The sequence below is a fragment of the Psychromonas aquimarina ATCC BAA-1526 genome (assembly GCF_000428725.1).
Lineage (GTDB): Bacteria > Pseudomonadota > Gammaproteobacteria > Enterobacterales > Psychromonadaceae > Psychromonas > Psychromonas aquimarina.
Genome location: NZ_AUAM01000009.1, coordinates 115343 through 173013 on the forward strand (window position 1 = coordinate 115343; position 57671 = coordinate 173013).

The following is a 57671-nucleotide window of genomic DNA, read 5'->3' on the forward strand; positions in this document are numbered from 1 at the left end:
GCTAGCGTTTATGACAGCGCTGAGCTTTTTGCCGGCGATGCTGATTTTAATGACATCCTTTACCCGTATCGTGGTGGTGATGTCTATTTTACGACAGGCTACGGGTCTGCAGCAGACTCCGTCGAATCAGGTGATTAACGGTATCGCGCTGTTTCTAACTTTTTTTATTATGGCACCGGTATTTGAGCGGGTGAATGAAACTGCTCTGCAGCCCTATTTGAACGAAGAGATGACCATCACCCAGGCGCTGGAAAAAGGCAAGAAGCCGATGATGGAGTTTATGCTCGCTCAGACCAGGTTAAAAGATTTAGAAACCTTTCTGGAAATCGCCAATATACAGGTCGACACTCCGGCAGAAGTGCCGATTACCGTGCTGATTCCGGCTTTTGTAACCAGCGAGCTTAAAACCGCTTTTCAGATCGGCTTTATGATCTTTATTCCGTTTTTGATTATTGATTTAGTGGTGGCGAGTATATTAATGGCAATGGGTATGATGATGTTATCCCCCATGATTGTATCTTTGCCCTTTAAGTTAATGTTATTTGTGCTGGTTGACGGCTGGAACCTAATTATGGGCAGTTTAGCTAACAGCTTTGGTTTGTAGGGAGGAGTTATGGAACCGGAAGTTTTTGTAAACATTTTCCGTCAAGCCCTGTGGACTGTACTGATGCTGGTGTCGGCTGCCATAGTGCCGAGCCTGTTAATCGGTTTAGTGGTTGCTATTTTCCAGGCCGCTACATCAATTAATGAACAAACCCTAAGTTTTTTACCGCGTTTAATGATGACCTTAACTGCATTAGCATTTGGTGCGCACTGGGGCTTTAATAAGCTGATGGAGTTCTTTTTTTCCATGATTGAACAGATACCGCAAGTAGTAGGCTGATGCACTTTTCTGCGGAGTTTCTACTCGACTGGCTGGCGGCTTATTTCTGGGCTTTCTGCCGTATTGCCGGCATGCTGATGGTGATGGTTGCAGTGGGCTCCCGTACGACACCTGCGCGGATCCGCCTGTTTTATTCTTTTGCTGTTACTGTCGCAGTGGTGCCGATTCTTCCTCCGATTACCTTGGATATTGAGTTGTTTTCTCTGGGCAGTGCATTTGTGATCCTGCAGCAGGTGCTGATTGGTATTGCTATTGGTACTGTCTCGGTTTTTGTTGTGCAGACCTTTGTTGTTGCCGGACAGGTGATTGCAATGCAGACAAGTTTAGGTTTTGCTTCCATGGCAGATCCGATGAACGGCCAGTCTTCACCCGTTGTTGGTCAGTTTTATGTACTGCTGGTGACGCTGCTGTTTTTAGGCGCAGACGGTCATCTGTTAATGATTGAGATGATGGTTAGAAGCTTCGACACACTGCCGGTTTCAATGGATGGTTTATTAGCCGTCGATTATAAAAAGCTGGCTGCCTGGTTTTCTTTGATGTTTCGAGCTGCTCTGGCTTTTTCGATCGCTTCTATGGTGGCAATGCTGCTGGTTAATTTATCTTTTGGTATTATGACCAAAGCCGCGCCGCAGCTAAATATTTTCAGTTTAGGTTTTTCCATCAGCATGGTATTTGGTTTATTTGTTTTATGGATAACCCTGGTAAATGTGCCGGTTCATTTTAACAATCAATGGCTGCGCGGCATCAGTTTAATATGCGAGTTATTAAATGATGTCTGCGGAGTACCTTAAATATTTATTTTTTCTGCTCAATAACGGCATAATTATTGATTATTTTTTCTATAATCAGCTTATCCATAATTTGTATATCTGCGCTTAATATCAGCAAACGGAGTCTAGTTCATGGCTGAAAATGAAAACGGAACAGAGCGTTCCGAAGAAGCCACCCCCGAACGGCTTCGAAAGTCCAAGGAAAAGGGCCAGGTTGCCCGCTCTAAGGAGTTAGCGACGGCTTCAGTTTTGATTTCGGCTGCACTTTCCTTTCTGGTTTTCGGCGACAGATTAGCATACGAGCTGTCTGTGATGATGAAACGGGCATTTACTTTTGAGCGTGCCGCTCTATTTAATCCTGAGTATATGTGGCTGCATTTAACCGGCAGCTTTACCGGCCTGGCACTGCCGATGTTCACTATACTGCTTATGCTTTTTGTTATCTCCATTTTAGGCAGTTCGTTATTAGGCGGCATGTTATTTAGTACCGAAGCCATGATGCCCAAGTGGAATCGTTTAAGTCCTGCCGCCGGCTTAAAGCGTATGTTAGGCCTGCAGGCCTGGGTTGAATTATTAAAGTCTATCTTAAAGGTGCTGGTGGTAATCGGTATGGTATGGTGGATTTTGGGGGTGACTTTTGAACGGATCCTGCATCTGTCGGTTACTCCTTTACCGGGCAGTGTTTTTGAAGCGTTAGATATGATCTCCTGGATGTTCATTCTTCTGTGCTGCTCTATGCTGTTAATTGTTGCTGTTGATGTGCCCTATCAGATCTATAAGCATACTCAGGAAATGAAAATGACCAAGCAGGAGGTCAAAGATGAGTTTCGAAATTCCGAAGGTAAACCGGAAGTCAAACAGCGTATCAGGCAGCTGCAGTATGAAGCGTCACAGCGTAAGATGATGGGAGATGTGCCCGATGCGGATGTTATTGTGACCAATCCGACTCACTATTCCGTGGCATTAAAATATGAGCAGGATGGCGAACGGGCACCTTATGTTGTTGCGAAAGGCGTTGATTTTATGGCACTTAAAATACGGGAGGTGGCACGTGAATATGAAGTGCCGGTGATGCAGACGCCGCCTTTATGCCGTGCGATTTATCATACCACTGAGATTAATGAAGAGGTTCCAGAAGAGCTGTTTGTAGCGATAGCACAGGTGCTGGCATATATTTATCAGCTGGATCAGTTCCGTAAAGGGCGTTCCGGTCGTCCGAAAAAATTACCTGATGATCTGCAGATTCCAGAAGCTTTTCAATATAACGATTAATTTATAGACGTTCGCTGTTTTTGGGACTTATTTATTTAGAAGCTGTTCAAGTTATTGTCATTAAATGCGTACACCTCCGGTACGGCTGTTGCATAATATAACTTCCAATATGGCTGCTGCGTAAAATAGGTACTATGCATTTTTTGTGGCATTATCTGCTGTCATGGGGAACATTTGAAAATTATAGGGAATTAACATTAAAACGGTACTCACTTCAATATGGGCAAATAAAGCTAAAATAGCAGGCGGGCTTGGTACGCCTATTCTGGTTTTAGCTGCTTTGGGTATGGTTATTTTACCCATGCCGACTCTGCTTCTGGATATGTTATTCACATTCAATATTGCCCTGGCTCTGATTGTTCTGCTTGTCTCTATCTATACCAAAAAGCCGCTGGATTTTGCCGCCTTTCCAACCGTATTATTAATCGCAACCCTGCTGCGTTTAGCGCTTAATGTTGCCTCTACCCGTATTGTTTTGTTAGAAGGGCATCAGGGCGGGGCTGCTGCCGGGCATGTAATTGAAGCATTCGGCTCGGTGGTTATCGGCGGTAACCTGGCCGTTGGTTTAATTGTATTTCTTATTTTAATGATTATTAACTTTGTGGTTGTCACTAAAGGTGCCGGGCGAATATCCGAAGTTAGTGCCCGCTTTACTCTAGATGCAATGCCGGGCAAGCAGATGGCGATTGATGCCGATCTGAATGCTGGTTTAATCGATCAGGATCAGGCCCGTAAACGCCGTGAAGAAGTGACCATGGAGGCCGATTTTTACGGTTCCATGGACGGTGCCAGTAAATTTGTAAAAGGTGATGCTATTGCGGGCATTATGATCCTGTTTATTAATATTATCGGCGGTTTTATTATCGGCATGGCGCAGTTTGATCTGCCCTTTGCACGGGCTGCTGAAATTTACACTATTTTAACCATTGGTGACGGTTTAGTTGCGCAGATACCCTCGCTGCTACTGTCGATTGCAGCCGCTATTACCGTGACCCGGGAAAATACAGAAGCCGATATGGGCGGACGTATGATAGGTCAAATGTTTGACGATCCTAAGGCTTTAATGATCACTGCAGGAATTTTACTGGTGATGGGAATCGTTCCCGGCATGCCCCACCTGGCCTTTTTAACTCTAGGCGGGATAGCTGCCGGCGGTGCATACTGGCAGCTTAATCGAGTCAAAAAACAGGCATCTTCCGATGAGCTGGCGCAGGAAACTGCTGTTGCAGCTGCGGGTGAGCAGGCTGAGGTTAAAGAACTCGGCTGGGATGATGTGCGCAGTGTTGATACAATCGGATTAGAAGTGGGTTATCGTTTAATCCCTCTGGTTGATAAAAGTCAGGGCGGAGAACTATTAGCCCGTATTAAAGGGGTGCGCAAAAAACTCTCTCAGGAGATGGGCTTTTTGATCCCGCCTGTGCATATTCGCGATAACCTGGATTTAGCACCCAATAATTATAATATTTCCCTGATGGGCGTGAGCTGCGGATTTGCTGATATTTATCATGATAAAGAGATGGCCATTAATCCCGGGCAGGTTTTCGGTCCTATTGACGGCGTTGCTGGAATAGATCCGGCTTTTGGTCTTGAAGCTGTGTGGATAGAAGAAGTACAGCGTGAGCAGGCCCAGGCATTAGGTTATACTGTTGTGGATACTGCAACGGTTGTGGCAACACATCTGAGTCAGATTTTAAGTAACCATGCAGCGCAGTTATTAGGGCATGAAGAGGCGCAGAATTTACTGGATTTATTAGCTAAGAAGCACCCTAAACTCGTTGAAGGTTTAGTACCGGAGATTCTTTCGCTGAGTACTGTTGTAAAAGTACTGCAGAGTTTATTAAATGAAAATGTAGCCGTAAGGGATATTCGCTCGATTGTGCAGACCTTAGTTGATTACGGGCCGCGCAGCCAGGATGCCGAGGTATTAACTGCAGCCTGTCGTATTTCATTAAAACGTATGATAGTTCAGGAAATTATAGGTAATGAGCCGGAACTGCCGGTTATCACTCTTTCCAATGAACTGGAACAAATATTGCATCAGTCGATGCAGGCAGGTGGAAGTGATGGTGCGGGCATTGAACCCGGGCTTGCTGAAAGAATTCAAAACTCACTGGTTGAAGCGTCGCAGCAGCAGGAATTATTGGGACAGGCCGCTGTATTATTAACCTCTGGCGTATTGCGCGGTACGTTAGCTAAATTTGTTAAACATACAATTCCGAGTCTGCATGTACTTTCTTATCAGGAAATTCCTGATGATAAACAGATAAAAATAATTAGCTCTATTGGGCAGTAACTGGTTGTAACAAATGAAAATTAAACGTTTTTTTGCAAAAGATATGCGTACAGCAATGACCGAAGTGAAAGAGGTGTTAGGACCTGACGCGGTTATAATGTCGAATAAAAAAGTGGTCGGCGGTATCGAAATTGTAGCTGCTGTTGACTACCAGGCGGAGCAGGCATCAGCAGAAAAAAATCAAGCAAAAGACGAGCTGTTCGGCGCTTTGCAGGATGATAATGTGCAGTTATCTTCGCAGGGAAATCAAAAACCTAAAACACCTCTTAAACTGCAGAAAAGTACGCGTAATGGTGCTAAGGACAGCGGTGAAGATTTTGCTAAATCACTGAATTCATTTTTTGGTAAAGTAAATGCGCAGCAGGCTAAAAATAAAGTGCAGAAAAAAGCAGGTAGATCCGATCTGCCTGCATTTTCAGTCCCCGAGACGAAAGGTGCTTCGGGACTAAATCAACCAAAAACGCTTGCTGAGCAGCAGAACTGGGCTGCCCGGAACGAGGTAAAACAAAATAATGCTCCTTCACGGCGCAGTGCTCCCGTCGGCCGCAGCAATGATAATAAAGAAATCGCTAAAATCGGTGCCGAGGTGGCTTCTTTACGTAAGCTTTTAGAACACCAGGTGTCGGGACTGATGTGGCAGGAGATGGAGCGTAAAGAGCCGATTCGAGCCATGGTCATTAAGTGGCTGAGTAAAGCTGGATTTTCAGATGATGTCGCGGATCAGCTTGCAAGTTATATTCCGGAAGATGCTTCTGCCACTGAAGTTCAGCAGTATATACAGGCCTTATTACAAGATAAAATTTATATCGGCAGCAATGAAATTTTAGCTAAAGGCGGGGCTATCGCACTGCTGGGGCCTACAGGGGTTGGGAAAACCACTACAATTGCTAAACTTGCAGCACAGTTCGGGATGAAATACGGTGCTGATCAGGTCGCATTAATTACAACAGATACTTACCGGATAGGCGCGCATGAACAGCTGGCCACCTATGGTAAAATTATGGGCTGTTCAGTGCGTGTTGCAAAAGATGCGGATGAGCTTTCAGAAATTCTTTACCAGTTTAGAGAAAAGCGTCTAGTGCTGATTGATACTGCCGGTATGGGACAGCGGGATGTCAGGCTGTCAGAGCAGTTAGAGACGTTAATGCGTAACAGCCGTGTTAATATTCAAAGTTATTTAGTGATTTCGTCAACATCGCAGCGCAGAGTTGTTGAAGAGGCGATTGCTCACTTTAAACGTATTGCACTGTCCGGCTGCATCTTAACTAAAGTTGATGAAAGTATCGGCTTAGGTGAAGTGCTGAGCGTCACTATGCAGCATGCGCTGCCGATTTGTTATGTAACAACCGGGCAGCGGGTGCCTGAAGATATTGAAATTGCCAAAACTGAAAATTTAATCGGCGGCACATTAGATATGATGAATAATATTTTTGAACAAGAACAGCACCAGTGGCATAGCGGCTTTGACGGCGAATAAGCTTTTTCTCACGGTGAATTAACAATTTTATATAATGAGTAATATAATGATTTCAGATCAAGCAAGCGGCTTAAGAAGAATGAAAAATAATCAAGTGAAAGTAATTGCCGTTACCGGCGGTAAAGGCGGTGTGGGAAAAACAAATGTGACTTTGAATATGGCCGTTTCACTCGCGCAGAGAGGTAAACGGGTGTTAGTGCTTGATGCCGATTTAGGTCTGGCTAATGTGGATGTTTTATTAGGCATTCGTGTCACTAAAAATCTTTCTCATGTTTTGTCTGGTGAATGTACCCTGGACGAGGTAATTGTTACCGGTCCTGACGGCGTGATGATCATCCCTGCGACATCGGGGACTCAGTCTATGGTTGAGTTGAGCGATATTGAACACGCCGGCCTGATCCAGGCTTTCAGTTCACTGCAGACGCCGATTGATATGCTTCTGATAGATACAGCTGCCGGTATTTCAAATATGGTGGTCAGCTTTGCTCAGGCAGCTCAGGATGTATTAATGGTAGTATGCGATGAACCGACCTCTATTACCGATGCTTACGCGCTGATCAAAATATTAAGCAAGCAGAACGGTGTCTACCGCTTTAAAATTGTTGCCAATATGGTGCGTAGTTTACGTGAAGGACAAGATTTATTTACTAAACTTACCCGTGTGACAGATCGTTTTTTAGACGCTTCTTTAGAGCTGGTTGCCTGCATTCCCTTTGACGGTAATGTTCGTCAGTCTGTACGAAAGCAGAAAGTTGTTGTACAGGCCTTTCCAAAAACACCGGCATCTCTGGCATTTAAAGCGCTGGCGAATCGTGCCTGTGACTGGCCGATACCGCATCAGCCGGGCGGGCATCTTGAATTTTTCATTGAGAAGCTGCTTCTTAATGATATTGATGCAATGAGTGAGTTTTCATAAGTGATAAAAGCGCAGGGCTATTACAATAATACTTCTGATCTAATTGAGAAACACTCTGAATTAGTTCAAAAAATAGCCTATCATTTAATGGCTAGGTTACCGGCGAGCGTGCTGATTGATGACTTGGTGCAGTCCGGTATGATAGGGCTGTTGGAGGCTGCGCGAAACTTTGACAGCACTAAAGGTGCAAGTTTTGAAACCTTTGCCGGCATTCGTATTCGCGGTGCGATGTTAGATGAAATGCGCAGAGGTGACTGGGTGCCTCGTTCAGTGCATAAAAACAGCCGCAATATTGCCGGTGCAATCGCAGAGGTTGAAAAGCGCAGCGGTTGTGATGCTAAAGAAGTTGAGATTGCCAGGCAGCTTGATGTCACGTTACCTGAATACCAGCAGATGCTGCGTGATGTGAACTGTGCAAAGCTTGTCGCATATGAGGATCTTACCGGTGCTGAAGACGGCTTATCAGGTGAGCCGGTCAGTCATGATGCCGTTTTTCATGAAGTAAGTGAAAATGAATTTTCAAACAAGCTTGTGTCTATGATAAAACTGCTGCCTGAGCGGGAAGCCTTAGTGCTGTCATTATATTACGATGAAGAATTGAATTTAAAAGAGATTGGTTTAATACTTGATGTAAGCGAATCGAGAGTAAGTCAAATTCACAGTCAGGCACTGCATCGCTTGAAAGCTAAAGCACATGCTGCCTAGAATATAAACAATATTGATAATTTGACAAGATATGAGTCACAGTTGAGCTAAGAAGGCGGCAAATCGTGGTTTATTATTGTATATTTTTTAAATATTTACTTATGATTTGTTTTAAGTAAGTAAATTAAAGAGATAAATTTTTACTTAGGGGAATGTTTTGGACAGAAATATGAAGGTACTAATTGTTGATGATTTTTCAACAATGAGAAGAATAATCAAGAATTTATTACGAGATCTTGGTTTTACAAACACTTTTGAAGCTGATGACGGCAACACCGCTTTGCCGATGCTGAAAGAAGGGGATTTTGAATTCGTTGTAACAGATTGGAATATGCCGATTATGCAGGGAATTGATCTTCTCAAGGAGATCCGCAAAGACCCTAAATTAAAGCATTTACCTGTTTTAATGGTAACAGCTGAAGCAAAAAGAGAGCAGATTATTGAAGCTGCTCAGGCCGGCGTAAACGGTTATATTGTTAAACCTTTTACCGCCGGTACGTTAAAAGAAAAACTGGATAAGGTTTTTGAACGATTAGGTTAAAAGGGGATGGGTATGGCACATGAATTAACGCCGTTACTGTCACTCTCTCAAGCAAAAGCACTAGTCGCTCATTTAGAAGCTGATGAGATAAACGCCGCAAATGAAATTGTTGAGAGTGTAAGTAAACCAGCATCAGAAGAAGATAGCGTTGTTTTTTACAAGGTTGGTGAATTAACTCGAGAACTGCATGACGCATTAGTGAGCTTTCAAAACGATACTCGCTTAGTGGATATGGCTGGCCAGGATATTCCTGATGCTAGAGAGCGTTTAAATTATGTTATCGAGATGACTGATAATGCGGCCAATAAAACCATGGATGCAGTTGACACCTGCCTGCCTATTGCCGATAAACTTATTGAAGATCTTGAGGCTGTAACCCCAAGCTGGCAGGGACTTATGAGCCGAGATTTAGCATTAGGCGAGTTTAAGATCCTGTGTCATCAGATTGATGCGATGATTAAAGAGTCAACAGCCAGTGCATTAAATTTAAGAACTTCTCTTACTGATATTCTAATGGCACAGGATTTTCAGGATTTAACCGGGCAGATGATTCGACGGGTAATCGAATTGGTGCAGGAAATTGAATCAAAATTAGTCGTGATCTTGACTGTATGTCACCCCGGAGATAAGTATTCCGGCGATGAAACAGCTGCAGATAGTACGAATAAAGATATTAAAGCTGAAGGGCCCATCATAAACGCAGAAGAGCGGGATGATGTTGTAAATGGACAAGATGATGTTGATGATTTGCTCTCTAGTTTAGGATTTTAAGGAAACGGAAAATGACATTCGAAGTAGATGAAGAGATCCTCCAGGACTTTCTGATAGAAGCTGGAGAAATTTTAGAATTACTATCAGAGCAGCTGGTCGAATTGGAAAATAATCCAAACGATACTGAATTACTCAATGCCATTTTCCGTGGATTTCATACAGTAAAGGGCGGGGCCGGTTTTTTATCTTTGACCGAGCTGGTTGAAACCTGCCATGGTGCCGAGAATGTCTTCGACGGCCTACGCCAGAATCACCGCAGTGTTGATGCCGCACTGATGGATACTATTTTAGGTGCATTAGACGTTATCAATGAACAGTTTGAAGCTGTGCAGGCCGGAGAGAGCGTAACGGCTGCTCCCCCTGATATTTTAGAACAGCTGCACCGCTTGAGTAAGCCTGCATCGGAAGATGAAGTACCGCAGGCCGCTGCTGAACCCGTTCCTGAACCTGTACCCGAAACGCCGGCTCCTGAAGCCGTGATTTCTGAGCCAGTCTCCCCTGCTGGAAATTCTATTGATGAGATTGACGAAGCTGAATTTGATGCGTTATTAGATGAACTGCACCAGCAGTCAGGCTCTACGGTAACGGCACCGGCAGCCACTCCTGAAAGTGCTGATATTTCTGAAGACGAGTTTGAGTCGCTGCTTGATGAGCTGCACGGTGTCGGAAAACATGGTTTAGCGCCGCCCGCTTCGTCTGACGAAGTTGAGAAAAGTGTAGAGAAAACAGCCGCTGCAGACAGCGCTGCTTCAAGTACTGATATTAATGATGATGAGTTTGAGTCTTTACTTGATGAACTGCACGGTAAAGGTGCTCACGGCGGAGTTCCCGTACAAAGCAGTGAACCGGTAAAAGCAGCCGCAGCTAGTGATGAAATAACTGATGATGAATTTGAATCATTACTTGATGAATTACACGGCGCAGGAAACAGCGCGCAGACAAGTACTGAAAAGTCGCCGGTATCTGTGCAGGCCGCACCAGCCGAACCGCAGGCTCCTGTAAAACCGCCCGCTCCGGTGAAAGCCGCCGCTCCTGAGATTAAAGCACCAGCCCCTGAAGTTAAAGCTCCTGTTCCTCAGGAGGCTGCGCCTAAAGCACCTGCGCCTAGGGCTCAGGCACAGAAAAAAGCGCCGCCGGCAGCTGTAGAGCCGACAGTACGGGTTGATACAAGTATTCTTGATGAAATAATGAATATGGTTGGTGAACTAGTACTGGTACGTAACCGTCTGGTCAGCCTTGAATCAACCTCCGAGGATGAAGAAATATCCCGTGCTGTTGCTAATTTAGATATTGTTACCGGGGATCTGCAGGGCTCGGTAATGAAAACCCGAATGCAGCCGATTAAAAAAGTATTTGGTAAATTTCCACGTGTTGTTCGAGATTTAGCGCGTACTTTAGGTAAAAATATTCGTCTTGATTTAGTTGGTGAAGAAACTGATTTAGATAAAAACTTAGTGGAAGCGCTGGCAGATCCGCTTGTGCATTTAGTACGAAACTCAGTGGATCATGGTATCGAAATGCCGAATATTCGTATGCAGAATGGTAAAGAGAAAGAAGGGCGAATATTATTATCTGCTTCGCAGGAAGGGGATCACATACTGCTGGTTATCGAAGATGACGGCGCCGGTATGGATGCTGATAAGTTAAAACAGATCGCAATGGATAAGGGTATCTTAGATCAAGATGGTGCGGATAGAATGTCCGACAAAGAAGCCTACTCTCTTATCTTTGCACCGGGCTTCTCGACCAAAGTTGAAATATCGGATATCTCCGGCCGCGGCGTTGGCATGGATGTGGTTAAAACCGGAATAACCAAATTAAACGGTACCATCTCAATTGATTCAAAATTAGGTAAAGGAACGCGCTTAGAAATAAAAGTACCGCTGACTTTGGCTATTTTGCCGACCCTAATGATTGTTGTTGCGGATCAGACATTTGCATTACCTTTAACTAATGTAAATGAGATTTTTCATCTGGATTTATGTAAAACAAATATCGTTCATGGTCAGCTGACAATTGTTATACGTGATCGTGCTATTCCGCTGTTTTATCTTCGCGACTGGCTGGCGCCGCATGCTGAACCGATTGAAAAAGGTCAGGGAGTCGGGCATGTAGTGATTGTACAGTTAGGTGTGCAGCAGATAGCATTTGTTGTTGATGCACTGCTTGGTCAGGAAGAAGTCGTTATTAAAGCGCTGGATAAACTGCTGTCAGGTACTCCAGGTATGGCCGGGGCTACCATTACTAGTGACGGCGGGATTGCTCTTATCCTTGATTTACCAAGCTTATTAAAACATTACGCATAAAATAAATAGGATTTTAAATGGCAATAAAAGTATTAGTTGTTGATGATTCGAGTTTTTTTCGTCGTCGAGTAAGTGAAATTATCAACAAATCCCCTTCATTAGAAGTTATTGCAACAGCAAATAACGGACAGGAAGCTGTGGACATGGTTGCCAAGGTCAAGCCTGATGTAGTCACTATGGATATTGAAATGCCGGTTATGGACGGCATCACCGCAGTGAAAAAAATCATGGCGGCGAATCCCCTGCCTATTCTGATGTTCTCTTCGCTAACCCATCAGGGAGCAAGTGCAACTTTAGATGCTCTGGAAGCGGGCGCATCAGACTTTTTACCGAAAAAATTTGAAGATATCGCACGAGATAAAGAGGAAGCGATTGCATTACTGCAGCAGCGGATTATCGCTATCGCCAACCGCCGTGTGTCGCGAGTCCCAGTTCGCCCTGTAACACCAGTAAGAGAGACTGCTAAGCCGGCTTCAAGCCCGTTAAGAACAAGTCCGGCATTATCGGCATTAAAAAAGTCAACGGAGACCACCCGTTCAGCAAGACCTGCTGCTTCGATTAGTACAACTCCCGCAGCTAAAGCAGCAGCTGGTACGCCAGTGCCTAAAAAACATTTTAAGGCATCCGGCAAATCCTATGATATTTTAGCCATCGGTACATCAACAGGAGGCCCTGTTGCATTACAGACCATTTTGTCAGAGCTTCCGCGTAACTTTAAACTGCCGATAGTCTTGATTCAGCATATGCCGGGAACCTTTACTAAAGCTTTTGCCGATCGCCTCAACGGGATATGTCAGATCAGTGTAAAAGAAGCTGCTGACGGCGATGTTTTAAAACCCGGCTGCGCGTATTTAGCGCCCGGCGGTAAACAGATGCTGCTTGACGGCCGCGCGGGACAGGCCAAAATAAAAATTCATGAAGGCAGTGAAAAGTTAAACTACAAACCCAGTGTTGATATTACTTTTGCTTCATTATCGAAACTATACAGTAACAAGGTACTTGCGGTTGTATTGACCGGTATGGGAGCTGACGGCCGGGACGGTGCTCGTATGCTGAAAGAGAGAGGATCGGAAATCTGGGCTCAGGATGAAGCAAGCTGTGTTGTTTACGGTATGCCTCAAGCGGTAGCGAAAGCTGGAATTGCGACGGAGTCTTTACCATTGGAGCTGGTGGCAAAACGAATCAAGGTAGAGCTGAAGCATGAATAAGCTTGGTTTTTTAGGCTTTTTTATCATTATTTCAAGTTTGTTATTTGCACAAGTTTATCATGGCTCGTCAATAAAAGGTCTGTTTGATTTACCTGCTTTTTTAATTGTATTTGGCGGGACATTAGGAGCAGTACTGATCCAAACCTCAAGTAAGCAGCTTATCCATGCATTAAAGCTGCTTCCTAAAGTCTTTTACAGACCTTCCCATTCCCTCGCCGAGCAGTCAAAAAAAATCCAAAACTGGTCCTATAAATCACGTCAGCACGGTCTGCTAAGTTTAGAAAATGAAAGTGATGAAAACCTTGATCCTTTTACCCGAAAAGGTCTGGCAATGCTGGTTGACGGCTGTGATCAGCTGGCTTTGCAGGATATCCTGCAGCAGGATATTGATTTAGACAGTGAACATCATGAACGCAGCGCTCAGCTGTATGAATCAATGGGAGGATATAGTCCGACAATCGGTATTATCGGTGCTGTATTAGGTCTGATTCAGGCCATGAGTTTTCTTGATCAGCCCGATAAATTAGGTGCGGGTATTGCTGTGGCTTTTGTCGCTACCATTTATGGTGTGGGTTTTGCCAACTTTATATATCTGCCGATAGCCAATAAAATTCGACTTCATTATCAATATACTGCGCTCTACAAAGAGATGACTTTAATCGGTCTGATTGCCATTGCACACGGTGATAACGGTCTGCTTCTGGATCGTCGTTTACACGGCTATATTGACCGGGCATCTTTTTAATGCGTGTTCGTCCCCGCTCTCGATTGAAGATGCATAGCGGTAACGATCTGCACCGCTGGACTGTTTCCTACGCAGATTATATGACATTAATGTTTGCCGTTTTTGTTGTGCTGTTTGCCGTCTCCGCAAGCAGGGAAGATAAATATAAAGAAGTTGTTAGCAGCATTCAAAATGCGACTCAACTGCTTAGCCAGTCTGTTTTCAGCTCAGATAGAGAAGGTATTCTTACTGAAAACAGTAACAGTATTATTGAAGATGCCGGTCCGGCAATGTTATCTGAGGGAATGGTTAATCAGGCCAATAATGAACTTTCAGATGTTGATACGTTAAAAGCAGGTTGGGAGCTGAGTCAATTAAAACTTGAGCTGGAAGCGTTATTCTTATCTGAATTGAACGATCAGGTGGTACAGTTAGATCTTGATGGAGACTGGTTAACTATTGAGATGGGGGGGCAGTTACTGTTTGCTTCCGGAAGTCACAGCCTTCTTGCCTCTTCAGCTGAACTGACGCGTAAACTAGCCGTTGTATTAAAGCCGGTAGATAATATGCTCCGTATCCGTGGTTATACCGATCAGGATACGATATCTAACGAGATATATGCCTCGAACTGGGAACTTTCCGGGGCTCGGGCGTTTAGTGTACTGCATGCATTAAATGAACTTGGTATTGTCGGCCAGAGAATGGTAGTGGAAGCCTATGGTGAATATTATCCGCTAACCGCTGCAGACGGCAGTGTGGATAACGTAAGAAGCCGCCGGGTTGTGATTGCAGTATCTAAATATGCTTTTGTTGAACCTGCTGTTATTTCTAAAAATGATAATAAAAATAAGGTTACGCCTCCTGCCCTTCCGAAGCCGGACAGCGAAGAGATGCAGGAAATTTATTTACCGGATAATCGCTTAATAATTACTACAAGGCAGGAATAAAGTTGTTAGTTTGGACTGTAGCAAATCAAAAAGGGGGCGTGGGTAAAACAACAACTGTGGTTTCATTAGCAGGGCTGCTGGTTGAACGTGGTTTTCGAGTTTTACTCATTGATACGGATCCGCATGCTTCTTTAACCAGTTATCTGCAGTACGACTCGGATCAGCTCCCTGTCAGTTTATATGATCTTTTCCAGGAGCCTGCGGAGAAAAAATCTGAGTTAGATCAGGTTATTTTACCGACAGAGATGAACAACATTTCATTAATTCCAGCCTCTATGGCTTTAGCTACCCTGGATCGGGTATTAGGCGATAAAGAGGGCATGGGGCTGTTTTTAGATAAACAGCTAAAATTAGTGGAAGACGACTTTGATTTTGTTCTTATTGACTGTCCGCCTGTGCTTGGTGTGATGATGGTTAATGCTTTAGCTGCCTGTGATAAAATACTGGTGCCGGTGCAGACGGAGTTTTTAGCATCAAAAGGATTAGAGCGTATGATCAAAACGCTCGAAATTATGCAGCACTCTCGAGATTCTGATTTTGATTACTGTATTATTCCAACCATGTATGACAAAAGAACGCGTGCATCACTAAATACTTTAGAGGCACTAAAAAACAGGTACTCAGATAAAGTCTGGAGTGGTGTCATTCCTGTGGATACTAAATTTAGAGATGCAAGCCTGGAGAATTTACCCGTTTCTTTTTATTCGCGTAATTGTCGAGGTGTTTTTGCATACGAAACTTTACTTAATTATTTGTTACAAGCAGAGCAGTACTAAATGAAAAATAATAATGATGAGGCAATGGAAAATTACTTTGCGTCTATGCTGCGTGAGGAAACGCCGCAGAAAGTGATGTCTAAAACACTAACGGATGATGTTCATGAGCAGTTAGAGAGCTTACGTTCTGCTGTACCTGTTTTGCCGGAAACACTGGTTTTTTCGGAAAGTGAGAAAGAAGTAGAAACTTTAAATGCACAGCAGTTGTCTGAAGCTGTTGAAACAAGTCCCGTTCAGTCGGCTCAATGGAAGAACTTAGAAGTTGAAAATGAGTTTCAGGTGTTGTTTTTCGAACTGGCAGGGTTAACCTTTGCAGTTCCTTTAACTGATTTAGGAGGAATTCATCATCTGGATTCTTCACTCAATTTTTTATTAGGCAAGCCGGACTGGTTTTCAGGGGTAATGACTCATAATAAGTCGTTATTTAATATCGTTGATACTGCAAAATGGATAAACACCGGTGCTTCTGCGGAAACATTAAATTACAGCCATTATATTTTACTCGGCTCAACTGACTGGGGTCTGTCCTGTGAGAAATTATTAGGCACAGAAACACTAAACAGTTCGCAGGTAAAATGGCGGACAGTAGAAGGGAAAAGGCCATGGCTGGCCGGTATGGTTAAAGAAAAAATGTGCGCTTTGATCCATGCTGATGAATTAGTTAAGCTGTTGAATAGCGGAATGAATATTCACGGACATTAAGCACTGGAAAAATTTTGATTAACAACTAATATAAACTCATAACCTATTAACCAACCCAATTGAACAGAGAATATTATGAATAGAGACGGCCAAACATCAGACAGTTCTTCCGATGACGAAATCTTCCAAAGGGTGACTTTTCAGTTAGAAAATGAGACTTATGGTATCAATGTAATGCAGGTGCAGGAGATTTTGCGTTACACTGAAATTGCCGCTGTGCCAGGTGCTCCTGATTATGTGCTGGGTATCATTAATTTACGAGGCAACGTTGTTACCGTAATTGATACCCGCTCTCGCTTTGGTTTGATGCCCGCTGATATTACAGATAACAGCCGTATTGTTATTATTGAAGCAGAAAAGCAGGTGATTGGTATTTTGGTTGACAGCGTTGCTGAAGTTGTTTACTTGAAAAAATCAGAGATGGAAGTGGCTCCTCATGTGGGAACGGAAGAGAGCTCTCAGTTTATTCAAGGAGTAACTAATCGTGACGATGGTTTACTTATTTTAGTTGATTTAAATAAGCTCCTCAGTGATGAAGAGTGGGATGAGTTAAGCCTTTTATAAATCTAATTATTCGGGTAGTGAATGTATTTACAATATATCCCCTGGCTGGCCTTAGTGCTAGCCTTTGTTTTTTTTGTTATCTGTCTTTATTTAATAAACAAACTAATTAAGAAAACCCATGCGTTAGAAGTACTTGTTAAATCTTTATTAGCAAGTAATGAAACCAATAAACAGCAGTTCACTGAGATTCATTCCGGCGCAGTAGGCATGGGGAAAAAAATCCAACAGTTAGATTCTGTTATTAAAAAAACTCAAGAAAATCAATTGAATCTGGTCGCACAAGCCCCAGAAAACCGGCTTTATACGCGTGCGGTTAAAATGGTTGAGTTAGGTGCTTCAATTGAAGAGTTAATGACAGAATGTGAGCTGCCCAGAGCTGAAGCAGAACTGCTGCTTAACCTGCACCGTAAATAACCTGCTGTTGGTCCGAGGATATTAGCCTTCACTGATTTTTTGCCTATGTTAGTTCCTGAACCGGGTTTTTATCTGCCCGGTTATATTACGAGTAACTCCTGCATTTTTCATCCCTGTTGTTTCTCTAGTCTTTTGAGAGAATAATAACTTGCTCATATTAACGCTTTATCTTTATTACTTAGCTTAAATATCTGTGTTAGGATGCGAAACTCTTAAAATAACCTTCAATATCGGGGGTTGTATTCACTCTCTAATCTCTTTATTTTGTTAGGTTGTATTAATGCTTCACTGCGAAAAGTTAACTTGTGTCCGTGAGGATAGAATCTTATTTAAAGATCTTAGTTTTACCGTTAACCCGGGAGAAATTGTACAAGTTGAAGGGCCTAACGGTGTTGGTAAAACCAGCCTTTTTCGTCTGCTGGTTGGTTTATCCAGTCCATATTCAGGGCAGGTACTGTGGAACGGAAATTTAACATCTGAGGATCGCGAATCTTTTTATCAGGAGCTTCTGTATCTTGGTCATAAAACAGGTGTGAAACCCGAGCTCACAGCCTTAGAAAATTTACAGTTTTTTCAGCAGATGCACTCAAGTTTTAGGGATGCGGATCTATGGCAGGTATTAGCAAAGGTTGGGCTGGCAGGTTACGAAGATATTACTGCATCTCAACTGTCAGCCGGGCAGCTGCGCCGCGTTGCATTGGCGAGGTTGTGGCTTAATGACTGTCCGTTATGGATACTTGATGAACCATTTACTGCTATTGATAAGTCAGGTGTTGCTGTTTTAGAAGAGCTTTTTATTAAACATGCTGAAAATGGCGGTATTGTAGTGCTTACCACTCATCAGGATCTAAGTATCGATTCAAGCCTGCTTGCAAAAATTACACTGACTAAAACGGCGGCTGATATATATGTTTAAGGCATTTTCACAGGTTGTCAGTAAAGAATTGAAAGGCGCTTTTCGCCGTCAAAGTGATATTCTTAATCCAATCTGGTTTTTTATTATTGTTGTAACGCTTTTTCCGCTGGGCATAGGTACGGATCCTGCGTTACTGAAGCGAATTGCGCCTGGTATTATCTGGGTTGCCGCATTATTAGCCGCACTGTTATCTTTTGAGCGTTTGTTTAAAGATGATTTCATTGACGGCTCCCTTGAGCAATTGATGCTAACCCGGTATCCTCTGCCCTGGTTAGTAAGCGCCAAAGTTTTTGCTCACTGGCTGCTTACCGGCCTGCCTGTTTTGTTAGTATCCCCTCTGCTTGCGACCTTTCTGGCGCTTGATATTGAGACCTACTGGGCGTTATTTTTAACATTATTAATTGGTACACCTATATTGAGTCTACTGGGAGCAATTGGTGTTGCTCTAACGGTTGGTTTACGAAAAGGGGGGCTCTTATTAAGTTTAATTATGCTTCCCTTGAGTATTCCGATTCTAATATTTTCGACAATGGCTATTGATGCCGCCGCATACGGGCAGTCATATTTAGGATTGTTAGCGCTTCTTGGTGCCATGCTGGTCGCTTCGATCACTTTATCACCATTCGCGATTGCCGCTTCATTACGCGTTAGTGTCAGTTAAAACAGACAATATTAAAATAGATAGAGAAAAGTTATGTGGAAATGGTTACATCCTTATGCAAAACCCGAAAGAAGTTATCAGCTGGCTGGTAAGTTATTACCCTGGTTTACCGCACTCACAGTCATTACATTTGTAGTGGGCTCGGTGTGGGGCTTAGTATTTGCACCAGCTGATTACCAGCAGGGAGACAGCTTCCGTATTATTTATATTCATGTACCGGCCGCTATGATGGCTATGGCTGCTTATTCCACCATGGCGATTGCCGCTTTTATTGCTTTAGTCTGGCAGATCCGCATGGCGGAAATGACAGTGGCTGCCACTGCGCCGGTAGGGGCGGTATTTACTTTTATTGCATTATTCACCGGTGCAGCCTGGGGTAAACCTATGTGGGGCGCATGGTGGGTATGGGATGCCCGGTTAACCTCGGAGTTAATTTTACTGTTTGTCTACCTTGGTATTATCGCTCTGTATAACGCCTTTTCAGATAAAGTCTTAGCTGGGCGGGCCGCTTCAATTTTAACTTTAGTCGGCGTTATTAATTTACCGATAATCCATTATTCAGTGGTCTGGTGGAATACTCTGCATCAGGGAGCAACTATCAGTAAATTTGAGAAACCGTCAATGGCACCAGAAATGCTCTGGCCTCTTATTATTATGATCGTTGCCTTCGGGGCATTTTTAGGCACCTTAACTTTGATGCGCTTTAGAAATGAAATTTTAGCGAGAGAAAATCATCGCCCCTGGGTAACAGCACTAATTACCGATATTAATATGCAGAAATTAACTGGAGAAAAATAAATGGCGTTTACTTCAATCGCAGATTTCTTTGCCATGGGCGGCTATGGTTTTTATGTATGGTTAGCATACGGTATCTCTATCCTTTCTTTGATTGTGTTAATTATCAATACAATGCATAAAAGAAAAATGGTATTAAAAACAGTTAAACAGCGTATTGCTCGAGAGCAGCGTATTAAAAATGCAAGTAATATGGAAGGAACATTATGAATCCGAGACGTAAAAAACGCTTAATAATTACTTCTTCATTAGTGATTGGTTTATCACTGGCTGTTGGTCTGGTTCTATTTGCTCTGCAGCAGAATATTGATCTCTTTTATACGCCGACTGAAATAGTAAAAGGTAAGAATGAAACGGGCATTAAACCTGAAGTGGGTCAGCGTTTACGTGTCGGCGGTATGGTTTTAGCCGGTACTGTAAAACGGGATCCGACAAGTTTAAAAGTAAGTTTTGATCTGATCGATAACGGCGGCGGTATTGTGACGGTTTTCTTTGACGGTATTTTACCGGACCTGTTTCGTGAAGGTCAGGGCATTGTTGCGCAGGGGGAGCTGAAAAACGCAACACAGATAAATGCTTTTGAAGTACTTGCAAAGCACGATGAAGAATATATGCCTCCTGAAGTTGCTGATGCTCTGCAAGGCATGGATCATTTAAAAACTGATAAAAATAAATAGAAGGACAGTTTAATGCTTGCTGAAATTGGTCAATTATCATTAGCAATAGCCTGTATGTTGTCGCTGTTACAAACAGTTTATCCGCTTTATGGTATCTATGCGCGTAACCAAAGCGCGGTTGAATCTGCAAAAATACTGACTAATCTGCAGTTTGTATTTGTCACTATAGCGTTTATTGTTTTATGTTATTTATTTATCGCCAATGATTTTACTGTGGTTTATGTAGCAACAAACTCGAACTCGGCATTACCCTGGTATTATCGTTTATCAGCAGTCTGGGGCGCACATGAAGGTTCACTGCTTTTATGGGTGTTTTTACTGTCCTTATGGAGCTCAGCGGTTGCGGTAATGAGTAAACGCTTACCTGTTGAGTCGATTGCCCGGGTGCTGGCTGTGCTGGGGCTTTTATCATTAGGTTTTTACCTGTTTGTTTTATTAACTTCAAACCCGTTTTTACGTACTCTGCCTTACTTTCCTGTTGATGGTCGAGATCTTAACCCTTTACTCCAGGATGTGGGGCTGATAATGCACCCTCCAATGCTGTATATGGGGTATGTTGGTTTCTCTGTTGCATTTGCTTTTGCTATTGCCGCATTGATGGAGGGACGCTTAGACAGCGCATGGGCTAAATGGTCACGCCCGTGGACAATGGCCGCCTGGGTATTTTTAACAATCGGTATCGCACTGGGGAGCTGGTGGGCTTATTATGAATTAGGCTGGGGCGGCTGGTGGTTCTGGGATCCCGTTGAAAATGCTTCTTTTATGCCCTGGATTGCCGGTACTGCATTAATTCATTCATTATCTGTTAGTGAAAAGCGCGGTGTTTTCAAATCCTGGACTGTGCTGCTGGCAATTAGTGCATTTTCCTTAAGTTTATTAGGCACCTTCTTAGTTCGTTCCGGCATTTTAGTGTCAGTGCATGCCTTTGCCAGCGATCCTGCCCGCGGCCTTTTTATACTGGCATTCTTGATCTTCGTGATCGGCGGCTCATTACTGTTATATGCGGTACAGGCTTCAAAAGTAAAAAGCCGCGGCCGTTTTGACCTGCTTTCGCGTGAAAGCCTGCTCCTGATTAACAATATATTATTAATTGCGGCTCTGATTGTGGTTTTGCTGGGTACACTTTTACCACTGGTGCATAAAGAGATCGGCTTAGGCAGCATCTCTATCGGCGAACCGTTTTTCAACAAAATGTTTAGTATTCTGATTGTGCCGTTTGCGTTGTTTCTTGGTGTAGGGCCTTTGGTTCGCTGGAAGCGTCAGAAAATTAACGAACTGTTGAAGCCGTTAGTTTTATCGTTAATTCTCAGTACAGTTATTGCTGTTCTATTTATATTCCAGTATTCGTCCAAATTTACCTGGATGGCACTGTTAGGTGTGTTCCTCGGCTTCTGGATACTGGTGACAACCTGTTATGAACTGTATTTACGAGCGACTTTCCGTTTTACGCTTTTAAAAGGCCTGAGTAAATTAGGTAACAGCCATTGGGCGATGAGTATCGGTCATGCCGGTTTTGCCGTGATGATCATTGGTATTACTATGACGCAGAACTTCTCAATTGAACGGGATGTGAAATTAGCGGTTGGTGAAAGTATTGCGTTTGAACATTACGATTTCCATTTTGATGCACTGGAAAATGCAGACGGTCCTAACTTTACTGCTACCGCCGGCGTTTTTACCGTGTTAAAAGATGATAAATTTGTAGCCACAATGAAAGCTGAAAAACGTATTTACACTGTACAGAGAATGCCGATGACTGAGCCTGCTATTGATGCCGGAGTGACACGGGACTTATACATTGCTATGGGTGAAGTACTGCCGGACGGCTCGTGGGCTGTGCGGATTTATTATAAACCGTTTATCCGCTGGATCTGGTTTGGTCCTCTGATGATGGGCTTTGCCGGTATACTTATGATGCTGGATCGCCGCTATCGTGTTAAAAAAGTGAGTGAAGAATTAGAGGGGAATGTCTAGTTATGGCAAATACTCGTAAAATACTGACCCTGTCGGTGCCGTTAGTTATATTTTTTTCTGTTTGTTACTTTCTCTTTAAGGGACTGTACTCGGATCCGCGTAAACTTGACTCTGCGCTGATTGGGCAAAGTGTGCCGCAGTTTACTCTGCAGGATATTTATGATCCGCAGAAACAATATGACTCTTCAATTTTTAAAGGTCAGAAGATGCTGCTAAATGTGTGGGCGACCTGGTGCCCTACCTGTTATGCCGAGCATAAATTCTTAAATAAACTAGCCGGACAGGGCATTTATATCGTAGGTATGAATTATAAAGATAACCGTACAAAAGCGATAAAATGGTTAACCGATCTTAAAGATCCCTATCAGATCAGTCTGTTTGATGAAAACGGCATGCTTGGCCTGGATCTCGGTGTTTACGGTGCGCCGGAGACTTATTTGATTGATAGTAAAGGAATTATTCAATACCGTCATGTGGGTGATCTGAACGAAAAAAACTGGTCTGAGACTGTGCTACCAATTTTTAATGAGATGGAGTAAATAATGCCGTTAAGCTCATTCCGTTATTACTTAATGCCTGCTTTTATTTTACTGCTCTGTTTTATCAGCGTCGGGGCTAATAGTGCTATTGAAACATTTGAATTTGATAATGTTGAGCAGGAGCAGGTTTTCCATGATCTGACTAAACAGCTGCGCTGTCCAAAGTGTCAGAATCAGAATATATCTGATTCAAACGCGCCGCTGGCTAAGGATTTACGCAATAAAACCTATGAATTAGTTAAGCAGGGAAAAAGTGAACAGCAGGTTGTGGATTATATGGTTGCCCGTTTCGGCAACTTTGTGCGTTACGATCCGCCGCTGACACCTGCGACTATTTTCTTATGGTTAGGTCCGCTTGTGTTTATTTTTATCGGTTTTTACTTTTTATACGGGCAGTTAAAAAGACAGAATAAACAGGATGATCACCTAGACTCGCAGGAGTCTGATCGTCTGGAGCAGATTCTCGCAGGTAAAACCTCTGTAAATAAAAAAACTAAGCAGGAGAAAAAATAATGATCTTACAGTTTTGGTTAGCTGCTGTACTGCTGCTTATTATTGCAGGTGCTGTTTTTGTTCTGCCTTTTTTGCGGGAAAAAAACAAAGCTCAGGCGGATGCTGCGAGTCGAAATCAGCTGAACAAATCATTATATGAAGTTCGTTTAGCGGAACTGGAACAGGATGAAGCGCAGGGGCTTCTGGTTGATAAAGCGAAAATTGTTACTGAACTGCAGCACAACCTGCTTGATGATACAAGTGAACAGCTGCCCGCTGCAGCAGTTAAAAAAAGCAGCTGGATCTGGCTGCCCGGCCTGGTGGTGCTTGTTTTCGGCAGCCTTAGTCTGTACTGGTCTGTCGGGGCATATCAGCAGACAGCTCAATGGCAGGATGTGCTGCAGCGTTATCCTGCACTGCAGAATAAGTTATTTAATGACCGCAGCAGTCAGCCGAGTGAGCAGGATTTACGAGATATTATGCTCGGCCTGCGCACGCAGCTGGCGGCGGATGAAAATGATGCCGACGGATGGCTGCTGTACAGCCGCTTGGCAATGGTATTTAAAGACGGCGAATTAGCTTTAAACGCAGTGAAGAAAGCACATCAGTTAGATCCTGAGTCTCTAGATATTCGTCTGGTTTATATTCAGTTAAAAATGCAGATGGGGGATGAATATTCGCAGAATCAGGCTGAAGTTATGCTTATGAAAGTGCTGCAGGATTATCCTAATGAGCTGGAAGCCTGGTCAATGTATGCTTTTATGGCACTTGAAAAACAGGATTATATCTCTGCAGTAGAGCGTTGGAAAAAAATGCTGACTCTGATTGATCCTGAGTCTGAGCAGGCCGCTATTCTGCAGGACAGTATCGCTTATGCGCACAAGCAGATAAACGGCGCATCTGTTGAAAGTGATGCTGTGCAGGCACATAAGGCTATGCCTACTGCTAAAGTAGAGAAAACCATCCAGGCAGTCGGCCAAACTTATCAGGTGCAGATATCTGTTGATAAAAAAGTAACTGTGCCTGAAAACGGCTTCTTATTTGTTTTTGCACAGTCAGCCGGCGGTCCGGCAATGCCTATTGCAGCTTTAAAAATGAACATAAGCAGCTTTCCGGTAACGGTTGAGCTGTCAGATGCTAACTCTATGATGGAAGGTGTTAAGTTAAGCGATTATCCTGAATTCATTATAAAAGCACGTATTTCATCTGATAGTAACGTTAACAGCAAAGCAGACCGCTGGCAGGGTGAGAGCCCGGTTATTAAAGCGGGTCAGGAAACAGATATAAAACTGCTTATTTCTCAGCAATTATAAAACTCCCCGAAAAACACACGCTGAAAAATCATTGAGCGTGTGTTTTTTTTGTTTTTTGTTTATGCTTGTTTCATCTATCTTTACATTCAGGCCAATATACTTACAAATGCGATTACCTTGTTTTTTTATTTTTCTGCTGTTTTCAAGCAGCTTGTCCGCACAGACCGCAAACGGCGGACGCCAGTCTCATATGAGCGATCCTCTTGAACCGGTTAACCGGGTAATTTGGGACTTCAATTATCAGATCTTAGATAATTATATATACCGCCCGGTAACTACAAGTTATGTCGACTGGGTGCCCATGGGCGGGCGAAAGGCTGTTAGTAATTTTGTATTGAATTTAGAAGAGCCTTCAACCATGGTTAATAATTTAATTCAGCTGGAGTTTAAACACTCTGCGGATGCGTTTTTACGATTTTCCGTTAACTCGACGGTGGGACTGTTGGGACTGTTTGATGTGGCCGCCAAAGGCGGCATAGAACGCCGCCGGGAGAGCTTCAGTAATGTGCTCGGCCGCTGGTATGTGCCTAACGGTCCCTATTTAATGGTTCCTGCATTGGGACCGAGGAGTACGCGTAAAGTAGTCGGCGATATTGTTGACAGTTTGTATTTTCCTGCAAGTTACTTTACCTGGTGGCAGACGCTGGCTCTATGGGGGGCTGACGGTTTAGAGAAACGCGCCAGCTTATTAGGTCAGGAGCCGCTGCTCGAACAGTCCCTGGATCCCTACCTGTTTGTTAAGGAAGCATATATCCAGTATGAGTCATTTAAATTTCATGCAAACAGTGAAGATATGAACCTGTTTATGGAAGAAAAAGCGGTTATAAATGAAGAAGAGTTTGATTCTGATTTAGATGACTTTATGGATGAAATTGATTAACGCTTTGTTTTCAATAAAAGCGCAATAATTGTGTTAATAACCTTAGGAGGGTATGTGTCTAACATTAATTTAATTACTATCGACGGTCCAAGCGGATCTGGTAAAGGTACGGTATGTCATATACTGGCCAAAAAACTAAACTGGAATTTACTCGATAGCGGAGCCTTATACCGAATTTTAGCTTTTGCCGCGCTTCAGAAAAAAGTTGATTTGGATGATCAAAAAGCGCTGGCTGCATTAGCGCTGAATCTGCAGGTTTCTTTTCAATCGAATGGTCAGGGGGTTGATACCTTGTTAGGCGGGGAAAATGTCGGCGATAAATTAAGAACAGAAACTGTCGGCAAAGCAGCTTCACAGATAGCATCAATTGAGCTTGTTAGAGAGGCTTTATTAGAAAGGCAGATAGCTTTCCGCCAGGCTCCCGGCTTAATTGCCGACGGCCGGGATATGGGCACGGTTGTTTTTCCGGATGCTCCGGTTAAAGTATTTTTAGATGCCAGTGCTGAAGAGCGGGCGCAGCGCCGTTTTAATCAGTTGCAAGATAAGGGTTTTAATGTTAGCATCGCGCAAATTTTAAGCGAAATCAAAGATCGTGATTTTCGAGATCGAAATCGAGCTGTTGCGCCGTTACGGCCAGCAGAAGACGCATTAGTGATCGACTCAACATCATTAACAATTGATGAGGTTGTGAATCAGGTTCTTGAGCTGACTAAGCTGAAATTAAATCTGGCAGGGGAATAATCTCCTGCTGTTAAAAACACTGCTTTATGGATGAAGCGGTTATCTTTCTTGCCTCCCTCGCGAATGGATTGTGTTGGGTTGTATAAAATAAGTGTGAATAAATAGATGATGGAATCTTTTGCTGAACTATTTGAAGAATCTCTTCAACAGGTAGAAACTCGCCCGGGTACGATTGTTAAAGGTACAATCGTAGGAATTCGTAACAACCTAGTATTCGTTGATGCTGGTCTTAAATCCGAAGCTGCAATCCCTGCTGAAGAATTCAAGAACGCTGCCGGCGAAATCGAAGTTGCTGTTGGCGATGTATGTGATGTAGCACTTGACGCGGTTGAAGATGGTTTCGGTGAAACTAAACTTTCTCGTGAAAAAGCGAAACGTCATGAAGCTTGGATCCAGCTTGAGAAAGCATACGAAGACCAAGAAACTGTTATCGGTGTTATCAACGGTAAAGTTAAAGGTGGTTTCACTGTTGAATTAAACGGTATTCGTGCATTCTTACCTGGCTCATTAGTTGACGTACGTCCTGTACGTGACACTGCTCACCTTGAAAACAAAGATATTGAATTCAAAGTGATCAAACTTGACCAGAAACGTAACAACGTTGTTGTTTCTCGTCGTGCTGTTATCGAAACGGAAAACAGTGCAGAACGTGAAGAGCTGCTTGAAAATCTTCAAGAAGGTCAAGACGTTAAAGGTATCGTTAAGAACCTTACAGACTACGGTGCTTTCGTAGATCTAGGTGGTGTAGACGGCCTGTTACACATTACAGATATGGCTTGGAAACGCGTTAAGCACCCAAGTGAAATCGTAAACGTTGGTGATGAAATCAACGTTAAAGTTCTTAAATTTGACCGTGAGCGCACTCGTGTTTCTCTAGGTCTTAAGCAGCTTGGTGAAGATCCATGGGTAGCAATCGCTAAGCGTTACCCAGAATCAACTCGCCTAACTGGTAAAGTTACAAACTTAACTGATTACGGTTGTTTTGTTGAGATTGAAGAAGGCGTTGAAGGTTTAGTACACGTTTCAGAAATGGACTGGACTAACAAAAACATTCACCCGTCTAAAGTTGTTAACCTTGGTGACATGGCTGAAGTTATGGTTCTTGATATCGACGAAGAACGTCGTCGTATCTCTCTAGGCCTTAAACAGTGTAAAGCTAACCCATGGGAAGAGTTCTCTTCAACTCACGATAAAGGTCAGAAAGTTTCTGGTAAGATCAAATCTATCACAGATTTCGGTATCTTCATCGGTCTTGACGGTAACATCGACGGTCTAGTACATCTTTCTGATATCAGCTGGGATGTTGAAGGCGAGAAAGCAGTTCAAGAGTACAAAAAAGGCGACGAAATCGAAGCTGTTGTACTACAAGTTGACCCAGAGCGTGAACGTATCTCTCTAGGTATCAAGCAAATTGCTGCTGACCCGTTCAATAATTACTTAGCAGAAAACAAGAAAGGGTCTATTGTTGTAGGTACTATTTCTGAAGTTGATGCTAAAGGTGCAACTGTTACTCTTGCTGATACTGTTGAAGGTTACATCCGCGTTGCAGATATCTCACGTGACCGTATCGAAGATGCATCTACAGTGTTAAAAGCTGGTGAATCTGTTGAAGCTAAATTCGTTGGTGTTGATCGTAAAAACCGCGTAATTAGCCTTTCTATCAAAGCGAAAGATGAAGCTGATGAGAAAGAAGCAATTGATACATTAAAACAACAAGATGAAGCAAGCATGGGTAATGCAATGCTTGACGCGTTTAATGCAGCTAAAGGCAAATAATTAATAAGGCGTCAGTTTACTGCCGCCATTAATTAGCATTAACTGGAGTCGGTTTACTGCATTCATTTATGAAAACGAGGTAAGTTATGACTAAGTCTGATCTGATTGAAAGACTAACCAGCAAGCACTTTCAATTGTCGGTTAAAGAAGTTGAAGACAGTGTAAAAGAAACACTAATGTTAATGACCAATTCACTTGCTGACGGCGAGCGCATTGAAGTCAGAGGTTTTGGCAGTTTCTCTTTGCATTACCGCGGACCACGCGTTGGACGTAATCCTAAAACGGGAGATAAAGTTGAACTGGGTGGTAAGTATGTTCCTCACTTTAAACCAGGCAAAGCATTGAGAGAGCGAGTAAATGCTGCCAATGCATAAGTGAAATAAAAAGGTGCTTTTAGAGCACCTTTTTTGTTTCTGCCGTTTACCTGTTTATACAACAGGCCGGGCTGTATCGGCTTTTTTATAAATAGGCAGAACGATTCAGCACATGCCTGTAGGCCTATGAGCTAGCGCTATAAACAGGAAGAAGGGTACTGCGAAGAATGCTGGTGCTTTGAATAAAATGCCCGCCAGTTGTCTGTGAGCGAATATCTGCATACACTTTGCTTACCTTTATTAGACAAAATCTGTAAACTACCCGTATCAATGATTTATTCCCTGATTAATATATAATAAACTGATTAACTCATCTTTAACTCTTAAGGTCTGCTATGAAACTTTTTTTCACTCTGGCTGTGACAGTCTTTTTGTTTGCGGTTGTGGTTATTCTTGGCCTTAAAAACCAAGAGTTAGTTAATATTAATTATTTAGTTGCTCAAAGTGAGATGCGTCTTTCCACCCTGTTTGCCGTTATATTTTTAATCGGTTTTGTGGTGTCCTCTCTGATCGGTACATTTTTTTATATGAAGTTAAAAATGAAAAATAGAAAACTGCGCAAACTGAATAAAAAACAGCGTAAAGAGCTTAATCAGCTGCGCACTCTGCCTGTAAAAGCCTAACCTTTAGTGCAGGAAATATTCTTCCTCTTACTTCCCGTTGCAGCCTTTTACGGCTGGTATATGGGAGTGCGCAGCGTTCACCAGAAAAATCAGAAAAAAGGTAATAAGTTAAGTCGAGATTATGTGCAGGGGTTGAACTTTTTATTAGGTGATCAGCCCGATAAAGCGGTTGATCATTTTATTGCGTTACTGGAAGTTGATAGCGAAACTATTGAAACCCATCTTGCTCTAGGCAACCTGTTTCGCCAGCGTGGCGAGGTAGAGCGTGCTATTCGTATCCATCAGAATTTAATTGCCAGACCCACACTTACGCGCGAGCAGCGTGATTTAGCGCTGCTGCAGTTAGGTAAAGATTTTTACCAGTCGGGGCTTTTTGACCGAAGCGAAGATATATTTATCCAGTTAAAAGAGTCACCTGAATACCAAACGGTTGCATTGGAAAATTTGCTGAATATTTATCAGCAGCTGAAAGAGTGGAAAGATGCCGTTGCGGTGACCGAGACATTAAACAAGCTGTCTAAAGGTAAAGCTAAGCGCCGAACACTTGCTTACCTGTACTGCAGTCTAGCTGAGCAGTTAACAATGCCGGCGGAAGAAAAGCAGAAAGTAAAACTGTACCAGAAAGCATTAACTGTATTTCCTAACTGTATTCGCGCGAGCATAGAGCTTGCTGAGTATTACCAGAGTAAAAATAAACCGGAAAAGGCGTTAAAAACGCTGCAGGTAATTCCTGAGTTAGATATTGATTTTAGCGAAGTGATATTAGACAAATTATTACAGCTTCATCATCAGCTCGGCAGTGAAGAAGAGTTAATTAATTATCTGTACCGTATTGTCAGTTTAGGGGCCGGGGCGAGTACCGTTATTCTGCTGTCAAAACTTATCGCTCAATACCGCAGTGTTGATAAAGCGCAGTCATTTATGCTCCAGGAGCTGCGCCGTAATCCGACCATGAAGGGTTTTAACCACCTGATGACCTATCATCTGCAGCTCGCAGAGTCGAAGAATGAGATAGACAGTTTATCTTTTTTACAAAAATTAGTATCAGAGCAGATTAAGCTTCGTCCTCAATACCGTTGTCAGAAATGCGGCTATGCTAGTAAGAAGATTTTCTGGCAGTGTCCTTCCTGTAAAAGCTGGGGACGGATCAAGCCGATTCGCGGTCTTGACGGCGAATAATATAAACTCCTGGAGATTGTCCGGGAACTGGAAAATAGAAGAAAAATAGGAAAAAAAATGAGCCAGTTATTAGATCCCAAAGTAGTGATTGCTTTAGATTATGCAGATCAGCAGCAGGCGCTGGATTTTATCAGTCAACTTGATCCCGCCGCTTGTCGTTTAAAAGTCGGGAAAGAGATGTTTACTCATTTTGGTCCTGATTTTGTGAAAAGACTTGTAGATAAAGGCTTTGATGTATTTTTAGACCTTAAATTCCATGATATCCCTAATACTGTTGCCAAAGCTGTTAAAGCTGCAGCTGATTTAGGCGTATGGATGGTAAATGTTCATGCCGGCGGCGGGCGTCGTATGATGGAAGCTGCTAAAGCAGTTCTGGAGCCGTATGGTGATAAAGCGCCGCTGTTAATGGCAGTAACTGTCTTAACCAGTATGGATGAATCAGACTTAAAAGAGCTGGGTATTGAACTGTCACCGGCCGAGCAGGTTAAGCGTCTGGCTAGTTTAACTAAATCCAGCGGTCTTGACGGTGTTGTCTGTTCTGCTCATGAAGCGCAGGCTTTAAAAGCTTTATTAGGAGATGAGTTTAAGCTTATCACCCCTGGTATTCGCCCTGCAGGCTCAGATGCTGGTGATCAGCGCCGTATTATGACGCCTGAGCAGGCTGTTAATGCCGGATCGGATTATTTAGTGATCGGCCGCCCGATAACGCAGGCTGCTGATCCGGCTAAAGTACTTAGTGAAATAAATGCAACACTGAGTTAATCATCTTTTAGACTGCAGAGGCCGCAAGAAATATCTTGCGGCTGTAAAGCTGGAACTGTTCAATGAAAAAAATCGATATTAATAAGTATAAAGTCGAGTTTATGGAAAAATTTGCTTTTGAATTTAAAGAGTGGATGTCGCCGACAATTCGTGATTATTATTCATTATTTATCAAAAAAGCACATACTAATAAAAGCCAGCTCCTTTCCTGGGTTAGAGAGTACTCGATTTTAAAAGACGGGCGCTCAATAAATGTGGCGCAAAAACCGGTACAGCTTTCTCCCGAAGCAAGAGAACTGTTCCTGCATCTGCGGGCGCAGATAGGAGAAGAAGTACATGTCGGAGACTGGCTGGAGATTACACAGGATCGCATTGACCGCTTTGCAGACGTTACTGAAGATCATCAGTGGCTGCATAATGATGTGGAAAAAGCACAAAAAGAGTCGCCTTTTAAAACAACCATTGCCCATGGTTTTTTAACCCTGTCGCTGCTGCCGCGTTTAACCGACAGTGTAAACCCGGAAAAACCTCTCTACCCAAGTGCCAAGATGACGGTTAACTACGGGTTAAATCAGGTCCGTTTCCCTTACCCGGTGAAAACCGGCAGTGTGGTGCGCGCGCACAGCCGCCTGATTAAAGTGACACCGATAAAACGTGGCCTGGAAATTGAAAAAGAGATTTCCATTGAAATAAAAAACACCCGTCGCCCTGGCTGTGTCGCTGTTTCTGTTGTGCGGGTTTACTTCTAAACTCAATTAATCCCGGCCTGCTTGGGCCGGGAATTTTTCTATATAATTCCACTTGCAAAATTAATTCCCCGTTTTTCCTAAAGTTATTTTTTGACCTGTCGATAACCTTATTAAGTCTGAACATTCGACTGTTTTGAAATGAACCGTTAAATAAATTAAAAAAGTTTTAAAGTTATTTTTTAAGCGGTCGATAAGAGATACATACTTAATCAAACTGATTCGTAAGTTTTATAGAGAACTTAAGTCAGAAAATAAATAACCAAGGAGCACATCATGGCTGCAGTAGTAAACACCAATGTAATGTCACTGAACGCACAGCGTCAGTTAGGCAAATCACAAATGACAAGTAACCAGGCTATGGAACGTTTATCTTCTGGCTTACGTATCAACAGCGCAAAAGACGATGCTGCTGGTCTTGCTATCTCGACTGGTATGCAGTCACAAATTAAAGGTATCAACCAGGGCGTGCGTAACGCTAACGATGGTATCTCAATGGCACAAACTGCAGAGGGGTCAATGGATGAAATGACTAACATCCTGCAGCGTATGCGTGAACTGTCTGTACAGGCATCGAATGATACCAACTCTTCTTCAAACAGAGCGTCAATCCAGAAGGAAGTAGACCAGCTTTACTCAGAGCTGGACCGTATCGCTGAAACAACGCAGTTCAATGGTATTAATTTATTAGACGGTTCAAACAAATCAACCACGTTGCAGATTGGTGCAAACTCAGGTGAAACCCTGTCTTTCTCTATTGATGCAGTAACCACTAAAGATTTAAATCTGAATGCTGTTTCCGGTACGGGTGAGTTAAATAGTGGGCGTGTTAATAGCGGGGCAGCTGTTGTAGCAGCGACGACTGATGTGACCGTTAATGGTGCCGCTCTTGCTGTTCCGGCAACTTCTGCTGCTGATGACATAGCGACTGCCTTTAATGCGGTACAAGGTTTGTCGGGTGTTTCAGCAAGCGCGTATAATGTGGTTGAAGGTGTCTCTGGTGCAACAGGTGTAACCTCTGGTTTGATTATTAATACTGATACTGTTTCTGATTCATCAGATATGGCTAGTCTGGTCGATAACATTAACCGGGATGTAGCCGGCGTGACTGCATCGCTTAATAATGATGGTGCTTTGGTTTTAAGTAATGATACAGGTGCTAATATTGTTCTTGCGGGTACCGATACAGGTTCTGGTTTAACTGGTACTGCTACCTATGGTGGTTATGTTTCATTAACCAGTGCCGATGGCGAAGCAATTGAATTAGGTTTAGGCACTACGGGTGACGCTGCAGATATTCAGTCACTTGGTTTTAACGTATCAACTGGCTCGGATTCAGTAACTGGTACCGCGGTTGCCTCAACCGCAATCGATTCAACCGTCGATGGAATTCAAATTAATGGGGTGGATTTAGGCAGTGTGACAGGTACAACGGCTGCGGATAAAGCGTTTGCAATTAATGCTATCTCGACACAAACCGGAGTTAGCGCATCAGCTACAACCGTGGTTACGGATACAGCGGTTGATGTTGATGCACAGCAAGCCGCCAATGATTTAGTAATAAATGGTACAAGTATTGTTACAACGGGTGATACCAGTGTGGATGATTTGATTGCGGGTATTAATGGTACCGCGGCGCTGCAAGGTGTGGTGGCAAGTGCAGATGATGATGGTAACTTGGTTTTAACATCGAATGCGGGTAACGATATTATTGTGGCAGGTACTGGTATGACAGCAGGTACAACCACTGGTACAATCACCTTAACCGGTGAAAATGGCAAAGATGTGGTTGTCACCAGTAAGGCTGCCACAGAAGCACTTAAGGCCACAGCGACGGCTAAATTAGGCCTGACTGATCAAGGTGGTAACTCAACCGCTGTTGGTACCGGCCTAAGCGTGACCAGTGCTGCCAACGCATCAAACAGTATCGACCGTATTGACGATGCTCTGAATAAAATCACTGAATCTCGAGCAAACCTTGGTGCGGTTCAAAACCGTCTCGGCTCTACAATTTCTAACTTAGAAAATGTATCGCAGAACATCTCGGCGGCAAACTCTCGAATTCAGGATGCGGATTTCGCAGCTGAAACTTCAAAAATGAGTAAAGCGCAGATCTTACAACAAGCGGGTACATCGATGTTAGCGCAGGCAAATGCATCATCACAAAGTGTACTTTCTCTTCTTGGCTAAGTTGGGGCAGCTGGTTAAAATAGGCAATAATTTAGCTCCCTAGTGATAGGGGGCTTTTTTGCCATTAACGGCTTGAATAAATAGGAGGTTATATGTCTGATTTAAATGTTACGGCAGCATCACCCAGTATGAGTGGTATGGAAAAAAATACAGTTTCTGAGCAGACCGCTAAATCCGTCGAACCGGAAAAAAGTGTAACGGAAATAAGACCGGTTGCGGAAGCCAAACCTGAGCAGGAAAAAAAGCCGACTGCACCGGAAGAGGTTGAGCATGTTGTTGAAGAGATGAATGCATTTATGCAGAGTATGCAGCGTAATCTGTCATTTAGTGTCGATGAACAGTTAGGTAAAGATATTGTGTCGGTAACCGATGTAGAAACGGAAGAGGTCATTCGCCAGATTCCATCGGAGGATCTAATGGTACTGCTTAAAAAAATGGATGATGTTGCCGGTATTTTGTTTGATACCAAAGTCTGATTTTGAAAACGGTGCGGGGCAGAGGTTTTATCTTTTATTTATCCGAGAATGAAAAGGCTAAAGTGAGCCCCTGGAACAGGTTTAACTAACTATACTTGATAGGATAAAGTTAAATAATATTTCTGATTATATTATTCGCCTTTATGTTATTTAATAGTGTCACATGGTCTGAATCTTGCAGGGAATTTGATTGGTATTTAATAAGCTAAGTATTAAGAATTTTCTGTTAAGTAAGTAAGGAGTATTTATGGCTGCAATCACCTCAACGGGTCTCGGTTCCGGGCTTGATATTAATAGTATCGTAACAGCGATTGTAGGCGCCGAGAAAGATCCCGCTTTGGCTAAAATGACCAAATCAGCTGAGGAAGCAACGTCAATGATCTCCGCTTACGGCATGGTAAATAGTGAGCTTTCTCTTTTTAAATCTTCCTATAAAGATCTTTCTCTCAGTTCCACTTATTCTGCTGCCACTTCAAGCAGTAGTGACAGTGATGTTCTTAGTGCAACATTAGGTATTGGCGCTGAAACCGGAAGCTGGGAGTTTGAAGTTCAGCAGCGGGCACAGGCACATACCTTAGTTTCAGATTCCGCCGATGTATTTTCCAGTGTTTCCGCGCAGGTTGGAGAAGGCACAATTCAGCTGCGTTACGGCACTTATAGCGGTGTTGGTAATACAGCTTTTTCAGTAGATCCCGATCATCCTATTGAGACCCTTACCATAGATGCGACAAATAACTCTCTAGAAGGAATGCGAGACGCGATTAATGAAGGAGATTATAGCGTTAAAGCTTCAATTATTAATGATGGTAGTAATTATCGCTTAGTTTTAACCAATAAAGAAACAGGTGAAAAAAATGGTATAGAGCTTACTGCAGTAGATCCTTTAGGTGATCCCATTCCAGCCGGTGAAGGATTAGATCGCTTTACTTACAGTGCATCGGATAAAAACTTGACTGAAACCTCAGTCGCTCAAGATGCAAAAATCACCATGGACGGCATTATTATTACCCGTGATAGTAATGAGATCACTAGTGTTATCGAAGGGGTTACCTTAAACCTAAATGGTGAAACCGAGGCAGGAAAAACAGTAAAACTAAATATTACTGGTGATACCAGTAAAGTTGAAGATCAGGTAAATGCATTTGTTGAAAATTATAATCGTACTATTTCAAAGATGAATGAATTAACCGTATATAACGGGGAGGGGGCAAGTAATGGAATACTTAATGGGGATGCCACCGTACGTAATGTTCAAAGTCTATTGCGCGGCGTATTAAATACTCAAGTTGATCATATTGAAGGTTCGGTGCACAGTTTTGCTGATTTAGGCATTTTAACTAAACGCGATGGAACACTCGAATTAGATGCGACAAAATTTGCCGATGTATTGAAAAATGATATGGATGGTGTCGCTGACTTTTTTACCGCAACAGGGGCTGCAACTGATTCACAAATAAACTTCGATAGTAGTAGTAGTTTAACTAAACCTGGTACTTATGCTGTTGAAGTGACACAAATAGCAACTCAAGGTGTATTAGCAGGTTTAGATATTAGTGGTAACTTCCCACTTACCATTGATGCGGCTAGTGATGCTTTTACAATGCGTGTAGATGGTAGTTTGTCTAATGAGATAACACTAGCAACCGGGACATATAATAGCATTGAAGATTTAGCGACTGAGTTACAGTCAAAGATTAACTCTGACTCTAAGTTTATTGAAAAAGGTATTAGCGTCAATATTATTGAAGATGCAGGTAAGCTGTCGATAACTTCTAATAAATACGGCTCCTCTTCAAATGTTGCTTTTACTGAGGTCGATACAGACTTTTTGGCTAAATTGGGAATTGATGTACAGTCAGGGGCTGCTGGTGTTAATGTTGAAGGCAAAATTGCTGGACAAGATGCGCTAGGGGACGGTCAGTACCTCTTATCTGAAAGCGGAGACTCTACCGGTATCAAGCTGTTAATTGAAGGTGGTGCGCTTGGCTCTCGTGGTAATGTTACCTATGCCGAAGGTATGACAACCGTAATGAACGACCTGTTAACTGGCATTATTGATATAAGCATCTCAGGTAGTAGTGGTGATGTAGATTTAAGTGAAGGTATACTTGATAGTAAGTTAGATTCACTTTATAAAAAAATAACCGGCCTTGAGCAGCAGGAAGAAGACCTAAATTATCGTATGGATAAATTAGAGGCGCGTTTATATAAAGATTTTAATGCCATGGATATTGCAGTTTCCAGTCTTAATAATACTATGGGTTACTTGAAAAGCGCTTTAGATGCTCTGCCTGGATATACCCGCGAAAATTAATTTATCAATAACCCTGCCGATATAACTGTGCATTAGCTAATAATTAGACAATGCGCAGGTTCATTTATTAATTTTTAAAGATTTCTTAATTGCGAATAACAAATTGGTTATCCACCGGAAAATGAAATTAGTCATCTTGATTGATAGAATATTAGGTAGAAAAATTTATCTGTTATGCATATGTTCGAGGTTTTTTAAACAATATTAACTCTCTGCACAGAGTTATCCCAAATCGCGTCATCTCTTCTTCATAGGTATCGGAATATGACTGCAACCTTGTTTAAATATTTTATGTCGTTGCTGCTTGTTTCATGACCCTGTCTGAACAATATAATCAATGCTGCATCGAACGGGGCTGTATCCGCTCTGCATCACACATATAAGGCTGATTAAAGAGCAGCTGCATTGTATGAGAAAGGACAATGATTTTTTGGAGTGGTAGCGTTCAACTAATGCTTGAACATATTTTACCAAATGAAGCTGTATCGCCGCTAATCAAAATTTATTGTTAAATATAACTCTTCTCGTTTGAATAAAAGACTCGTTGCTTATTTTACTTATTTATAAGCTTTGATTTTACTCTTATTTCGTTTCTGCAATAAAGACTTTTCTTTAAGCTGCTGATAGCAAGTATCAGATTTTATCTGTAATTCAGCGATTTTTTCTTCAAGAAGCTTTAGCTGTGTTACAACTCTAGACAGATCTTCGCTTGAGTTGGTGTCTAACAGTGCTTTTATTTGATCAGAAAAAAGATCCTGCTGCTGCTGAAACAATTCATATTGTTCATCGTCAAGCAGGGCCTGCAGTTGTTGTTCAAAGTCAAATAGTGCATCAAGTTGTAATTCTACTGGCAGCTGCATCTTTTACCCCTAGGTTATTTTTTATACTGCTGACGGATATCCTGCGGAATGCCGTCCCAGCCGGATTTTATTTCTGCAATTAAAGCGCTGACTTCTGCTAAGGGTTCTACATCATTTTTGATATTGGCCTGAGTAACCTGGCTTATCATATAAGCGTATAAACCATACAGATTTTCAGAAAGTTCGCCGCCTTTTTCCATATCCAGGCTGTTTTGTAATTCACCAATAAGACCAATAACTTTACTGAGCATTTTATTTTTGTTTTCTATCTCTTTACGCTCGATAGCTCCTTTGGCCGCCGCCAGATTTCCTAATATATGCTGCATTACCAGCGAGATCAGGGTGTGGGGATCGGCCTGTTCAACATGTGCCAGATTGGTATTTTGATATTTTTTGATAGAACCGCGCATAATATGATTATTTCCTTGCTAACGACTTTAAGTTTACTAGTGTCAGTTTACGTCTGCTTTTGAGAAATGCATCTTTTTTAGAATAACTCTGTGTCTTTTGACGCTTTATTCGTTTAAAAAATATTTACATCGCTGATATCAGTGAAGCAATAAGCATACCAAACATCTATATTTTGTTTTTCTTCTTTTTTCTGCCGGTTATTTGGGCTGTAGTTAGTTTTTCTACGTGTCATAATTCGGTCATCGTCATGTTTTTGACTTTTATCATTTCTATATGAGACTATTTACTCTATGCTCACTCAAGGATATTTAATAAGTGGATTTTTATGGAACAAAGAGCACCTATTTACCTGGTTCATACCAGCCGGGAAGAATACGATACATTAACCACAGTATTACATTTTATCGGAGAAACAAGCGAGTCGGTAGATAGTGCTGATTTATCTGAAAAAATAAACAACATCAATCCATTATGTGTTATCTGGGGAGGTGAGCATGCCCCCTCTGAAGAGGTTTTAAACAGCCTGCCGGAAACGCCTTTTTTAACTTTAAGCGGTGCGCCGCTTAAGAGTGAAAGTAATCATATAGGGGGGTTAACTATACCAGTGGTATATGCTGAGTTAACGCAGCTGCTGCATTACTGTCAGTCATTTCATAATCCAGCTAAGAAGCTGAAAAAAGCGCATAAATACCTAATGAGCTCTCTGGTGGGGCGCGGTTTACGTATTCAGGAAATTCGTTATCTGGTTGAGCAGGTATCAGACAGCAAAGCCAATGTACTTATTCTTGGTGAGTCCGGTACCGGCAAAGAAGTGGTTGCCCGGGCTATTCATGAAGTTTCAAATCGTAAAAAAGGTCCCTTTGTTCCGATTAACTGTGGTGCAATCCCTGCCGAATTACTTGAAAGTGAGCTGTTCGGCCATGAGAAAGGGGCTTTTACCGGCGCTTTCTCCGCACGAAAAGGACGCTTTGAACTAGCTGCCGGTGGTACACTGTTTTTAGATGAAATCGGTGATATGCCGATGCCGATGCAGGTTAAACTGCTGCGGGTTTTACAGGAGCGTACCTTTGAACGTGTCGGCGGTACAAAGTCTCTGCTGGCCGATGTGCGTGTTGTGGCCGCCACCCATCGAAATTTAGAAGAGCTGATTGAACAGGGGAAATTCCGTGAAGATCTGTTTTATCGCTTAAATGTTTTTCCGATCGAAAAACCTGCACTGCGTGAACGTCAGGAAGATATTCCGCTTCTACTGCAGGAGCTGTTGTCTCGTTTGGAAGAGGAGCATAAAGCGACACTGCGTTTTACCCAGCGCGCACTTGATTCATTAATGAAACACGACTGGCCGGGTAATGTTCGCGAGTTATCTAACTTACTGGAAAGGCTGCTTATTCTGCATGCCAGTCAGATAGTTGACCTGGGAGATCTACCGCTTAAATATCGCCACCTTGACGCTTCCGGCGATACTGTCGAGCAGATTCAGTTTAGTCCCGAAGAAGAGGCATTAGCAGAGCGGGACGCCCTTTGCGGTATGTTTGGTGATGAACCGCCGACACTCGATGGACCCGAGGTGTTTGATGAGTCCCTGGGCTTTTTAGGGCACCTTCCTGCTGAAGGAATGAACCTTAAAGATAAACTGACTGAATTTGAAATTGAGATGATCCGCCAGGCATTAGAGAGTCAGGACGGTGTTGTCTCCCATGCCGCTGAATTATTATCTATGCGTCGTACCACACTAGTAGAAAAGATGAAAAAGTACGGTCTTAACAAAGACGGTTAAAAATACTGTCATTTTAATTTTTTAAAGTCCGTTATTTTCTTGATAACGGGCTTTTTTTATGCTGAAAACAGTGTCAATTTTGCGACGATCGTTTTCTAACTTGCTGTTATTTATCTAATTTTCTGTGTTGGTCTAAATGTTGCTTTATAGCGTGTAAGAACAAACTATAAAGTAAGGTTGTGTTATGACATCAATTAATCGACAGACAGAGACAGCAGAGCTGCAGCAGGAAAGTTATTCAGGTGAACTTCAGCAGCTTCGTGCGCAGGCAAGCTATATGAAGCAGCTTTACAGCGAGCTGCCGTCGGGTCTGATTGTTATTGATGGTTATGGTGTTGTTGAACAGGTTAACCGTGTTGCGGTTGCTCTGCTGGGAGAACCGTTACAGGGACAGTTATGGAGCGATATTATTAACCGCTCATTTGCACCTAAAAATGATGACGGCCATGAAATATCGCTTAAGAACGGGCGGCGTATCCAGCTTTCTATTTCATCGCTGGAAGGACGTCCGGGGCAGCTTATTTTATTAACCGATCTAACCGATACGCGCGAACTGCAGGAGCATGTTGCTAAATTAAAACGTTTATCATCTCTGGGGAAAATGGTTGCATCACTGGCTCATCAGATTAGAACACCGCTCTCTGCCGCTATGCTCTATGGAGCAAATCTTGCGAATAAAACCCTGACTGAAAGCTCTCGTTCACGCTTTCAGGGTAAATTAATGAATCGTCTTAGTGACTTAGAAACACAAGTGAATGATATGCTGTTATTCGCCCGCAGCGGCGAGCGCAAGATAGTTGAAGAAGTCTCCTTAGTGACTCTGCTTGAAGAGGTGCAGGATGCCAGTGAAAGCCTGCTCACCCAGGTTGACGGACATCTGCAGTGTCGTCTGCCGGATCCGGATCTGCTTATTATGGCTAACAAAAATGCACTGGCCAGCGCCATGACTAATTTGATTTCCAATGCCGTAGAAGCGGCGGGTAAGGGATCGCAGCTATACATCACCACTGCGCGCAGAGGTGATGATCTGGTGGAAATATCGGTAATGGATAACGGCCCCGGGATTGAAAAAGGGCATTTAGCTAAAGTGATGGAAGCCTTTTATACTACCAAATCGCAGGGCACCGGGTTAGGTCTGGCGGTTGTACAGTCGATAGCGCAGGCGCATAAGGGCAGTGTGGAAGTTAAATCAGAGTTCGGTAAAGGCAGCTGTTTTACGCTGGTATTACCTTTACATCGCGTTGGATTATATCGTCATGAAATTGAGAATAACAATCAGTTCAATCAAGTAGTGGGAGGCTAATATGTCACAAGGTAAATTATTAGTTGTGGAAGATGATGCAGGACTTCGCGAAGCATTGATTGACACTTTACTGCTTGCCGGATACGACTGCTCTGAAGTTGACAGTGGAGAGGCTGCATTAGTTGCTTTAACTAAACAAAAATACGATTTAGTGATCAGTGATATTCAAATGGGCGGTATGTCCGGTTTGACTCTGCTGCAGAATATAAAAGATAAATACCCGCTGCTGCCGGTTTTATTAATGACGGCATACGCAACCATTGATGATGCGGTTAATGCAATGCGTGACGGTGCTATCGATTATCTGGCAAAACCTTTTTCGCCAGAGGTGCTGTTAAACCAGGTCAGCCGTTATGCGCCGGTTAATAAAGTCGAATCCTGCACTCCTATTTACGGGGATCCTAGTACTGCACGGCTGTTTCAGATGGCGGAAAAAGTTGCTGCTTCAGATGCATCTGTGATGGTGACAGGCCCAAGCGGATCCGGTAAAGAAGTTTTATCTCGTTATCTGCATGATAAATCCAGCCGCTCGGAGCAGAGCTTTGTCGCTATTAACTGCGGTGCTATTCCTGAAACCATGCTTGAATCAACTCTGTTTGGTTATGAGAAAGGTGCATTTACCGGAGCTGTACAGGCATGCCCGGGCAAGTTTGAGCAGGCTCAGAATGGTACGATTTTATTAGATGAAATAAGCGAAATGCCGCTGGATCTGCAGGTGAAACTATTACGTGTTCTGCAGGAGCGTGAAGTTGAACGTTTAGGCTCTCGTAAAACAATCAAGCTTAATATACGTGTGATTGCTACCAGTAACCGCGATATCAAAAAAGCGGTCGAAGAGGGCACATTTCGTGAAGATCTTTACTACCGCCTGAATGTTTTTCCACTGCAGTGGCTGCCGCTCGGCAGGCGCAAAGGGGATATATTACCTCTTGCAGAACATCTATTACAACGCCATGCCCTTGAGCAGTCGCAGGCGGTTCCTGTTCTGACAGATACAGCTAAAACTATGCTGCAGGCATACCCATGGCCGGGTAACGTGCGTGAGCTTGATAATGTTATGCAGCGTGCGCTGATTCTATCTGATGGTGAAAAAATTGATCAAACTGCACTAATTTTAGAGGATATGCAGTTTGAACATATTCAAAGCTCAAGTGAGGCGGATAATCAAGATCCGGCGGAAAATGAGATTTTAGAAGAAGATCTGCTTAGTGACTTGAGCGATGCAGATGAAAGAGTTTTAGGTAAAGGCCTAAAGGAACAGGAGCAGAAAATAATATTAGATGCACTGCAGACCTGCCGCGGAAAGCGTAAAGATGTTGCCGAACTGCTGGGCATCAGCCCGCGTACGCTGCGCTATAAAATTGCACGTATGAAAGATCAGGGCATTGCTTTACCTGTCTAGTGTAATACTAAACTGATTAAGGAGCTGCTTAGCTTTAGGCGCGGAAAAATAGATAAGCAAGACATTAACTGATGTAATCAGCTCCTCTAATCATAAAATTAATAAGCTTTAAAGCAGTATAAAGGAGCAGATACTTATTCAGATTGTCATAAACTGAGTAGCCGTTTCTTTTAAGGTGAACGGCTGGTTACTCTACTGCTTTCTTCTCTGCTTATTAAAAATTGAACATGTTATTCATCATATCAGCTGTTTTTTGTGCTTTACCCGGGCCGAGAATTATTTGAAACTGCTGATCATTTTCAATTAGGCCGAATACGCCGCTGATATCTTTTATTTTCTGGCGGTCTGCATCCGTTTCATCTTTTAACGTTAAACGCAGGCGTGTCATGCAGTTAGTGCATTCTGTGATGTTATTGATACCGCCGACTGCGGTAATCACTTCCTGAATTATTTTTTCCATTATTTATTTCCTTTTAAATGTCAATTCTACAGGTAAGAGCAAGAGTCTACTCCTAGTTTGCTTTTATCTATTGTTTGAAATCAAAATGTTAAAAAGTTACTGGGTTAGGGGGTTGTCTCTGAGCATCATAACATTTACTAATGAAATAAAATAACTGTAAACATGCTTGCAAATAGGAACCGTTATCATTATTATTCTTTGCAACTGATAATTATTCTTGTTTAAGAAATGGAAAATATTTATGAAAAAAATGATCACGGCGGCAGCTGCATTTGCGGCGCTGAGTCTAAGCTCTTTTACAACCTTTGCTGATGAAGTTAATGTTTACTCATTCCGCCAGCCTTTTCTGATTGAACCTATTATGGAAAAGTTTACTGCGCAAAGCGGCATTAAAGTAAATATCCTGTTTGCTAAAAAAGGACTGATCGAGCGTGTTAAACGAGAAGGTGCACTGTCTCCTGCTGATTTAGTATTAACGACTGATATCAGCCGCTTAATGAAACTTACTGATCAGGGCTTAACACAGCCGGTTGACAGCAAAGTATTAAGCGAAAATATTCCAGCTCAGTACCGCGATCCGGGTCAACACTGGTTTGCATTAACAACACGTGTACGTAATATTTATTCATCCTCTGAGCGTATCGGTCCGGCGGCTGATATCTCTTATCTGGATCTGGCCGGCCCTGAATTTAAAGGAAAAATCTGTACTCGTTCAGGTAAACACCCTTACAATGTATCATTAGTGGCTTCTGTTATCGCTCATGAGGGTGAAGCAGATGCCAAAGTCTGGTTAGAAGGTCTTAAAGCGAATCTGGCACGTAAACCGCAGGGGAATGATCGTGCACAGGTTAAAGCAGTTAAAGACGGTTTATGTGATTACGCACTGGGTAATAACTACTACCTGGGCAAAATGCTGGCAGATCCTAAACAGGTTAGCTGGGCGGAAGCGGTTGATATTAACTTCCCTGACCAGAAAACAAACGGCTCTCATGTGAATGTGAGCGGCGTGGTTTTGGCTAAGTACGCACCAAACAAAGAGAATGCAGTTAAACTGATGGAGTTTTTATCAGATGATACTGCTCAGCAGATGTATGCAGAAGTTAATTATGAGTATCCTGTAAAAGAAAGTGTACAACCGTCAAAATTGGTTGCATCATGGGGCACATTTAAAGCTGACCCGCTGCCGCTTGCTGAAATTGCCAAGCAGCATGAAGCTGCCGTTAAGTTACTGGATGAAGTGAAATTTGATCTCTAAGTTTAATCTATACAAGTTACTGCCCTGGGCAGTAACTTGTATTATCATTACGCCTATTTTGGCGCTGATTATCAGCGCATTCAGTATTGATAACAGCGGCAGTTTTCAGCACCTTATTGATACTGTATTAATTGACTACACATTTAATACCCTGCTGTTAATTTTAGGTGTTATCTGTTTAAGTTTTGTTCTTGCACTGCCGGCCGCCTGGTTTGTTGCCTGCTGTGAATTCCCAAGCCGTACTGTTCTGCAGTGGGCTTTTATGCTCCCTCTGGCTATCCCCCCTTATATTGTTGCTATTGTTTATACTGATTTTCTAGACTTCAGCGGTCCGGTGCAGCAGTTTTTACGCTCTTTTATGGGCTGGCAGCAGGCCTCTGATTATTATTTCCCCGATATTAGAACAATATCCGGTGCGGTAATCGTTCTTAGTCTGACGCTTTACCCATACTTGTATCTGTTATTACGAAGTGCTTTTCTGGGACAGTCCGGCGGTTTGTTTCAGGCTGCCAGAACCTTAGGTTTATCCCCCTGGTCAGCTTTCTGGCGCGTCTCACTACCGCTTTCCCGTTCGGCAATAGCAGTGGGTTTATCATTAATTGCAATGGAAACCTTAGGGGATTTTGCCACTGTTAATTATTTCGCCGTGAGCACCTTAACAACAGCTGTTTATGATACCTGGTTAGAGCTCGGCAGTCTGACTACAGCCGCTAAAGTTTCCTCATTTATGCTTCTGGGACTGGTGATACTAATTACTCTGGAAAATTACAGCCGCCGTAAGCAGAAAATTTATCAGCGCAGCGGTGCAACACATACTGAGCTGCGCTTTGTATTACAGGGCTGGAAAAAATGGGGGGCTCTTAGTTTTTCCTGGGGGCTGCTTTTCGCTGCGTTTATTCTGCCTCTGTGTGTGCTTTTTTATTATGCGTTTCACTATTTCAGTGAATCGCTGAACGAGTCATTATGGCAGTATACAGTTAACAGCCTATGGCTTGCGGTTATCGTTGCATTTTTAGCACTGCTGGTGGCTTTAATCGTTAATTTTTATCAGCGCTTATCTCCCGGCCCTTTGGCTAAAACCTGCATACGCTTCACATCATTAGGTTATGCTGTACCGGGCACTGTTGTTGCAATCGGCGTGCTTATTCCTTTTACGAATATTGACTTATGGTTAAACCAGTTACTTGTTGAGTTTGGGTTTTCTCGTGTCGGCCTGCTCTTCTCGGGGACACTGTTTATTTTAGTGACGGGTTATCTGGTGCGCTTTAGCGCAATTGCTGTCGGCAGTATTGACAGTAGTTTAGCGCAGGTTTCCCCCTCTTTGGATTTAGCATCGCGTACGCTTGGACAGAATGCCTCACAAACTATTCGCCGGGTAAACTTACCTTTGATTAAAAAAGGGCTGCTGAGCGCGTTTATTTTAGTGTTTATCGAAGCAATGAAAGAGCTGCCGACAGCCTTGTTATTACGCCCGTTCAATTTTGAAACCTTAGCAACCTATGTTTATCAGTTTGTTTCAGATGAGATGATAGAGTACGCGGCTCTTCCGGCCCTGCTGATTGTATTAATGGGACTTGTTCCTTTTATTGTTGTTAACCGTTTATTGGAGAAAGCCTCTTAATGTGTGCGTTACTTGTTAAACAATTAAGTTGTTTTTATCAGCACAACCAGGTACTTAATTTATTAGATCTAAAACTCGAAAAAAATGAAATTGTTTGTCTGCTGGGCGAAAGCGGCTGCGGTAAAACAACCCTTTTAAGAGCGGTTGCCGGACTGCAGAAGCGGCTTTCTGGGTCTATCGAAATTAACGGCAAAACGGTTAATGACTCCGGCATTAATATTACCCCTGAAAAAAGAAAAGTAGGTTTAATTTTTCAGGATTATGCACTTTTCCCGCACCTTAATGTTTTTGATAATGTTGCATTTTCTTTGAATAAGCTCACTGCTTTAGAGAAGAAAGAACGTGTTAACGACGTGCTGAGTCTGGTGCAGTTAAGTGATTATGCTGAGCGGTTTCCTCATCAGCTTTCCGGCGGACAGCAGCAGCGTATCGCTATTGCCAGGGCGTTAGCTTATCAGCCTGACTTAATGCTTTTAGATGAGCCTTTTTCCAACCTGGATCATCATGTGCGTTTTCAGCTGATTAGAGAGATCCGCAGCCTGCTTAAAGCGCGCTCTATGAGTGCCTTGTTTGTTACCCACTCAAAAGAGGAAGGTTTTGCTTTTGCTGATAAAATTGCTTTGATGCAGGCCGGAAAAATTGTGCAGATAGACAGTGCTCAGGTTCTGTATCAGCGCCCTAAATCGATGTATGTTGCTGATTTTATGGGGCAGAGCAATTACCTGAATGTATCGGTTAACGACGATTACTCCTATCAGTCCGATTTAGGTTTATTAACCAGTAATACTCTTATTAGGCATAAAAAAGATCAAGAGTTAAGTTTGTTATTAAGACCGGAGCAGATTGTTATTGAGCTTGATCAACAGAGCTCAGCAGAGGTGCTGGAGGTTGAATTTTTAGGAGCATACCAGCAGATAACGGTGAGTTACTTAAATAAAATCTATATTGTTAAACACAGTAATCACCTGCATAACAGCATGCAGTTTAATATCGGCGACAGGGTCTCATTAAAAGTGTTAAGCCATGATTTTGTGGTTTTTGAAAGCTAACTGCTTTGCATAAAGCCCTAGACTGCCTGAATAGTAATTCGGGCAGTCTAGGGCTTTATTGATCCGGGCTTAGCTCTGCAATTAAGTGAGCTTTTAAGTTCTGGTGAGTGGTTTCTGCGTTTTCTAGTCATTGTCTGCTCCAGTTGTGATGCTAGTTATTAAAACAGATTAATCACTTAAGGTCGTGTCCGATTTTTGGGGGCCATTTCTTTCAAGTTCGGTTAGTCTAGCGCTTAAAGCTGGTTGAACTTCATTTTCAATAAAAGACTGCCAATCAACATTCCAAGGTTTGACAAAATGTCGTGTATCTGGGTACCATTTTTGATCTGCATTTATTCCCCAGACCCAAAAAGGATCTGCTGGATGTAATACCCACACTTCCTTGCCTAAAGCCGCTGCTAAAACTGCCGCTGAGTTATCAACTGCAACTATAATATCCATGTTTTCAATTAATGCAGCATAGTCTGCAAAGTTGCCACCTGCACTATATCCCTTTAATTCGCTGATCTGCAGCCCCTGTTTACTGAGTTCTTTTAGCTGAGATTTATAGCTGCCATATTGTAAACTAAAGTAGTTCGCACCCGTTTCTGCTATTAAAGCCGTGAGAGCCTCTATCGGTAATGACCAACGATTTACTGTTTTAGCATCTGCACTCCCACCAAACCATGAGATACCAACTTTTAATGAACTCGGGAGCTGTGCTTGTAGGTCTTTGCTCAGTGTTTTAGGAGAGCTAAGCTTTCGATATGATGAAGCTAATGATTGTGCATTGCTTAAATAGTACTTAGGAAGATCGCCTGCTAATATTTGATAGTCAAATTGTTGATCTACGAATTTACTGAAATCCCTATTTCTCATTTCAACAAACTTGACTTCAGGGAAACTGCTTTGTAGTAGGCTTGTTAATCTTGGCTCCCCAACCACTGTGACGTTTTTAGCGTTTTCGGCAACCAATGGAAAGGTCCGCGTAAAAATTATTTGGTCGGCAATGCCTTGCTCTTGCCAAATCAGAATGTTTTTACCTTGTAGTGGTTCACCTCGCCAAATAGGGGCTACATTCTCAGGGATACGAGAGGCTCCGGGTAAAAAATGACGATAGCTATAGTTATGCCATTCTTCACCATAGGGCTGCTCAGTAAGCATTAAGATGGCTGTATTTAGCCTTAATTTGGCATTATTAGGATCGAGGCTAAGCAGGTTATTATAAATTTGTTTGGCTTGCTTAAGCTCTCCCATCCGTTGTAAATTTAAACTCAGATCAACGAGTAACCCGCTGTCTTTTGTTTTATTAAATAGCTCACTGAGCAATTGTTCTGCAAGTAAATATTGTTGAGATTCTAAATAGCAGGTCGCCAAAAACCGGAATGTGGTGAGCTCATTATCACCTAAATTAATCGCTTTTTTTATCGCATTAATAGCCTCTGGCCACTGCTCTAAACAACAAGCATTGGTTGCTAATAATTTCCAGGCAATGGCAATATCTTGGTGTTTATTGACAATTTCTTGGCACAGTGATTTTGCTTTGCCGTATTGTTTTTTTTTATTTAACTCAGCAGCTTGTTGAATTTTCTTTTGAATACGTTTGGGGGTCATTAATCGGCTCTCTGTTTACGATATTTATAAAAACCTTGAGTCACTACACTATATAATATTTACTTAAACATATAATAACTTATTATTAAATAAGTTATTTACTATACAATTATAGAATCGCTTAGATAACTGTAGGCTTAAAAAATTGAATAAATACATTCATATATTATAGGTAGTGTCGCCGTAATGTTAGTTAAAAGCTTAATGTTAAAACCAGTAAAAAATATGTTGGTAGCTCCTTCTACTAGGTTACAAAATATAATTGACTGTGATGCCATGATTCAAGGTGGCTGCGTTATCGTATGTGAAGGAAGGCATCTGTCAGGTATTTTAACTGATGGAGATTTACGCCGCCACCTTAAAAATTACTCTCAAAATAGTAAAGTTGAGGAGATTATGACTGCCTCTCCGCAATCAATCCAAGAAAATGCCCTTGTATCAGATGCCTTTAGGTTAATGACCGAGCTGAAAATTAATCAGCTGCCGGTTGTCGATGAGCAGCTGCAAGTGCTTGGCTACCTAGATTATCACTCTGTTGCTAATGAGATGTCACCTGAACAACTGTTTATTGATTTAAACGAGACACAATTAACGGAGAATGAAAACCGGCATCTTGCACGTTACCACTTTGCAGCCCAGTTTATTGAACCTGATAAAAAAGTGTTAGATTGTGCCTGTGGTTCCGGTTATGGTTCTAAGTTACTTGCAGATAATCGTTTAAAAGTAACCAGTGTGGATCTTTGTGATAAAGCGATTCGACATGCCCGGGATAAGTATCGAAGTGATAATATTGATTTTATCTGCCGTGATATCAGCCAAATAGACTTTGCCGCGAATAGCTTTGATGCGGTTGTATCGCTTGAAACATTAGAGCACGTACCTAATGACGTTTGCCGACAATATCTAAGTAATATTGACAAATTTCTAAAGCCAGGCGGCATGGTTGTTGCCTCTTCACCTATGCTGCGCTATAGAAATGGTCAGCCATATATAACCAACCCGTATCATATTAACGAGCAGCCTAAAGCTGAATTATTGGCTATGTTTAAAACATTATTACCAGATTATGTGCTGCATTTCTATCATCAAAAAGAAACTAAATTTGTCCCTTTGACTGATGAGGATACGGGATTTTGTATTTTAGTCGCTAGAAAGCCAAATTAAGTATAAGGATGGCTCATGCATAAAACGATTGAGAAAAATTTAGCTCGAGTGAGCCGCTTAGTGGATGAGGATGTACAGCTGAGTGAACAGGGGTTTCCTTTGTTTAACTGGCTGGAGTTGAGCCCAATTGATACCTGCAATCGCAGCTGCGTATTTTGCCCTAAAACTGATCCAAGTAAAGCACCTAATCAGCCCCATGTTATGCCGCCGATGCTTTATCAAAAACTGGCAGATGAATTAAAAGCGATAAATTATCAAGGTACGGTCATGCTTGCCGGTTATGGTGAGCCACTTTTAAGTAAGCATATTGTAGATATGGTCAGTGTATTTTCAGCGGTTTGTAATACAGAGATCACTACCAATGGTGATCCATTGAACAAAAGAAAAATACAACAGTTACTTGATGCTGGAGTAGGTAAAATTGTTGTCAGTATGTACGACGGCCCAGAACAAATCGATCATTACAAGCACCTTTTTTCGCAGGCTAACGCACCTTTAGATAGTTATATCCTACGTGACCGCTGGTATGGCGAAAGTGAGGAGTACGGATTAAAGTTAACCAATCGCGCAGGGGTGCTATCGTTTGGAGAGAAGGTTGAAAAGTTACATCATCATCCTTGTTATTACCCCGATTATATGATGATGGTGGATTGGAATGGTGATGTGATGTTGTGCACCCAAGACTGGAATCGACGAATTAAAAGCGGAAACTTAAGTTTTAATAGCTTAGTTGAGGTATGGCAGTCAAAATTATTGAAACGTTATCGAAGTCATTTACATGCGGGAAAAAGAGACCTGCCCCCTTGTAATCAATGTAATGCGACAGGTACGTTACACGGTAAAAAGCAGGCCCTATTATGGGATGATTATTATGCTGACAAGCAAATTAATATTAAAATTGTGGAGTCTGAATAAATGACGATACAAGTTTTAAATGAAGGTTATCAAAATGACCTGCAAGGCTTTTATGTTAGCAAGGCGGAGCGCTGTTATTTATATGACCAGGATGGCAAACAGTATATTGATATGGCGATGGCGGGTGGCTCTGCAATATTAGGGCATGCTCAGCCAGAAATACAGCAGGCTCTACAGCAGCAGTTATCATTAGGCAGCTTATATACCGCACCGACACCACTCGCGCACGAGTATGCAAATCTATTGAGTCAATCTGTAACACCTTACCAAGACTTTATTTTTTGCAGTACGGGCTCCGAAGCGACGATGCGTGCTATTCGCATTGCAAAAGCTTATACCGGGAAAAAAAAGATAGCCGTATTTAGTGGTTGTTGGCATGGCTCGCACGATTTTTTATTGATTGAAGAAGATTATCAATCCCCATTAGATTCTCCTCGAGCAGCTTTAAAGTCTGCAGGAACGCCTGTGGAGTTACTCGAACACTTATTGTTACTTCCTTATAACCACCAAGCTGCTGTCAAGTTAATTAAAGAGCATGCCAACGATATTGCAATGGTGTTTATTGAGCCTGTTCAAGGTTCTAACCCGCGAGATGATATTAGTGGTTTCTTACATAGTCTGCGTAATGTCTGTAATGAGAACAATATTTTATTAGGTTTTGATGAGGTAATAACGGGGGGACGTTTAGCTGTAGGTGGTGGTCAATCCTACTTTAATATAACAGCCGATATTGCCACTTATGGAAAAACATTAGGTGGCGGTTTACCTATTGGTATTGTGGCGGGTAAAAAAGATATCATGGACTGTATTCGCAATGCCCCATTATTTATGGGTGGGACTTTTTCAGCGAACCCACTGTCTTTAACTGCCGGGCTAACTCTGATTAATTATCTGCTTAATCACCCTGAGATATACCAACAAATTAATCTAGCAGGGCAGAGGTTGCGGCAAGAGATTAATCAATTCTGTCAACTGCATAATATTAATGCTCATATGATGGGGGTTGCCTCTTTATCGCGTTTAGTGTTTTGTAAACGTCATATTGCTTCAAGACGCGAAAGAGATACTCATGAAGTCTCTTGGGATAAACAGGCTGAGTTTTACCTGCTATTAAAAAAGCGGGCAGTGTATATTGGTGGTAATCGTATTAACTTTATCTCTTCTACCCATTCATCTAAGGTGATCGATAAGGTTATTAAGGCTTATCAAGAATGCTTATTTGAATGGCATCAGCAAGGAATCATCTAATGAGCGCACGTTCTAAGGATTACATTTTTCAGGAAAATGAACAAGGAGAGCTAAAATTTATTGGCGATTTTGAAGGTTTTTATCAGGCTGAAGATGATCCATGGCAACAATCGGGGGGGAGCTCTGATATTGCTGCTTATTACAAGTATTCGCGACAAAAAATTGCTGACTATATAAATCAATATTCGTTTCAACGCGTACTTGAGGTTGGTTGTGGTGTTGGACACAGCACAAGTCAATTAGCAAAGCTTATCCATAGAGGCTGTAGTGGTGCAGATATCAGTCAAACCGCAGTAGATAAAGCGACATTAAATTATCCTCACTTACATTTCTTTCAACTCGATATTTGTCAGCCAATACAAGCAGCTGAAACTGTTGGTAAGTTTGATTGTGTTATTCTCAATCAAGTGTTGTGGTACATTATGCACGCCATGCCAGAAGTAAAACAAAATGTTAAGTCGTTATTAGCTGAAAATGGGCTGGTTATTTTCTCCACTGCATTTTTAAAAGAGCAGCGTTACGGGCAAGAATTTTTTAACGGCTATCAAGGCTTTATTGATTACATTCAACAGCATTGGATTGAAGATTTTACAATAGAACATAAAAGTTATGATGCTTCAAACAACTTTGACTATCATGATGGGTTCATCTGTTTAGGTCTAATTTCAAAGTGAATTTGGCATTTTTGCCTTTGAGTGATTTGACTATGAAATTTCCACTTAATTTTATTGAATTAAAGAAGTAAGTGGAAATTAAAAGACCCTCGTTAAGCTAAATAGTGCTTAATAAAGCTTCTTTCGAAGCTTATGAAATAGAACAGTCAGCCTTCAGGACTTAATTCTGCAATTAAGTGAGCTTTTAAGTTCTCTTCCTGCTGCTCGGTTAGTGCATTTCCCTCTTCGGTTGACACAATAAACAGATCCTCTGCTCGTTCACCAATGGTGGTTATTTTAGCGGTATCTAACACCAGGCCACTGCTGCGGAATACCTCGCCGATATTGGCCAGAATGCCCGGCGCATCAAAGGCGACCACTTCAATCTGCGTGCGTTTACGGCGGGTTGGTAAAAAAGTCACTTCAGGTTCAAATTTAAACTGACGTTTAACCCTGGGCAGACGGGTCTGCTGCATATTAACTTTCTCCGGCGCCAGCAGGGCCATTTCCACCGCTTTTTTTAAACGCTGAATTTTATCCGGATCAATATGTTCACCGTCCTGCTCCAAAACAGTAAAGGTACTGAGTGAAAAGTAATCACGGCTGGAGAGGATTTTGGCATCGTGCACACTGAGTTTTTTATTGTCGATCTCCGTGACCACGGAAGAAAACAGTGCCGGCATATCTTTATGGTAGACAAAAACTTCCGTTGCACCGCGTTCATTCTGATCACTGATTAAAATCATCGGGCGGCTGTGGTCGTCATGTTTCAGCAGGTTAACTGTGTGCCAGACGATCTGTGCCGAGTGGTAACGGAAAAAATAGTTGAGTTTAAAGCGTTTCCATAAAGGTTTTACCTGCTCTTCAGTAATACCGGCTTCCAGTAACAGACCAAGTGTTTTACGCTGCCGATCGCGAATACGATCTCGGATATCGGGAGGATTTTCCAGTCCGCGCCGGAGCATTTTTAAGGTGCTGTAATACAAGTCGCGTAACAGTGCGCCTTTCCAGCTGTTCCAGGTCTCTTCATTGGTTGCACAGATATCGGCAACGGTTAAACAGTATAATAAATTCAGGTGTTTTTCATCACGCACCAGTTTTGCAAATTCAATGATCACGCGCGGATCGCTGATATCTCTGCGCTGCGCTGTGACCGACATGGTCAGGTGATGTTTAACTAACCAGGAAACAATTTTACTTTCATAGCGGCTTAAACCGTGTAACTGACAAAAAGCCTGTGCATCAACTGCGCCTAGGAGGGAATGGTCTCCTTTCTGGCCTTTAGCGATATCATGAAAAATAGCGGCTAAAAACAGCAGTTCCGGCTGTTCTAAATAGCTGTAAATTTCGTTGGCCAGCGGATGATATTCTTTAGTTTTAGGGTAGTTGTAAATATGTTGAACTAGTTTATGGCTGTGTTCATCAACCGTGTAGGCGTGAAACAGATCAAACTGCATCTGTCCGACAATTCGGCTCCACTGCGGAATATAAGCCGCTAACACCCCGTATTCATACATTAAAGTGAAAGCCAGGCCCATGCCTCTAGGGTGCTTGATGATATGCAGAAAAATTTTCCGACACTCAGGAATATTCTGCAGCCAGTGGGTCAGGCAGCGCCTTGCTTCGCGCAGTTCACGTAATGTTGGAGAGTAAATACCCTTGATGCGCGGATCTTTAGCGATGTGCAGAAACAGCTGTAAAATCGATTCCGGCTGATCACTGAACAGGCTGCCGGTTTTTAATTCAATCATATTATCACGCAGCTGAAAGTGCTCATCGATATATTCAATGTGCTGTGCGATGTTGCCTAAAATAGCTTCATCAAAATACTGCAGGAGCATCTCATTAAGCTCTTTGACCCGGTGAATGGTTTGATAAAAGGCTTTCATCATCTGCTCAACAGCCTGATTCCCCTGGCCGCTGTAACCTAATAATGCCGCCACTTCATTCTGGTAATCAAATAAAAGGCGGTTATCAGGCCGGCTGGTTACTGTATGCAGGGCAAAACGGATTGTCCACAGCGAAGTCTGACAGTCAACCAGCTCCCGGTACTCTCCCTGAGTAATGTAATTGTAGGTGGTTAAATCTAATAAACTGTGTGCGCCGAAATGACGTTTTGACACCCAGGCGATAGTCTGAATATCACGCATGCCGCCGCAGCCGTTTTTAAGATCCGGTTCAAGACTGTAACCATCACCACGGCAGTTTGTATGACGCTGCTTCTGTTCCTCTTTTTTGACCGTAAAAAACTCGTCTGCCGGCCAGAAATCCTTTCCTTCAACCAGCTGCAGCAGTTTTTCATAGGTATTGCGGTTACCTATGATATATCGGGCTTCAATCATGCTGGTGGCAACTGTGATATCGGCTTTACCCTGTTGATAGCAGTCATGCAGGGTGCGTACGCTGTTACCGATATCAAGTTTAAGATCCCAGAGCAGGGTGATAAATGCACTTATTTTTTCTTCTGACTCTTTACTGAAGCCGCTTTGTGAAAGAATAAGCAGATCAATATCAGATTTAGGGTGCAGTTCACCGCGCCCGTAACCGCCGACAGCAATAAGGCTGAGATCGTAATTTTCATTTAAGCCGATGGAATCCCACAAACGTGCCAGCAGTTCATCAATATAACGTGCCCGCTGGGTAATTATCGTGGTGATTTTATGGCGGGCTTTAAAGCAGTCAACCTGCCATTCCTGAAACTGTTTAAGATGATTTTTCAGATAACTGATAGTGAGGTTATCTTTATGAATATTTACTGGGGAGAGCTTTTCGAAATTCATTTAAACCTCGTACAGGTATGATGACGCCTCTATTTTTTAATAGAGGCGTAGAGAGATTAATCGTGACTGATAAAGCGTTCTATTGTTTCTTCCGGGCGCAGGGTTAAAATCTCAACGCCGTTTTCGGTAACCAGTAATGTATGTTCCCACTGTGCAGACAGCTTTTTGTCTTTAGTAACTACTGTCCACTCATCTTTGAGTACTTTACAGTTTTTCTTGCCGGCATTGATCATAGGTTCAATAGTAAAACACTGGCCGGCTTTTAAAGTTTCACCGGTTCCGGCTTTACCGTAATGTAAAACCTGCGGTTCTTCATGGAATTGTGCGCCGATGCCGTGACCGCAGTATTCGCGGACTACTGAATAGCTGCTTTTCTCTGCATGTTTCTGAATTGCCGCGCCGATATCACCTAAACGGGCCCCCGGTTTTACTAAGTTGATGCCTATATATAAACATTCCTGTGCAACACGAGATAAACGCTCAGCTAAAATAGAAGGTTTGCCGACCATAAACATTTTTGATGTGTCACCGTGGTAGCCGTCTTTAATTACCGTAATATCAACATTAATAATATCGCCGTCTTTGAGTGGTTTATCATTAGGAATACCGTGACAGACAACGTAGTTTAATGAAGTACAGATTGATTTTGGAAAACCGTGATAATTCAGCGGCGCCGGTACTGCCTGTTGTTCATTAACAATCATCTCATGGCAGAGGCGGTTCAGCTCATTGGTCGTTGTACCTTTCTGGATAAAAGGTTCGATCATCGTCAGTACATCCGCGGCTAACTGGCCTGCGATACGCATTTTTTCGATTTCTTCTGCCGTTTTTATGATTGCTGCCATCTGTTTTATCTCTATTTTGTTACATGAATAATTAAGCGCTAACTATAAAGAAATAATGGTAACGAAGCTAGTTAAGTTTACTGCCTTTAAGCCCTGTTTATGCTGTGGAATAGCCTGTACAGGGGGATATTAAGAGAGATAGAAATCGTATAACTTTAACACAGGAATTATTGAGTTGAACCACAGAGTGTGATATAAAGCGCATCGAGTTTGTAACTGCAGTTAGTTGTCACAAAACTCACTTAACTGATACGTTCTTTTTTTGACACTGTTCACCTGCTGAACAATGACATTTAGAGGCGTACTTAAAATAACACACACGCATCGACACGTAACTCGGGGTGCCTTTTATTCAAGTTGTTTGAGTACTGGGTCGAGTGTATGGGATGTGTGGAGGCCTAACCCCCTAAGAGGAAATTCTAATGGCAAATGTATCAATGCGCGATATGCTGCAAGCTGGCGTTCACTTCGGTCACCAAACTCGTTACTGGAACCCAAAAATGAAACCTTTCATTTTCGGTGCTCGTAATAAAGTTCATATCATTAACCTTGAGCAGACTGTTCCAATGTTCAACAAAGCACTTAACTTTTTAGAAGCAAAAGCAGCTAAAAAAGGTAAAGTATTATTTGTTGGTACTAAACGTGCAGCTTCTGAAGCAGTTAAAGAAGCAGCTGAAAGCTGTGATCAGTTCTACGTTGATCACCGCTGGTTAGGTGGTATGTTGACTAACTGGAAAACAGTTCGTCAATCGATCAAACGTTTGAAAGACCTTGAAGTTCAAAGCCAAGACGGTACTTTTGACAAGTTAACTAAAAAAGAAGCGCTTATGCGTTCTCGTGAGTTAATCAAACTTGAAAAAACGCTTGGTGGTATCAAAAACATGGGCGGTATCCCTGATGTAATCTTCGTAATCGATGCAGATCACGAGCACATTGCAATTAAAGAAGCGAATAACCTGGGTATTCCAGTTATCGCTGTTGTTGATACTAACTCATGCCCAGACAACATCGATTTCGTTGTTCCTGGTAATGATGATGCTATCCGTGCAATCAAATTGTACTTAGATGCAGCTTCTCTGACTGTTAAAGAAGGTCGTGAGCAGGATGTTATCGTACAAGCTGAGCAAGACGGTTTTGTTGAAGAAGTTGCTGAAAAATAAGCTCTTCTAAGCTAAAAAGCTCTTATTAATCGGTCTCTGACTGATTATCGGGGGTCTTAATGACCCCCTTTTTAATTGAAAATAATAGGAATTCGACAATGGCTATTACAGCTAAGCAAGTTAAAGAACTTCGTGACCGCACAGCTGCGGGTATGATGGATTGTAAAAAAGCATTAGTTGAAGCAGATGGCGACATCGAGCTTGCAATTGAAAATATGCGTAAATCTGGTGCTGTAAAAGCAGCTAAGAAAGCAGGCCGTGTTGCAGCTGAAGGTGTTATCCTGGCTAAAACTGCTGGTACTGTTGCTCTTATCGCAGAAGTAAACTGTGAAACTGATTTCGTTGCAATGGATAAAAGCTTCCTTGCATTCGCAAATAAAGTTGCAGATATCGCATTAGCAAACAAAGTAGATAGCGTAGAAGCGTTAGCTGAATTAGCATACGATGCTGATACAGTTGAAGGTGCTCGTGCTGCTCT

General features: G+C 42.5%; 57 protein-coding genes (2 of these 57 running past the window's edge). 50 read left to right on the plus strand and 7 right to left on the minus strand.

The features are described 5' to 3' along the window. The 4 genes from fliP to flhB form a co-directional block, all read left to right on the plus strand. A protein-coding gene (fliP, locus tag G337_RS0102540) for a flagellar type III secretion system pore protein FliP (protein WP_157619177.1) crosses the window boundary here: on the plus strand, positions 1 to 604 show its 3' portion. Its footprint begins 140 nt before the window's first position; 604 of the gene's 744 nt are visible here — the last part of the coding sequence; the start codon falls outside the window, past its left edge; it ends in the stop codon at positions 602 to 604. A gap of 9 nt (positions 605 to 613) precedes the next feature. Beyond that, positions 614 to 883: a flagellar biosynthesis protein FliQ gene (gene fliQ / locus G337_RS0102545; protein ID WP_019613253.1), complete on the plus strand. Its 270-nt coding sequence runs from the start codon at positions 614 to 616 to the stop codon at positions 881 to 883. Next, entirely contained in the window at positions 883 to 1674 is a 792-nt protein-coding gene (gene fliR, locus G337_RS0102550; RefSeq protein WP_028862485.1) for a flagellar biosynthetic protein FliR, read from the plus strand. The genes fliQ and fliR overlap by 1 nt, the downstream gene beginning before the upstream one ends. Positions 1675 to 1785: 111 nt before the next feature. Beyond that, on the plus strand, positions 1786 to 2925 hold the full coding sequence (gene flhB, locus G337_RS0102555) for a flagellar biosynthesis protein FlhB (RefSeq protein WP_028862486.1): 1140 nt from the start codon (positions 1786 to 1788) through the stop codon (positions 2923 to 2925). Between the two features lie 132 nt (positions 2926 to 3057). Here the strand turns inward: flhB and G337_RS29145 are convergent, their stop codons facing one another. Beyond that, a complete protein-coding gene (locus G337_RS29145) occupies positions 3058 to 3228 on the minus strand; it encodes a hypothetical protein (RefSeq protein WP_245597617.1) in 171 nt (56 codons plus the stop codon). On the opposite strand from G337_RS29145, the gene flhA reads away from it, so the two are divergent. The 34 genes from flhA to fliD all read left to right on the plus strand — a co-directional run bounded on the left by flhA (position 3164) and on the right by fliD (position 36697). Beyond that, positions 3164 to 5218: a flagellar biosynthesis protein FlhA gene (flhA, locus tag G337_RS0102565; protein WP_245597620.1), complete on the plus strand. Its 2055-nt coding sequence runs from the start codon at positions 3164 to 3166 to the stop codon at positions 5216 to 5218. The genes G337_RS29145 and flhA overlap by 65 nt on opposite strands. 13 nt (positions 5219 to 5231) lie before the next feature. After that, positions 5232 to 6695: a flagellar biosynthesis GTPase FlhF gene (gene flhF, locus G337_RS0102570; RefSeq protein ID WP_028862488.1), complete on the plus strand. Its 1464-nt coding sequence runs from the start codon at positions 5232 to 5234 to the stop codon at positions 6693 to 6695. Between the two features lie 46 nt (positions 6696 to 6741). Then, entirely contained in the window at positions 6742 to 7611 is an 870-nt protein-coding gene (locus tag G337_RS25425; RefSeq protein ID WP_157619179.1) for a MinD/ParA family protein, read from the plus strand. Beyond that, on the plus strand, positions 7612 to 8316 hold the full coding sequence (locus G337_RS0102580; protein ID WP_028862489.1) for an RNA polymerase sigma factor FliA: 705 nt from the start codon (positions 7612 to 7614) through the stop codon (positions 8314 to 8316). It begins immediately after the preceding gene. Between the two features lie 157 nt (positions 8317 to 8473). Further along, positions 8474 to 8857: a chemotaxis response regulator CheY gene (gene cheY / locus G337_RS0102585; RefSeq protein ID WP_026339155.1), complete on the plus strand. Its 384-nt coding sequence runs from the start codon at positions 8474 to 8476 to the stop codon at positions 8855 to 8857. A 12-nt stretch (positions 8858 to 8869) separates the two neighbouring features. Continuing rightward, positions 8870 to 9628 (plus strand): protein phosphatase CheZ, encoded by a 759-nt coding sequence (locus tag G337_RS0102590; protein ID WP_028862490.1) that lies wholly within the window; start codon positions 8870 to 8872, stop codon positions 9626 to 9628. Positions 9629 to 9639: 11 nt separating this feature from the next. Continuing rightward, positions 9640 to 11934, plus strand: coding sequence for a chemotaxis protein CheA (locus G337_RS0102595; RefSeq protein WP_028862491.1), 2295 nt, complete (start codon positions 9640 to 9642; stop codon positions 11932 to 11934). A 17-nt stretch (positions 11935 to 11951) separates the two neighbouring features. After that, positions 11952 to 13142, plus strand: a complete 1191-nt coding sequence (locus G337_RS0102600; protein ID WP_028862492.1) for a protein-glutamate methylesterase/protein-glutamine glutaminase — start codon at positions 11952 to 11954, stop codon at positions 13140 to 13142. Beyond that, the gene (locus G337_RS0102605) at positions 13135 to 13887 is read left to right on the plus strand and encodes a flagellar motor protein (RefSeq protein WP_028862493.1); all 753 of its coding nucleotides are present in this window, start codon (positions 13135 to 13137) and stop codon (positions 13885 to 13887) included. Before G337_RS0102600 ends, G337_RS0102605 begins: the two co-directional genes overlap by 8 nt. Then, positions 13887 to 14813, plus strand: coding sequence for a flagellar motor protein MotB (locus G337_RS0102610; protein WP_028862494.1), 927 nt, complete (start codon positions 13887 to 13889; stop codon positions 14811 to 14813). The genes G337_RS0102605 and G337_RS0102610 overlap by 1 nt, the downstream gene beginning before the upstream one ends. A gap of 2 nt (positions 14814 to 14815) precedes the next feature. Then, positions 14816 to 15589: a ParA family protein gene (locus G337_RS0102615; RefSeq protein ID WP_028862495.1), complete on the plus strand. Its 774-nt coding sequence runs from the start codon at positions 14816 to 14818 to the stop codon at positions 15587 to 15589. Next, the gene (locus G337_RS0102620) at positions 15590 to 16291 is read left to right on the plus strand and encodes a chemotaxis protein CheW (protein ID WP_028862496.1); all 702 of its coding nucleotides are present in this window, start codon (positions 15590 to 15592) and stop codon (positions 16289 to 16291) included. It begins immediately after the preceding gene. A gap of 75 nt (positions 16292 to 16366) precedes the next feature. After that, complete coding sequence (locus G337_RS0102625) at positions 16367 to 16855, plus strand: chemotaxis protein CheW (RefSeq protein WP_028862497.1); 489 nt, start codon at positions 16367 to 16369, stop codon at positions 16853 to 16855. 21 nt (positions 16856 to 16876) lie between these two features. Further along, complete coding sequence (locus G337_RS0102630) at positions 16877 to 17269, plus strand: DUF2802 domain-containing protein (RefSeq protein WP_028862498.1); 393 nt, start codon at positions 16877 to 16879, stop codon at positions 17267 to 17269. Between the two features lie 280 nt (positions 17270 to 17549). Then, on the plus strand, positions 17550 to 18185 hold the full coding sequence (gene ccmA / locus G337_RS0102635; RefSeq protein ID WP_028862499.1) for a cytochrome c biogenesis heme-transporting ATPase CcmA: 636 nt from the start codon (positions 17550 to 17552) through the stop codon (positions 18183 to 18185). Next, a complete protein-coding gene (gene ccmB / locus G337_RS0102640; protein ID WP_028862500.1) occupies positions 18178 to 18846 on the plus strand; it encodes a heme exporter protein CcmB in 669 nt (222 codons plus the stop codon). The genes ccmA and ccmB overlap by 8 nt, the downstream gene beginning before the upstream one ends. Before the next feature lie 33 nt (positions 18847 to 18879). Further along, on the plus strand, positions 18880 to 19644 hold the full coding sequence (locus G337_RS0102645; RefSeq protein ID WP_028862501.1) for a heme ABC transporter permease: 765 nt from the start codon (positions 18880 to 18882) through the stop codon (positions 19642 to 19644). Continuing rightward, entirely contained in the window at positions 19645 to 19851 is a 207-nt protein-coding gene (ccmD, locus tag G337_RS0102650) for a heme exporter protein CcmD (RefSeq protein WP_019613232.1), read from the plus strand. After that, positions 19848 to 20318 carry a cytochrome c maturation protein CcmE gene (ccmE, locus tag G337_RS0102655; protein WP_028862502.1) on the plus strand — a complete coding sequence of 157 codons (471 nt, stop codon included), beginning with the start codon at positions 19848 to 19850 and terminating at the stop codon, positions 20316 to 20318. The genes ccmD and ccmE overlap by 4 nt, the downstream gene beginning before the upstream one ends. 12 nt (positions 20319 to 20330) lie before the next feature. Continuing rightward, the gene (locus tag G337_RS0102660; protein ID WP_028862503.1) at positions 20331 to 22292 is read left to right on the plus strand and encodes a heme lyase CcmF/NrfE family subunit; all 1962 of its coding nucleotides are present in this window, start codon (positions 20331 to 20333) and stop codon (positions 22290 to 22292) included. 2 nt (positions 22293 to 22294) lie between these two features. Next, positions 22295 to 22831 carry a DsbE family thiol:disulfide interchange protein gene (locus tag G337_RS0102665; RefSeq protein ID WP_028862504.1) on the plus strand — a complete coding sequence of 179 codons (537 nt, stop codon included), beginning with the start codon at positions 22295 to 22297 and terminating at the stop codon, positions 22829 to 22831. Positions 22832 to 22834: 3 nt separating this feature from the next. Further along, positions 22835 to 23344 (plus strand): cytochrome c-type biogenesis protein, encoded by a 510-nt coding sequence (locus G337_RS0102670; protein WP_157619181.1) that lies wholly within the window; start codon positions 22835 to 22837, stop codon positions 23342 to 23344. Further along, complete coding sequence (ccmI, locus tag G337_RS0102675; RefSeq protein ID WP_028862506.1) at positions 23344 to 24636, plus strand: c-type cytochrome biogenesis protein CcmI; 1293 nt, start codon at positions 23344 to 23346, stop codon at positions 24634 to 24636. The genes G337_RS0102670 and ccmI overlap by 1 nt, the downstream gene beginning before the upstream one ends. A 106-nt stretch (positions 24637 to 24742) precedes the next feature. Continuing rightward, entirely contained in the window at positions 24743 to 25516 is a 774-nt protein-coding gene (locus tag G337_RS0102680) for an MlaA family lipoprotein (protein ID WP_245597618.1), read from the plus strand. Between the two features lie 54 nt (positions 25517 to 25570). Next, positions 25571 to 26257 (plus strand): (d)CMP kinase, encoded by a 687-nt coding sequence (cmk, locus tag G337_RS0102685; protein ID WP_028862508.1) that lies wholly within the window; start codon positions 25571 to 25573, stop codon positions 26255 to 26257. A gap of 105 nt (positions 26258 to 26362) precedes the next feature. Continuing rightward, positions 26363 to 28033 carry a 30S ribosomal protein S1 gene (gene rpsA, locus G337_RS0102690; RefSeq protein ID WP_019613224.1) on the plus strand — a complete coding sequence of 557 codons (1671 nt, stop codon included), beginning with the start codon at positions 26363 to 26365 and terminating at the stop codon, positions 28031 to 28033. 86 nt (positions 28034 to 28119) lie between these two features. Next, positions 28120 to 28407 (plus strand): integration host factor subunit beta, encoded by a 288-nt coding sequence (locus tag G337_RS0102695; RefSeq protein WP_028862509.1) that lies wholly within the window; start codon positions 28120 to 28122, stop codon positions 28405 to 28407. A 335-nt stretch (positions 28408 to 28742) separates the two neighbouring features. Further along, positions 28743 to 29030, plus strand: coding sequence for a LapA family protein (locus G337_RS0102700; protein WP_028862510.1), 288 nt, complete (start codon positions 28743 to 28745; stop codon positions 29028 to 29030). A gap of 6 nt (positions 29031 to 29036) precedes the next feature. Then, complete coding sequence (gene lapB, locus G337_RS0102705; protein ID WP_028862511.1) at positions 29037 to 30209, plus strand: lipopolysaccharide assembly protein LapB; 1173 nt, start codon at positions 29037 to 29039, stop codon at positions 30207 to 30209. A gap of 57 nt (positions 30210 to 30266) precedes the next feature. Beyond that, positions 30267 to 30971: an orotidine-5'-phosphate decarboxylase gene (gene pyrF / locus G337_RS0102710; protein ID WP_028862512.1), complete on the plus strand. Its 705-nt coding sequence runs from the start codon at positions 30267 to 30269 to the stop codon at positions 30969 to 30971. A gap of 62 nt (positions 30972 to 31033) precedes the next feature. Then, entirely contained in the window at positions 31034 to 31720 is a 687-nt protein-coding gene (locus tag G337_RS0102715) for a MaoC family dehydratase (protein ID WP_028862513.1), read from the plus strand. 273 nt (positions 31721 to 31993) lie between these two features. Beyond that, the gene (locus G337_RS0102720) at positions 31994 to 33907 is read left to right on the plus strand and encodes a flagellin N-terminal helical domain-containing protein (protein ID WP_028862514.1); all 1914 of its coding nucleotides are present in this window, start codon (positions 31994 to 31996) and stop codon (positions 33905 to 33907) included. A 92-nt stretch (positions 33908 to 33999) separates the two neighbouring features. Continuing rightward, positions 34000 to 34383: a flagellar protein FlaG gene (locus tag G337_RS27525; RefSeq protein ID WP_051302904.1), complete on the plus strand. Its 384-nt coding sequence runs from the start codon at positions 34000 to 34002 to the stop codon at positions 34381 to 34383. Positions 34384 to 34630: 247 nt separating this feature from the next. Continuing rightward, on the plus strand, positions 34631 to 36697 hold the full coding sequence (gene fliD, locus G337_RS0102730) for a flagellar filament capping protein FliD (protein WP_028862515.1): 2067 nt from the start codon (positions 34631 to 34633) through the stop codon (positions 36695 to 36697). A 557-nt stretch (positions 36698 to 37254) separates the two neighbouring features. Here the strand turns inward: fliD and G337_RS0102735 are convergent. Both G337_RS0102735 and fliS read right to left on the minus strand, forming a co-directional pair. Next, positions 37255 to 37557 (minus strand): hypothetical protein, encoded by a 303-nt coding sequence (locus tag G337_RS0102735; RefSeq protein WP_028862516.1) that lies wholly within the window; start codon positions 37555 to 37557, stop codon positions 37255 to 37257. A 14-nt stretch (positions 37558 to 37571) separates the two neighbouring features. Further along, entirely contained in the window at positions 37572 to 37967 is a 396-nt protein-coding gene (gene fliS, locus G337_RS0102740; protein ID WP_028862517.1) for a flagellar export chaperone FliS, read from the minus strand. A 326-nt stretch (positions 37968 to 38293) separates the two neighbouring features. On the opposite strand from fliS, the gene G337_RS0102745 reads away from it, so the two are divergent. From G337_RS0102745 to G337_RS0102755, 3 genes are all read left to right on the plus strand, one after another. Then, entirely contained in the window at positions 38294 to 39745 is a 1452-nt protein-coding gene (locus G337_RS0102745; protein ID WP_037026957.1) for a sigma-54 dependent transcriptional regulator, read from the plus strand. A gap of 184 nt (positions 39746 to 39929) precedes the next feature. Continuing rightward, positions 39930 to 41048, plus strand: a complete 1119-nt coding sequence (locus G337_RS0102750; RefSeq protein WP_028862519.1) for a sensor histidine kinase — start codon at positions 39930 to 39932, stop codon at positions 41046 to 41048. A 1-nt stretch (position 41049) separates the two neighbouring features. Then, complete coding sequence (locus G337_RS0102755) at positions 41050 to 42450, plus strand: sigma-54-dependent transcriptional regulator (RefSeq protein WP_028862520.1); 1401 nt, start codon at positions 41050 to 41052, stop codon at positions 42448 to 42450. 214 nt (positions 42451 to 42664) lie between these two features. Here the strand turns inward: G337_RS0102755 and G337_RS0102760 are convergent, their stop codons facing one another. Continuing rightward, the gene (locus tag G337_RS0102760) at positions 42665 to 42910 is read right to left on the minus strand and encodes a PTS transporter subunit EIIB (RefSeq protein ID WP_028862521.1); all 246 of its coding nucleotides are present in this window, start codon (positions 42908 to 42910) and stop codon (positions 42665 to 42667) included. A 241-nt stretch (positions 42911 to 43151) separates the two neighbouring features. Here G337_RS0102760 and G337_RS0102765 point away from each other — a divergent pair, with 241 nt between their 5' ends. The 3 genes from G337_RS0102765 to G337_RS0102775 are packed head-to-tail and all read left to right on the plus strand — an operon-like array spanning position 43152 to position 46835. After that, positions 43152 to 44165, plus strand: coding sequence for a Fe(3+) ABC transporter substrate-binding protein (locus tag G337_RS0102765; RefSeq protein WP_028862522.1), 1014 nt, complete (start codon positions 43152 to 43154; stop codon positions 44163 to 44165). Beyond that, a complete protein-coding gene (locus G337_RS0102770; RefSeq protein ID WP_051302905.1) occupies positions 44155 to 45786 on the plus strand; it encodes an ABC transporter permease in 1632 nt (543 codons plus the stop codon). The genes G337_RS0102765 and G337_RS0102770 overlap by 11 nt, the downstream gene beginning before the upstream one ends. Further along, positions 45786 to 46835: an ABC transporter ATP-binding protein gene (locus G337_RS0102775; RefSeq protein ID WP_028862524.1), complete on the plus strand. Its 1050-nt coding sequence runs from the start codon at positions 45786 to 45788 to the stop codon at positions 46833 to 46835. Before G337_RS0102770 ends, G337_RS0102775 begins: the two co-directional genes overlap by 1 nt. A 168-nt stretch (positions 46836 to 47003) precedes the next feature. On the opposite strand, the gene G337_RS0102780 is transcribed toward G337_RS0102775, so the two are convergent. Then, positions 47004 to 48428 (minus strand): tetratricopeptide repeat-containing glycosyltransferase family protein, encoded by a 1425-nt coding sequence (locus tag G337_RS0102780; protein ID WP_028862525.1) that lies wholly within the window; start codon positions 48426 to 48428, stop codon positions 47004 to 47006. 186 nt (positions 48429 to 48614) lie between these two features. Between G337_RS0102780 and G337_RS0102785 the strand changes: the two genes are divergently transcribed. The 4 genes from G337_RS0102785 to G337_RS0102800 are packed head-to-tail and all read left to right on the plus strand — an operon-like array spanning position 48615 to position 52429. Further along, the gene (locus G337_RS0102785) at positions 48615 to 49592 is read left to right on the plus strand and encodes a methyltransferase domain-containing protein (RefSeq protein WP_028862526.1); all 978 of its coding nucleotides are present in this window, start codon (positions 48615 to 48617) and stop codon (positions 49590 to 49592) included. Between the two features lie 15 nt (positions 49593 to 49607). After that, entirely contained in the window at positions 49608 to 50507 is a 900-nt protein-coding gene (locus tag G337_RS0102790; RefSeq protein ID WP_028862527.1) for a radical SAM/SPASM domain-containing protein, read from the plus strand. After that, a complete protein-coding gene (locus tag G337_RS0102795; protein ID WP_028862528.1) occupies positions 50508 to 51755 on the plus strand; it encodes an aspartate aminotransferase family protein in 1248 nt (415 codons plus the stop codon). It abuts the gene before it with no gap. After that, on the plus strand, positions 51755 to 52429 hold the full coding sequence (locus tag G337_RS0102800) for a class I SAM-dependent methyltransferase (protein WP_028862529.1): 675 nt from the start codon (positions 51755 to 51757) through the stop codon (positions 52427 to 52429). Before G337_RS0102795 ends, G337_RS0102800 begins: the two co-directional genes overlap by 1 nt. A 146-nt stretch (positions 52430 to 52575) precedes the next feature. Here G337_RS0102800 and glnD read toward each other — a convergent pair whose 3' ends face one another. Both glnD and map read right to left on the minus strand, forming a co-directional pair. Beyond that, positions 52576 to 55188, minus strand: a complete 2613-nt coding sequence (glnD, locus tag G337_RS0102805) for a [protein-PII] uridylyltransferase (protein ID WP_028862530.1) — start codon at positions 55186 to 55188, stop codon at positions 52576 to 52578. A gap of 56 nt (positions 55189 to 55244) precedes the next feature. Continuing rightward, positions 55245 to 56033 carry a type I methionyl aminopeptidase gene (gene map / locus G337_RS0102810; RefSeq protein WP_028862531.1) on the minus strand — a complete coding sequence of 263 codons (789 nt, stop codon included), beginning with the start codon at positions 56031 to 56033 and terminating at the stop codon, positions 55245 to 55247. A gap of 422 nt (positions 56034 to 56455) precedes the next feature. On the opposite strand from map, the gene rpsB reads away from it, so the two are divergent. Continuing rightward, positions 56456 to 57193 (plus strand): 30S ribosomal protein S2, encoded by a 738-nt coding sequence (gene rpsB / locus G337_RS0102815; protein ID WP_028862532.1) that lies wholly within the window; start codon positions 56456 to 56458, stop codon positions 57191 to 57193. A gap of 98 nt (positions 57194 to 57291) precedes the next feature. Continuing rightward, positions 57292 to 57671, plus strand: the 5' portion of a protein-coding gene (gene tsf / locus G337_RS0102820) for a translation elongation factor Ts (protein ID WP_028862533.1). It continues 493 nt past the right edge of the window; only the first 380 of its 873 coding nucleotides appear in the window; it begins with the start codon at positions 57292 to 57294; its stop codon lies off the right edge, out of view.

What these genes read in the sequence shown, in the direction of transcription:
- fliQ (WP_019613253.1), top strand. Translation starts at nt 614, where the DNA reads ATGGAACCGGAAGTTTTTGTAAACATTTTCCGTCAAGCCCTGTGGACT.
- fliR (WP_028862485.1), top strand. Translation starts at nt 883, where the DNA reads ATGCACTTTTCTGCGGAGTTTCTACTCGACTGGCTGGCGGCTTATTTC.
- flhB (WP_028862486.1), top strand. Translation starts at nt 1,786, where the DNA reads ATGGCTGAAAATGAAAACGGAACAGAGCGTTCCGAAGAAGCCACCCCC.
- G337_RS29145 (WP_245597617.1), bottom strand. Translation starts at nt 3,228, where the DNA reads ATGGGTAAAATAACCATACCCAAAGCAGCTAAAACCAGAATAGGCGTA.
- flhF (WP_028862488.1), top strand. Translation starts at nt 5,232, where the DNA reads ATGAAAATTAAACGTTTTTTTGCAAAAGATATGCGTACAGCAATGACC.
- G337_RS25425 (WP_157619179.1), top strand. Translation starts at nt 6,742, where the DNA reads ATGATTTCAGATCAAGCAAGCGGCTTAAGAAGAATGAAAAATAATCAA.
- G337_RS0102590 (WP_028862490.1), top strand. Translation starts at nt 8,870, where the DNA reads ATGGCACATGAATTAACGCCGTTACTGTCACTCTCTCAAGCAAAAGCA.
- G337_RS0102595 (WP_028862491.1), top strand. Translation starts at nt 9,640, where the DNA reads ATGACATTCGAAGTAGATGAAGAGATCCTCCAGGACTTTCTGATAGAA.
- G337_RS0102600 (WP_028862492.1), top strand. Translation starts at nt 11,952, where the DNA reads ATGGCAATAAAAGTATTAGTTGTTGATGATTCGAGTTTTTTTCGTCGT.
- G337_RS0102605 (WP_028862493.1), top strand. Translation starts at nt 13,135, where the DNA reads ATGAATAAGCTTGGTTTTTTAGGCTTTTTTATCATTATTTCAAGTTTG.
- G337_RS0102610 (WP_028862494.1), top strand. Translation starts at nt 13,887, where the DNA reads ATGCGTGTTCGTCCCCGCTCTCGATTGAAGATGCATAGCGGTAACGAT.
- G337_RS0102620 (WP_028862496.1), top strand. Translation starts at nt 15,590, where the DNA reads ATGAAAAATAATAATGATGAGGCAATGGAAAATTACTTTGCGTCTATG.
- G337_RS0102625 (WP_028862497.1), top strand. Translation starts at nt 16,367, where the DNA reads ATGAATAGAGACGGCCAAACATCAGACAGTTCTTCCGATGACGAAATC.
- G337_RS0102630 (WP_028862498.1), top strand. Translation starts at nt 16,877, where the DNA reads ATGTATTTACAATATATCCCCTGGCTGGCCTTAGTGCTAGCCTTTGTT.
- ccmA (WP_028862499.1), top strand. Translation starts at nt 17,550, where the DNA reads ATGCTTCACTGCGAAAAGTTAACTTGTGTCCGTGAGGATAGAATCTTA.
- ccmB (WP_028862500.1), top strand. Translation starts at nt 18,178, where the DNA reads ATGTTTAAGGCATTTTCACAGGTTGTCAGTAAAGAATTGAAAGGCGCT.
- G337_RS0102645 (WP_028862501.1), top strand. Translation starts at nt 18,880, where the DNA reads ATGTGGAAATGGTTACATCCTTATGCAAAACCCGAAAGAAGTTATCAG.
- ccmD (WP_019613232.1), top strand. Translation starts at nt 19,645, where the DNA reads ATGGCGTTTACTTCAATCGCAGATTTCTTTGCCATGGGCGGCTATGGT.
- ccmE (WP_028862502.1), top strand. Translation starts at nt 19,848, where the DNA reads ATGAATCCGAGACGTAAAAAACGCTTAATAATTACTTCTTCATTAGTG.
- G337_RS0102660 (WP_028862503.1), top strand. Translation starts at nt 20,331, where the DNA reads ATGCTTGCTGAAATTGGTCAATTATCATTAGCAATAGCCTGTATGTTG.
- G337_RS0102665 (WP_028862504.1), top strand. Translation starts at nt 22,295, where the DNA reads ATGGCAAATACTCGTAAAATACTGACCCTGTCGGTGCCGTTAGTTATA.
- G337_RS0102670 (WP_157619181.1), top strand. Translation starts at nt 22,835, where the DNA reads ATGCCGTTAAGCTCATTCCGTTATTACTTAATGCCTGCTTTTATTTTA.
- ccmI (WP_028862506.1), top strand. Translation starts at nt 23,344, where the DNA reads ATGATCTTACAGTTTTGGTTAGCTGCTGTACTGCTGCTTATTATTGCA.
- G337_RS0102680 (WP_245597618.1), top strand. Translation starts at nt 24,743, where the DNA reads ATGCGATTACCTTGTTTTTTTATTTTTCTGCTGTTTTCAAGCAGCTTG.
- rpsA (WP_019613224.1), top strand. Translation starts at nt 26,363, where the DNA reads ATGATGGAATCTTTTGCTGAACTATTTGAAGAATCTCTTCAACAGGTA.
- G337_RS0102695 (WP_028862509.1), top strand. Translation starts at nt 28,120, where the DNA reads ATGACTAAGTCTGATCTGATTGAAAGACTAACCAGCAAGCACTTTCAA.
- G337_RS0102700 (WP_028862510.1), top strand. Translation starts at nt 28,743, where the DNA reads ATGAAACTTTTTTTCACTCTGGCTGTGACAGTCTTTTTGTTTGCGGTT.
- pyrF (WP_028862512.1), top strand. Translation starts at nt 30,267, where the DNA reads ATGAGCCAGTTATTAGATCCCAAAGTAGTGATTGCTTTAGATTATGCA.
- G337_RS0102715 (WP_028862513.1), top strand. Translation starts at nt 31,034, where the DNA reads ATGAAAAAAATCGATATTAATAAGTATAAAGTCGAGTTTATGGAAAAA.
- G337_RS0102720 (WP_028862514.1), top strand. Translation starts at nt 31,994, where the DNA reads ATGGCTGCAGTAGTAAACACCAATGTAATGTCACTGAACGCACAGCGT.
- G337_RS27525 (WP_051302904.1), top strand. Translation starts at nt 34,000, where the DNA reads ATGTCTGATTTAAATGTTACGGCAGCATCACCCAGTATGAGTGGTATG.
- fliD (WP_028862515.1), top strand. Translation starts at nt 34,631, where the DNA reads ATGGCTGCAATCACCTCAACGGGTCTCGGTTCCGGGCTTGATATTAAT.
- G337_RS0102735 (WP_028862516.1), bottom strand. Translation starts at nt 37,557, where the DNA reads ATGCAGCTGCCAGTAGAATTACAACTTGATGCACTATTTGACTTTGAA.
- fliS (WP_028862517.1), bottom strand. Translation starts at nt 37,967, where the DNA reads ATGCGCGGTTCTATCAAAAAATATCAAAATACCAATCTGGCACATGTT.
- G337_RS0102745 (WP_037026957.1), top strand. Translation starts at nt 38,294, where the DNA reads ATGGAACAAAGAGCACCTATTTACCTGGTTCATACCAGCCGGGAAGAA.
- G337_RS0102750 (WP_028862519.1), top strand. Translation starts at nt 39,930, where the DNA reads ATGACATCAATTAATCGACAGACAGAGACAGCAGAGCTGCAGCAGGAA.
- G337_RS0102755 (WP_028862520.1), top strand. Translation starts at nt 41,050, where the DNA reads ATGTCACAAGGTAAATTATTAGTTGTGGAAGATGATGCAGGACTTCGC.
- G337_RS0102760 (WP_028862521.1), bottom strand. Translation starts at nt 42,910, where the DNA reads ATGGAAAAAATAATTCAGGAAGTGATTACCGCAGTCGGCGGTATCAAT.
- G337_RS0102765 (WP_028862522.1), top strand. Translation starts at nt 43,152, where the DNA reads ATGAAAAAAATGATCACGGCGGCAGCTGCATTTGCGGCGCTGAGTCTA.
- G337_RS0102775 (WP_028862524.1), top strand. Translation starts at nt 45,786, where the DNA reads ATGTGTGCGTTACTTGTTAAACAATTAAGTTGTTTTTATCAGCACAAC.
- G337_RS0102780 (WP_028862525.1), bottom strand. Translation starts at nt 48,428, where the DNA reads ATGACCCCCAAACGTATTCAAAAGAAAATTCAACAAGCTGCTGAGTTA.
- G337_RS0102785 (WP_028862526.1), top strand. Translation starts at nt 48,615, where the DNA reads ATGTTAGTTAAAAGCTTAATGTTAAAACCAGTAAAAAATATGTTGGTA.
- G337_RS0102790 (WP_028862527.1), top strand. Translation starts at nt 49,608, where the DNA reads ATGCATAAAACGATTGAGAAAAATTTAGCTCGAGTGAGCCGCTTAGTG.
- G337_RS0102795 (WP_028862528.1), top strand. Translation starts at nt 50,508, where the DNA reads ATGACGATACAAGTTTTAAATGAAGGTTATCAAAATGACCTGCAAGGC.
- G337_RS0102800 (WP_028862529.1), top strand. Translation starts at nt 51,755, where the DNA reads ATGAGCGCACGTTCTAAGGATTACATTTTTCAGGAAAATGAACAAGGA.
- glnD (WP_028862530.1), bottom strand. Translation starts at nt 55,188, where the DNA reads ATGAATTTCGAAAAGCTCTCCCCAGTAAATATTCATAAAGATAACCTC.
- map (WP_028862531.1), bottom strand. Translation starts at nt 56,033, where the DNA reads ATGGCAGCAATCATAAAAACGGCAGAAGAAATCGAAAAAATGCGTATC.
- rpsB (WP_028862532.1), top strand. Translation starts at nt 56,456, where the DNA reads ATGGCAAATGTATCAATGCGCGATATGCTGCAAGCTGGCGTTCACTTC.